General features: G+C 71.6%; 46 protein-coding genes and 6 pseudogenes (1 of these 52 cut by a window edge). 22 read left to right on the top strand and 30 right to left on the bottom strand.

The genetic code is table 11. The features are described from left to right. Window positions 1-88 precede the first annotated feature (88 nt). From uppS to ACFY9E_RS17340, 3 genes are all read right to left on the bottom strand, one after another. The gene (gene uppS / locus ACFY9E_RS17350) at window positions 89-1,885 is read right to left on the bottom strand and encodes a polyprenyl diphosphate synthase (RefSeq protein ID WP_390984428.1); all 1,797 of its coding nucleotides are present in this window, start codon (window positions 1,883-1,885) and stop codon (window positions 89-91) included. A 397-nt stretch (window positions 1,886-2,282) separates the two neighbouring features. Then, window positions 2,283-2,675 (bottom strand): DUF6114 domain-containing protein, encoded by a 393-nt coding sequence (locus tag ACFY9E_RS17345; protein ID WP_390984425.1) that lies wholly within the window; start codon window positions 2,673-2,675, stop codon window positions 2,283-2,285. Continuing rightward, window positions 2,666-3,187, bottom strand: coding sequence for a DUF6230 family protein (locus tag ACFY9E_RS17340; protein ID WP_390984422.1), 522 nt, complete (start codon window positions 3,185-3,187; stop codon window positions 2,666-2,668). Before ACFY9E_RS17340 ends, ACFY9E_RS17345 begins: the two co-directional genes overlap by 10 nt. A gap of 299 nt (window positions 3,188-3,486) precedes the next feature. On the opposite strand from ACFY9E_RS17340, the gene ACFY9E_RS17335 reads away from it, so the two are divergent. Together ACFY9E_RS17335 and ACFY9E_RS17330 are read left to right on the top strand one after the other, a co-directional pair. After that, the gene (locus tag ACFY9E_RS17335) at window positions 3,487-3,684 is read left to right on the top strand and encodes a hypothetical protein (RefSeq protein ID WP_390984420.1); all 198 of its coding nucleotides are present in this window, start codon (window positions 3,487-3,489) and stop codon (window positions 3,682-3,684) included. Beyond that, on the top strand, window positions 3,666-4,088 hold the full coding sequence (locus ACFY9E_RS17330) for a hypothetical protein (protein ID WP_390984417.1): 423 nt from the start codon (window positions 3,666-3,668) through the stop codon (window positions 4,086-4,088). The genes ACFY9E_RS17335 and ACFY9E_RS17330 overlap by 19 nt, the downstream gene beginning before the upstream one ends. An 89-nt stretch (window positions 4,089-4,177) precedes the next feature. Here ACFY9E_RS17330 and ACFY9E_RS17325 read toward each other — a convergent pair whose 3' ends face one another. The 3 genes from ACFY9E_RS17325 to ACFY9E_RS17315 are packed head-to-tail and all read right to left on the bottom strand — an operon-like array spanning window position 4,178 to window position 7,220. Further along, window positions 4,178-5,005 (bottom strand): ABC transporter permease subunit, encoded by an 828-nt coding sequence (locus ACFY9E_RS17325; protein WP_390984414.1) that lies wholly within the window; start codon window positions 5,003-5,005, stop codon window positions 4,178-4,180. A gap of 5 nt (window positions 5,006-5,010) precedes the next feature. Continuing rightward, the gene (locus ACFY9E_RS17320) at window positions 5,011-5,958 is read right to left on the bottom strand and encodes an ABC transporter permease subunit (RefSeq protein WP_390984411.1); all 948 of its coding nucleotides are present in this window, start codon (window positions 5,956-5,958) and stop codon (window positions 5,011-5,013) included. Between the two features lie 11 nt (window positions 5,959-5,969). Next, on the bottom strand, window positions 5,970-7,220 hold the full coding sequence (locus ACFY9E_RS17315; protein ID WP_390984408.1) for an extracellular solute-binding protein: 1,251 nt from the start codon (window positions 7,218-7,220) through the stop codon (window positions 5,970-5,972). Between the two features lie 317 nt (window positions 7,221-7,537). Between ACFY9E_RS17315 and ACFY9E_RS17310 the strand changes: the two are divergent. The 3 genes and pseudogenes from ACFY9E_RS17310 to ACFY9E_RS17300 all read left to right on the top strand — a co-directional run. Beyond that, window positions 7,538-7,842 (top strand): annotated as a pseudogene (locus ACFY9E_RS17310) (alpha-xylosidase); the annotation flags it as partial. A gap of 232 nt (window positions 7,843-8,074) precedes the next feature. Continuing rightward, window positions 8,075-8,533, top strand: a complete 459-nt coding sequence (locus ACFY9E_RS17305; protein WP_390984405.1) for a hypothetical protein — start codon at window positions 8,075-8,077, stop codon at window positions 8,531-8,533. Window positions 8,534-8,643: 110 nt separating this feature from the next. Continuing rightward, on the top strand, window positions 8,644-9,081 hold the full coding sequence (locus tag ACFY9E_RS17300; protein WP_390984402.1) for a hypothetical protein: 438 nt from the start codon (window positions 8,644-8,646) through the stop codon (window positions 9,079-9,081). 147 nt (window positions 9,082-9,228) lie between these two features. Here ACFY9E_RS17300 and ACFY9E_RS17295 read toward each other — a convergent pair whose 3' ends face one another. Beyond that, window positions 9,229-9,429 (bottom strand): hypothetical protein, encoded by a 201-nt coding sequence (locus ACFY9E_RS17295; protein ID WP_390984400.1) that lies wholly within the window; start codon window positions 9,427-9,429, stop codon window positions 9,229-9,231. Window positions 9,430-9,681: 252 nt separating this feature from the next. Between ACFY9E_RS17295 and ACFY9E_RS17290 the strand changes: the two genes are divergently transcribed. Next, window positions 9,682-10,623, top strand: coding sequence for a short-chain dehydrogenase/reductase (locus ACFY9E_RS17290; protein ID WP_390984397.1), 942 nt, complete (start codon window positions 9,682-9,684; stop codon window positions 10,621-10,623). A gap of 157 nt (window positions 10,624-10,780) precedes the next feature. On the opposite strand, the gene ACFY9E_RS17285 is transcribed toward ACFY9E_RS17290, so the two are convergent. The 4 genes and pseudogenes from ACFY9E_RS17285 to ACFY9E_RS17270 form a co-directional block, all read right to left on the bottom strand. Beyond that, complete coding sequence (locus ACFY9E_RS17285; RefSeq protein WP_390984394.1) at window positions 10,781-11,947, bottom strand: hypothetical protein; 1,167 nt, start codon at window positions 11,945-11,947, stop codon at window positions 10,781-10,783. A gap of 29 nt (window positions 11,948-11,976) precedes the next feature. After that, window positions 11,977-12,534 (bottom strand): annotated as a pseudogene (locus tag ACFY9E_RS17280) (CHAT domain-containing protein); the annotation flags it as partial. 990 nt (window positions 12,535-13,524) lie between these two features. Then, window positions 13,525-14,856, bottom strand: a pseudogene (locus tag ACFY9E_RS17275) (VWA domain-containing protein); the annotation flags it as partial. Between the two features lie 448 nt (window positions 14,857-15,304). After that, window positions 15,305-16,006 carry an FCD domain-containing protein gene (locus tag ACFY9E_RS17270; RefSeq protein WP_390984392.1) on the bottom strand — a complete coding sequence of 234 codons (702 nt, stop codon included), beginning with the start codon at window positions 16,004-16,006 and terminating at the stop codon, window positions 15,305-15,307. Window positions 16,007-16,230: 224 nt separating this feature from the next. Here ACFY9E_RS17270 and ACFY9E_RS17265 point away from each other — a divergent pair, with 224 nt between their 5' ends. The 5 genes from ACFY9E_RS17265 (at window position 16,231) to ACFY9E_RS17245 (ending at window position 21,364) form a co-directional block, all read left to right on the top strand. Continuing rightward, the gene (locus ACFY9E_RS17265) at window positions 16,231-17,484 is read left to right on the top strand and encodes an aminotransferase class V-fold PLP-dependent enzyme (protein ID WP_390984390.1); all 1,254 of its coding nucleotides are present in this window, start codon (window positions 16,231-16,233) and stop codon (window positions 17,482-17,484) included. Then, window positions 17,481-18,782 (top strand): extracellular solute-binding protein, encoded by a 1,302-nt coding sequence (locus ACFY9E_RS17260; protein ID WP_390984387.1) that lies wholly within the window; start codon window positions 17,481-17,483, stop codon window positions 18,780-18,782. The genes ACFY9E_RS17265 and ACFY9E_RS17260 overlap by 4 nt, the downstream gene beginning before the upstream one ends. A 2-nt stretch (window positions 18,783-18,784) precedes the next feature. After that, on the top strand, window positions 18,785-19,765 hold the full coding sequence (locus ACFY9E_RS17255; RefSeq protein WP_390984384.1) for an ABC transporter permease subunit: 981 nt from the start codon (window positions 18,785-18,787) through the stop codon (window positions 19,763-19,765). Continuing rightward, complete coding sequence (locus tag ACFY9E_RS17250) at window positions 19,762-20,598, top strand: ABC transporter permease subunit (RefSeq protein ID WP_390984381.1); 837 nt, start codon at window positions 19,762-19,764, stop codon at window positions 20,596-20,598. Before ACFY9E_RS17255 ends, ACFY9E_RS17250 begins: the two co-directional genes overlap by 4 nt. 178 nt (window positions 20,599-20,776) lie before the next feature. Next, complete coding sequence (locus ACFY9E_RS17245; protein WP_390984379.1) at window positions 20,777-21,364, top strand: hypothetical protein; 588 nt, start codon at window positions 20,777-20,779, stop codon at window positions 21,362-21,364. Between the two features lie 597 nt (window positions 21,365-21,961). Here the strand turns inward: ACFY9E_RS17245 and ACFY9E_RS17240 are convergent. Next, window positions 21,962-22,399 (bottom strand): annotated as a pseudogene (locus tag ACFY9E_RS17240) (xyloglucanase); the annotation flags it as partial. 20 nt (window positions 22,400-22,419) lie between these two features. Next, window positions 22,420-23,046, bottom strand: a complete 627-nt coding sequence (locus ACFY9E_RS17235; protein ID WP_390984377.1) for a hypothetical protein — start codon at window positions 23,044-23,046, stop codon at window positions 22,420-22,422. A gap of 321 nt (window positions 23,047-23,367) precedes the next feature. Between ACFY9E_RS17235 and ACFY9E_RS17230 the strand changes: the two genes are divergently transcribed. After that, window positions 23,368-23,541, top strand: coding sequence for a hypothetical protein (locus tag ACFY9E_RS17230; protein ID WP_390984374.1), 174 nt, complete (start codon window positions 23,368-23,370; stop codon window positions 23,539-23,541). 99 nt (window positions 23,542-23,640) lie between these two features. On the opposite strand, the gene ACFY9E_RS17225 is transcribed toward ACFY9E_RS17230, so the two are convergent. Next, entirely contained in the window at window positions 23,641-23,844 is a 204-nt protein-coding gene (locus ACFY9E_RS17225) for a cold-shock protein (RefSeq protein WP_007379522.1), read from the bottom strand. A 497-nt stretch (window positions 23,845-24,341) separates the two neighbouring features. Then, window positions 24,342-24,863: a GtrA family protein gene (locus ACFY9E_RS17220; protein ID WP_390984372.1), complete on the bottom strand. Its 522-nt coding sequence runs from the start codon at window positions 24,861-24,863 to the stop codon at window positions 24,342-24,344. 517 nt (window positions 24,864-25,380) lie between these two features. Between ACFY9E_RS17220 and ACFY9E_RS17215 the strand changes: the two genes are divergently transcribed. From ACFY9E_RS17215 to ACFY9E_RS17200, 4 genes are all read left to right on the top strand, one after another. Beyond that, window positions 25,381-25,899 carry a toxin-antitoxin system HicB family antitoxin gene (locus ACFY9E_RS17215; protein WP_390984369.1) on the top strand — a complete coding sequence of 173 codons (519 nt, stop codon included), beginning with the start codon at window positions 25,381-25,383 and terminating at the stop codon, window positions 25,897-25,899. Between the two features lie 78 nt (window positions 25,900-25,977). Next, a complete protein-coding gene (locus tag ACFY9E_RS17210; protein WP_390984366.1) occupies window positions 25,978-26,826 on the top strand; it encodes a DUF4097 family beta strand repeat-containing protein in 849 nt (282 codons plus the stop codon). Window positions 26,827-26,909: 83 nt separating this feature from the next. Further along, window positions 26,910-27,884, top strand: a complete 975-nt coding sequence (locus ACFY9E_RS17205; protein WP_390984364.1) for an ATP-binding cassette domain-containing protein — start codon at window positions 26,910-26,912, stop codon at window positions 27,882-27,884. Further along, window positions 27,881-28,699, top strand: a complete 819-nt coding sequence (locus ACFY9E_RS17200) for an ABC transporter permease (RefSeq protein WP_390984361.1) — start codon at window positions 27,881-27,883, stop codon at window positions 28,697-28,699. The genes ACFY9E_RS17205 and ACFY9E_RS17200 overlap by 4 nt, the downstream gene beginning before the upstream one ends. A gap of 392 nt (window positions 28,700-29,091) precedes the next feature. Here ACFY9E_RS17200 and ACFY9E_RS17195 read toward each other — a convergent pair. Then, a pseudogene (locus tag ACFY9E_RS17195) lies at window positions 29,092-29,847 on the bottom strand (MFS transporter); the annotation flags it as partial. Here ACFY9E_RS17195 and ACFY9E_RS17190 point away from each other — a divergent pair. Beyond that, window positions 29,834-30,346 (top strand): annotated as a pseudogene (locus ACFY9E_RS17190) (DeoR/GlpR family DNA-binding transcription regulator); the annotation flags it as partial. The pseudogenes ACFY9E_RS17195 and ACFY9E_RS17190 overlap by 14 nt on opposite strands. 82 nt (window positions 30,347-30,428) lie before the next feature. Here the strand turns inward: ACFY9E_RS17190 and ACFY9E_RS17185 are convergent. Then, a complete protein-coding gene (locus tag ACFY9E_RS17185; RefSeq protein WP_390984358.1) occupies window positions 30,429-31,079 on the bottom strand; it encodes an NAD(P)H-binding protein in 651 nt (216 codons plus the stop codon). Window positions 31,080-31,373: 294 nt separating this feature from the next. Here ACFY9E_RS17185 and ACFY9E_RS17180 point away from each other — a divergent pair, with 294 nt between their 5' ends. Further along, a complete protein-coding gene (locus ACFY9E_RS17180) occupies window positions 31,374-33,059 on the top strand; it encodes an RNase J family beta-CASP ribonuclease (RefSeq protein WP_390984356.1) in 1,686 nt (561 codons plus the stop codon). Window positions 33,060-33,116: 57 nt separating this feature from the next. Beyond that, window positions 33,117-33,845 carry a spermidine synthase gene (locus ACFY9E_RS17175; protein ID WP_390984353.1) on the top strand — a complete coding sequence of 243 codons (729 nt, stop codon included), beginning with the start codon at window positions 33,117-33,119 and terminating at the stop codon, window positions 33,843-33,845. A gap of 75 nt (window positions 33,846-33,920) precedes the next feature. On the opposite strand, the gene ACFY9E_RS17170 is transcribed toward ACFY9E_RS17175, so the two are convergent. Genes ACFY9E_RS17170 through paaA form a run of 9 tightly spaced genes read right to left on the bottom strand, consistent with a single transcriptional unit; the run spans window position 33,921 to window position 41,551 of the window. After that, the gene (locus ACFY9E_RS17170) at window positions 33,921-35,180 is read right to left on the bottom strand and encodes an aminotransferase class V-fold PLP-dependent enzyme (RefSeq protein ID WP_390984350.1); all 1,260 of its coding nucleotides are present in this window, start codon (window positions 35,178-35,180) and stop codon (window positions 33,921-33,923) included. Beyond that, window positions 35,177-36,025, bottom strand: coding sequence for an alpha/beta fold hydrolase (locus ACFY9E_RS17165; RefSeq protein WP_390984347.1), 849 nt, complete (start codon window positions 36,023-36,025; stop codon window positions 35,177-35,179). Before ACFY9E_RS17165 ends, ACFY9E_RS17170 begins: the two co-directional genes overlap by 4 nt. Further along, window positions 36,015-36,863 carry a tryptophan 2,3-dioxygenase family protein gene (locus tag ACFY9E_RS17160; protein WP_390984344.1) on the bottom strand — a complete coding sequence of 283 codons (849 nt, stop codon included), beginning with the start codon at window positions 36,861-36,863 and terminating at the stop codon, window positions 36,015-36,017. The genes ACFY9E_RS17165 and ACFY9E_RS17160 overlap by 11 nt, the downstream gene beginning before the upstream one ends. A 24-nt stretch (window positions 36,864-36,887) precedes the next feature. Beyond that, window positions 36,888-37,664, bottom strand: a complete 777-nt coding sequence (locus ACFY9E_RS17155; RefSeq protein WP_390984342.1) for an SDR family oxidoreductase — start codon at window positions 37,662-37,664, stop codon at window positions 36,888-36,890. 58 nt (window positions 37,665-37,722) lie between these two features. Further along, window positions 37,723-38,859 (bottom strand): 2Fe-2S iron-sulfur cluster-binding protein, encoded by a 1,137-nt coding sequence (locus tag ACFY9E_RS17150; protein ID WP_390984340.1) that lies wholly within the window; start codon window positions 38,857-38,859, stop codon window positions 37,723-37,725. Between the two features lie 8 nt (window positions 38,860-38,867). Next, window positions 38,868-39,383 (bottom strand): 1,2-phenylacetyl-CoA epoxidase subunit PaaD, encoded by a 516-nt coding sequence (paaD, locus tag ACFY9E_RS17145; protein ID WP_390984337.1) that lies wholly within the window; start codon window positions 39,381-39,383, stop codon window positions 38,868-38,870. Next, window positions 39,377-40,165, bottom strand: coding sequence for a 1,2-phenylacetyl-CoA epoxidase subunit PaaC (paaC, locus tag ACFY9E_RS17140; protein ID WP_390985100.1), 789 nt, complete (start codon window positions 40,163-40,165; stop codon window positions 39,377-39,379). Before paaC ends, paaD begins: the two co-directional genes overlap by 7 nt. A 10-nt stretch (window positions 40,166-40,175) precedes the next feature. After that, window positions 40,176-40,487 carry a 1,2-phenylacetyl-CoA epoxidase subunit PaaB gene (paaB, locus tag ACFY9E_RS17135; RefSeq protein WP_390984334.1) on the bottom strand — a complete coding sequence of 104 codons (312 nt, stop codon included), beginning with the start codon at window positions 40,485-40,487 and terminating at the stop codon, window positions 40,176-40,178. Next, the gene (gene paaA, locus ACFY9E_RS17130) at window positions 40,484-41,551 is read right to left on the bottom strand and encodes a 1,2-phenylacetyl-CoA epoxidase subunit PaaA (protein WP_390984332.1); all 1,068 of its coding nucleotides are present in this window, start codon (window positions 41,549-41,551) and stop codon (window positions 40,484-40,486) included. The genes paaB and paaA overlap by 4 nt, the downstream gene beginning before the upstream one ends. Window positions 41,552-41,883: 332 nt before the next feature. Here paaA and ACFY9E_RS17125 point away from each other — a divergent pair, with 332 nt between their 5' ends. The 3 genes from ACFY9E_RS17125 (at window position 41,884) to ACFY9E_RS17115 (ending at window position 44,400) form a co-directional block, all read left to right on the top strand. After that, window positions 41,884-42,132, top strand: a complete 249-nt coding sequence (locus tag ACFY9E_RS17125) for a phosphopantetheine-binding protein (protein ID WP_390984329.1) — start codon at window positions 41,884-41,886, stop codon at window positions 42,130-42,132. Then, a complete protein-coding gene (locus ACFY9E_RS17120; protein WP_390984327.1) occupies window positions 42,132-43,616 on the top strand; it encodes an AMP-binding protein in 1,485 nt (494 codons plus the stop codon). Before ACFY9E_RS17125 ends, ACFY9E_RS17120 begins: the two co-directional genes overlap by 1 nt. A 115-nt stretch (window positions 43,617-43,731) precedes the next feature. Continuing rightward, entirely contained in the window at window positions 43,732-44,400 is a 669-nt protein-coding gene (locus ACFY9E_RS17115) for an enterobactin synthetase (protein ID WP_390984324.1), read from the top strand. Between the two features lie 49 nt (window positions 44,401-44,449). Here ACFY9E_RS17115 and ACFY9E_RS17110 read toward each other — a convergent pair whose 3' ends face one another. From ACFY9E_RS17110 to ACFY9E_RS17095, 4 genes are all read right to left on the bottom strand, one after another. Then, window positions 44,450-44,647: an Rv0909 family putative TA system antitoxin gene (locus ACFY9E_RS17110; RefSeq protein WP_390984321.1), complete on the bottom strand. Its 198-nt coding sequence runs from the start codon at window positions 44,645-44,647 to the stop codon at window positions 44,450-44,452. Between the two features lie 64 nt (window positions 44,648-44,711). Beyond that, window positions 44,712-45,941, bottom strand: coding sequence for a crotonyl-CoA carboxylase/reductase (gene ccrA, locus ACFY9E_RS17105; RefSeq protein WP_390984318.1), 1,230 nt, complete (start codon window positions 45,939-45,941; stop codon window positions 44,712-44,714). A gap of 21 nt (window positions 45,942-45,962) precedes the next feature. After that, window positions 45,963-49,862 carry an alpha/beta fold hydrolase gene (locus tag ACFY9E_RS17100; RefSeq protein WP_390984315.1) on the bottom strand — a complete coding sequence of 1,300 codons (3,900 nt, stop codon included), beginning with the start codon at window positions 49,860-49,862 and terminating at the stop codon, window positions 45,963-45,965. Beyond that, window positions 49,855-56,121 carry the 3' portion of an amino acid adenylation domain-containing protein gene (locus ACFY9E_RS17095; protein WP_390984313.1) on the bottom strand. The gene runs 2,349 nt beyond the window's last position, so 6,267 of the gene's 8,616 nt are visible here — the last part of the coding sequence; its start codon lies beyond the right edge, outside the window; it ends in the stop codon at window positions 49,855-49,857. The genes ACFY9E_RS17100 and ACFY9E_RS17095 overlap by 8 nt, the downstream gene beginning before the upstream one ends.

Below are 56,121 nucleotides of genomic sequence, written 5' to 3'. Positions count from 1 at the left end.
GTGCGGCACCCTGTGCAGCCACATCGCAGGTGGCGGAGACGTGAACGGAGCCCACGGGGCCACATCGAGGAGGGCGCAGGTGTGCCGGTCACTGTGCGCTGTCCTGCGTCGTGAGTCGGTCCGGGCTTGAGGTCGGCGGGGGCGGTGCGGTGCCGTAGCGGCGCTCGCGTTGGGCGTAGTTGCTGATAGCGAACCACAGGTCGCGTCTGTCGACGTCGGGCCAGTACTTATCGGTGAAGTGGAGTTCGGCGTAGGCGGATTGCCAGAGGAGGAAGTTGGAGATGCGGTGCTCGCCGCCGGTACGCCAGATCAGGTCGACGTCGGGGGTGTCGGGAAGGAGCAGGTGACTGGCCAGGTCGTCTTCGCTCAGGCGGTCGGGGTGGAGGTCGCCGGCGGTGGCTGCTCGGGCGAGCTGAGCAGCGGCCTGGGTGAGCTCGGCGCGCCCGCCGTAGTTGAGGCAGAGGGTGACGGTGAGGCCCGTGCGGTGCCGGGTGGTCGACTCGGCTTGTAGCAGGCTGTCGACCAGTTCTTCGGGCAAGCCCTCGTTACGGCCGGCCCAGCGCAACCGGATCCCATATCTGTCGTGGGTGACGATGTCGCGCAACTGGTCGCGGACGGTTTCGAAAAGGTAGGAGATCTCCTGGCTGTCGCGTTTCCAGTTCTCGGTCGAGAACGCGTACAGGGTCAGGTAGTTCAGCCCGATCTCCGCGGCGCCGTAGATGACGTCCCGCACGGCACTGTCCGCGCCGACTCGGTGGCCTTGGTGGCGGGGCAGGTTGCGGCTGGTGGCCCAGCGGCCGTTGCCGTCCATGATGACGGCGACATGCCGGGGCATGTGGTCGGCGGGGATGGTCGGCGGGCGTGCGCCGCTGGGGTGGCCCGGTGGTGCCTGCGCTGGGAGCGGAGAGCGGGCCTGGTGGGGGACGGGGCAGACCGGGCCGCTGCGACGCGGGGGTGGGGAGAGGGGGGCCAGGCGCCAGGCGAGGGCTGCCCTGGCCCGGGCGGGTGCGAGGATCTGCCACCGCGTTTTCCGTGGGGGCAGGACGGGACGCGACAGCAGGACAGGCCCTGCCTCGTGGACCGCGTCCAGACGGGCGTGGAAGAGGCGGGTGGCGGTGCGCAGCATCTCGGCCGGGCCCGGGTGGAGCGCGCCTGTGAGGTCGAGTTGATTCAACCAGCGGTGGGCCTGTGCCGTCAGGTGGGTGACCAGTTCGCTGACGGCGGGGCTCCAGCGCCGCTCGCGCAGGTGATCGGCGGCTTGTGGGAAGAGGTCGAGGACCTCGGCGGGCAGGCTGATGTCGCCCCGTTCCAGATCCTGCGACAGGTCGGTGAGGGTGTCGGTGAGATACAGGCCGTCGAGGTAGCGCTGGTAGGTGTCCTTGCGGCGCAGCCAGATCGGCACCGGCACCCCGGCCCGGGCCAGCAAGGTCATGCTCTGCGAGGCCCAGGAGAAGTTGGAGTCCCCGACCCGGGCACTCCACTCACGCCACGTCTCCAGGCGGCGTCCGCGCGCATCTTCCTTCAACGCGGCGAAGGACAGTTGCAGCTGGGCAAAATCCAGATGCCACCTGCGCACGGTGTCGATCAGCGCGTGGCGAACGGGATCGGCGCTGTGTCCGGCCACGAGCTCCCTTTCCAGGGCGGCTGTCCACGCGTCGAGTCGTGCGGCACGGTCGGTGAGGGGGCCTTCCGCCGCGTCGGCGATGTCGTCGGCCGCGCTGAAGGCTGCCCACATCGCCCAGCAGGCCGGGCGCAGCACCGGTGGCATCAGCTGCATGATCGAGTATTCGACAGTGTCGCGTTGCCGCACCCTGGACCGGCAGTGCGTGTAGGCGATCCGCAGTGCCGGGTCGTTGATGGCGGCAAGGCTCAGGATGTCAGCCACTCAGAACGCCCCCGTTTCCCGCGACGTGTGGCGCCCAGGCGCGCTGTGTGGCGAGGGCGGCCTCTTCGAACCCACTGCGCGGGTATCGGAGACGACCACCGTGGTGCCCGGCCGGTGGCGGTGGACTCGGGGAAGCGAGCCGGACGACAAGCGTCCGGGGCGACGGTGTGCACCGGGCTGGGTGATAGGGACGACGCGGCGGTGGGAGTGCGCGTGCGCTGTTGCGGATCGGATGTGGCTGTTTGTCACGGGGTAAATGGGCAAGTTCGCTCCTTCAACCAACAATTGCCGTCGGCAAAGACGTTGAGTGGGTGGACATGCAAGGGCCCTTCTGCTTCCCGGAAGGATGCTCGGACCATGTGCGGAGGACGCCTGATACGTGTGGTCGAGGAGGAGTTCAGGCGCTGGTTTCGCCGGTGGGAGGTCTCCAGGAGAAGGCGAGGCTGCCGCCGAGAACTCCGCACGCCGTTCCGATCAGCAGGCCGCCGACATTGCAGGTCAGCAGGGCCAGGATGGACAGGCTCGTGGCAACAGGTCCGACGATGGCGTGGAGAGCGGGCAGACGTAGCAGCACCGGGCCGCAGGCCAGCAGTGGGACGCTGATCCCCAGCCCGGCCGAGCCGGCCACGCCCGCCTGCAGCAGTGCCCCCGGCGTACCGAGGAAGGGGAGCACGATCAGCCAGGCGCCGGCCGTGGAGATCAAAGCCGCGGAACCGGTGGGCCGTGTTGCGCACCAGCGGCGGGCGGCGGCCCGTCGGGACGACGGGTGGGCTGGGATCCTCAGAAGCACTCGTGGTCTCCCTGCTTCATCCGCACGCTCAGGTCATGCAGGGTGAAAGAACCGGCGGCGCCGTGCCAACCGGTGAACCTGGGGTTGACGGCCACCAGGTGCGAGACGCTGCCGGCCAGTCCACCGAGCCCGTCACGGTGCCCGCCGGCGCCACTGCCGGCTTGTGCTTCCACCTGTCTGAACTGAAGATCGCCGAAGGCCTCGCTCGCCTCGACCGACAGACCCCTGGCCTGGACGGGCCGGGAGGTACCCGCCCTTACGACGACCGTCATCTTCCCCAACGGCGTGGGCAGCAGCAGACTCACGCACAGATTCCTCAGTTCGGCCTGGCGGGCCGTCACGACCAAGACCGCGTGCCGCTGTCCCCCTGGCTCGGTGTTCACGCCCGGCATGACGGTGAAGCCGTCGCCCTCCAACCGATCACCGGACACCTTGAACGCGGACCCCGACGCAGCGACCGACGCCGCCAGCGCACCCTGTGCCACCCCCAACAACACCGCCCCCGACGCCACCACCGCAGGAACAGCCGACAACCAGAACCGGCGCCAACGCCGACCGCACCGCGGCACCGCTGACGATCCGCAAATCTCATGTATGTCATTCACGTCAACCCACAACGAACCGCGACGTGAAAGGATGCGACACAGACTCACAGGATCAGCCAAAACAGCGCGTCGCGAAGATCCTCGCACCGCCCCCAGTGGTCGGCGCACTATCGCTTTCCGCCTGATCCACCAGGGCGACACCGACCTGACCGGCCGGCCGTACCGGCGGCGGCGCGCAGCCTGAGTCACTGGTTACCGATCAGGGCATGGCCGCGCAGCTGACGCTGTGGCCGTCGATCACCGATCCAGCTGTTGCTGCGCGGCGGCTGGCGTGGACGGTGTCGGACTGGAGGGGCTTCCCAAGGTTGGGTGTTGACCGGTTGCTCACGATGCTGTGGGCCCGTAGCTATGCCGCCTTCAAAGGAAACTACGTAAGACACTCGTCATGGCTGCCGGCACGCTGATGCTCGCCGGCGGAGCGGTCACCGCCGCTCAAACCAGCGCGTTCGCCGATGACACCGACCCCGGAGACGAACTGGTGGAGGTCGGCTCCAGCGGCGTCTGCACCTACAGCAAGTGGGGCGGACGCTTCCTGTGCGGGTCGAACAAGGCCCACGGGCTTCCCAACGGCCACACCCAGGTCTTCGTCATCGGCACCAACAACGTCGCGTACACCAAGTGGAGTTCGGGCAGCGGCCTGAGCGGCTGGAAGTCGATGGGCGGCAAGTGCTACAAGGGCACCAAGTCGATGGGGGTGGAGTGGGCCAACGGCTGGAACTTCGCCGTCACCTGTATCGGAGGTGACGGCAACCGCTGGTACAACGAGCGACCACGGCCCCGCCCCCTGAGAGGGGCGGCGGGGCCGTAGACCTGGTTCAGGCCTGTGGCAGGGCAGCTCGTCCAACACAAGCCCCTCCCCCGACGCGGAAGGTCCATCTCCTGGTCGGTCGGTGGGGATCACTTGACGCTACCGCCGGTGATGCCGGCGGCGATGTACTTCTGGGCCAGGACGAGCAGGATCGCCGCCGGCACCGCGGAGAGCACGGACGCGGCCATGACCGAGCCCCAGTCGCCGACGTGCGCACCGATGTACTGGTAGATGCCCAGGGTGACCGGTTTGACGTCGTCGGTGGTGTTGAGGGTGAGCGCGAACATGAAGTCGCTCCAGGAGAACAGGAACGCGAACAGCCCCGAGGTGATCAGCGAGTTGCGGCTCATCGGCAGCACCACCGTGAGAAACGTGCGCACCGGGCCGGCGCCGTCCATCTGCGCGGCCTCGATGACCTCGCCGGGGATCGACACCATGAAGGAGCGCATCAGCACGATGGAGAACGGGATGCCGAGTGAGGCGTCCGCCAGCATCAGGCCGAAGTAGGAGTTGACCAGGCCCAGGTCGACGTACGAGTTGTACAGCGCGTTGGCGATGACGATGCCCGGCACCATCTGGGTGATCAGCGTGCCGAACACGATGGTCTTCGAGCCGCGCAGCGCGAACCGCGCCAGCCCGTACGCCGCCGGCGCCGCGATCACCAGGCAGATCACGACCGCCCCGAGCGACACCGCCAGCGAGGTCAGCAGGTTGCCGCCCTGGTCGCTGACGGCCTTGGAGAAGCCGGACAGATCGAGGCCGCCCGGCACCGGGTCGACCTCCAGCAGGCCCGACTCGGGCTGGAGCGCGGTGTTGAGCATCCAGTACAGCGGGAAGAGCATGACGCACAGGATCAGCACCCCGGCGACGGTGGAGCCCCAGCGGCGGCGTGCGGCGGTGGGCGTGTGGGAGGCCATCGACGTCACTTCCCCTCGGTGCGGTTGGCCCGCAGGTAGAACACCGCGAACACCGCGGAGATCAGGATGAGTACGTTGCCGACGACCGCGCCCGCCCCGAAGTCCAGCTGCACGAAGGAGTTCTGGAAGGTGAGCGTGCCCAGGGTCTGGGTGGCATCGGCCGGGCCGCCGTCGGTGAGGGCGAGGATCAGGTCGAGGATCTTGACCGTCGACATGAAGCCCAGCACCAGCACGACCGTGATGACCGGCTTGAGCATCGGCAGGGTGACGGAGCGGAACGTCCGCCAGGCGGAGGCGCCGTCGAGGGAGGCCGCCTCGTACAGCTCCTTGGGGATCTCCTGGAGGCCGCCGTACAGAATGACCATGTTGAACGGGATGCCGATCCAGATGTTGACCAGGACGACCGACAGCAGGGCCATCCGCGGATCGGTCAGCCAGGGCGTGTGGCCGCCGAGGCCCAGCGTCTCCAGGAACGAGTTCAGCACACCCGTGTCCTGGTCGAGGATGCGGCGCCACACGATGCCCGACACCACCATGGGTACCAGCCAGGGCAGCAGGATCAGCGACCGCAGTACCCCGTTGAGCGGGAAGCGGCGGCCGAAGAACACCGCGAGGGCCAGGCCGATGCAGAACTGGCCGAGCAGCGAGCCGGCGGTGAACACCAGTGTGTGCCACAGCGCCTTGCCGAACAGGGCGTCCTGGAGGACGTCGGCCCAGTTGTCGGTGCCGTTGAACGGCGCCTCGCCGGTGAAGAACGTCTTCGGCGTGTAGTCCTGGAAGCTCATCACGACGTTGCGGACGAGCGGGTAGCCGAAGAACAGCAGCATGAAGACGACCGCGGGGGCGACGAATCCCCACTGGGTGAGCCGGCGGCGCAGCCGGGCCGGGTCCGGCGCGGCTGCCGTCTTGGGCGCCTGGCCGGCGGCCGGGGCGGGGACGGTGGACGTGGTCATGTGCGCGTACCTCAGTTCCCGCTCGTCGCCCGCTGCTGGGCGCGCCCCAGTGCGGCCTCGCTGGACTGCCCGGTGAGGGCGGACTGGAAGGCGCTCTGCAGGGCGAGCGACGCTCCCGACCAGCCGGCGCCGAGCTTCGCGGTCCTCGACCGGGCGGCGGCCACCTGGTCGGCCAGCGCGTCCAGTTCCGGCACCCGCTCGCGCCACACGGCGGCGGCCTTGGAGTTGGCCGGCACCATCCAGCTGTTGAGCGCGTAGGTGAGCTGCTCCTTCTCACCGGCCAGACAGGCGACGATGCGGCCGGCCGTCCTCTCCCGCGTCTTCTCACCGGTGTTGGGCACCGTGAGCACGGCTCCGCCGAGCGGGCCGACCGAGTCCGCGCCCGGCTCGGGAACCGGGATCTGCGCGATGCCCCAGTGCAGCGACTTCTTGGTGTTGAGCGTCTCCACCTGCCACGGACCGTTGATCATCATCGCCGCGTTGCCGGCCATGAACTGGTCGTTGACGTCCGCCTGCGTCCAGTTGACCGTCGACTTCGACAGGGAGCCGTCCGCCAGCAGGTCCTTCCAGTAGTCCAGCGCCTCGACGACCCGCGGGCCGTCCAGCTTCGTCTCGTCGCCGCCGTTGGACCACATGAAGGGCGTGAACTGGAAGACGCCGTCCTCGGCGCCGCCCGCGCTGAGGGCGAGGCCGTAGCGCTTGCCCTGGGTGAGCTTCTCCGCCGTCCGGCGCAACTCGGCCCAGGTGGTGGGCACCCGCACGCCCGCCTGGTCGAGGAGGTCCTTGTTGTAGAAGAGCGCGAGGGTGTTCACGGACCGCGCGGCGCCGTAGTAGGTGCCCTTGTAGGAGCCGAAGTCGACGATGCCCTCGGGGATGCCGTCGGTGGTCAGCCCGAGGGACTTCAGGTCCACCAGGCCGCCGGCGTCGGCGAAGGTCGGCATCTCGGAGGCGTCGAACTGGACGATGTCCGGGAGCGACTTGGAGGACGCCATGCGCAGCGCCTTGGTCATCACCTGCGCTGCCGGGACGCTCTGCTGCTCGATGGTCACACCCAGCCGCTTCCCGCAACGCGCCATCGCCTCCGCGTCCCAGCGGTGGTACGACTCGTCGGTCGAGGAGTTCATCACGGTGTACACGTCGGCGTCGCGTTGCTGTCCGCAGCCCGTCAGGGACGCCCCGGCGACCAGGACACTGACGGCGGCGAGCGAGGTGAGGGCCCTGCGGGGCCGTCCACGACACAGGAGTTGAAGCGCTTCAACCACGTGCGACTCTTGCTGCGGCACTGCCGGCTCCTTCGCCGGTCGGTTTTGTTTGGTGGGATGACTAATACGTCACGGCCCGGCTTTCGCGCTAGCCCCCGAGCCCCCGTCTCCACTGGGCAGGATGTGATGATGCCGGCTTGAACCGTAATCAGTGCTGTTCAGGGCGGTAAAAGGCCAGCTGCAACCTCTGGGAGGCGTTGTGGTTCCGAGTACGATCAAGATACGTCCGAGACGCCGGCTCTCCCATCCGACCGCCCTCGCTCGACCCAAGGAAGATCATGAAGTTCACCGACGGCTTCTGACTCGTCCGCGAGGGTGTGCAGCTCTCCTACGCCACCAAGGTCCGTGACGTACCTGCCGAGTCGAAGCGCTTCACCCCCCATGTCTCCCTGAAGCGGGTGACTCGCAGGGGCGACACCCTCAACGCGCCGCTGCTCACCGCCGAGTGCCTATCCCCCGCCGAGGGCGTGATCGGCATCAGGGTGACCCACCACGCCGGCAAGCGGCACCCGGGCCCCCACACTTCGCCCTCACAGGCGCGGACGACGGCACCGGCGAGGTGCGTCGGGAAGACCCCGTCACGGAGCTGACCAGCGGCCCCCTCACCTCGCGCCTGGACCGACGGGCTGGGAGATCCGAGCCTGGGTGAGGTGGAGGATGAGGAACGGGTTGACCATGACCAAGCTCCCGGGCTCTGCGGCGCAACCAGGGCGGCCCGCGGTGCATCCGTACAGGCGCTGCCCTGACATGTGTCAGGAGCTCGGCGTCCGCCGCCTCGTTAGGGTCGGTCCACGACGCTTCCACAGGTCAACACCGTTGTTCAGACACGAGGGGGACCTCCCATGAGTCGCTCCATGGACCGCAGAACACTGCTGAGGTCGGCCGGATCCGCTGCGGTGGCGGGATCGCTGGGCGCGCTGGGGGTCGCGGCGCTCGGCACACCCGCGCACGCGGCAGTCGAAACGATCAACACCGACCAGGTGATGGCCACCACCAACCGCGTGACCCACGCCCCGAACCAGCGTGGAACCATCGGCATCGAGCTCCGCTCCGGCTACTACAACGGCTCCCAGTACGGCTGGGGGCGGCTCGTCGGATCCGGCTGGGACGCGCGTGGTTGGATCTGGCTGGACATCAGCCGAGACGGCGGCCGCACCTGGGACTTCGCCGACGCCACCTATCTCTCGGACGGCACCGGCTACGCGCACACCTCCGGGTGGCTCACCCGATCCGACCCGAACTACGTGTTCCGGGCCAGTTACGACAGCAACCTCCGGGCCGTCAACCCGTACGTGCGGAGCGGCGTCTGGTAACGACGGTCCGGCCGGCGGCCCGCGACACAGGCAGCCCGCCGACCGTACCGTCCGCAGCCGCGGAGCACACTCGACCGACACCTCACGCCAAACGGCAGGAGCATCTCCGGATGGATATCAAGAAGACCATGGGGACGGCCCTCGCCGCCGCGCTGATGGCGGCCGGGGCTGTGGTCACAGCCTCGCCGGCGCACGCGGCCGCAGGCTGCTCGGGGGCGGGCCCGAGGGTCACCGACTACGCCGGGACCACGTGGAACACGACCTACTGCTACAACTACCAAAGCGGCGACATCGCCCGCGGCAGCAACAGTTCGTACTTGAAGACGGGTTACCTCTACGCGGGCACCAACTGGTTCGCCTGTCAGAAGCGGATTCCGGACTGGGAGAACCCTGCAGTCGGAAACGCCCGCAACAACTGGTGGCTGTGGACCCAGGGCGACGAAGCCGTGCACTACGGCGGTTGGGGCTGGTTCCCCGCCACCAAGGTCTCGGGAGGAAACAACTACGAGCCGGTTCCCGGGCTTCCTCTCTGCCCCGCTCAAGGCTGAACGCGCCGCAGCCGGTGCCCCGACGAGGCCTGTGTTCGAGTTGTTCGCGGCACTGGCTGCCGTGCTCGCCCTAGCGCCGTTCGCCGACGCCGGGCAGACCGAGTTCTCGCCGGCGCGGCCACTCCCCCGGCCGGTCCAGGCGGGCTCTCAGCGACCGAGGGCCGCGACGTCGTCGGCGTACGACGGGAACTCCGTCCGGGCAGCAGCGGTGATCTCGCGCGCCGTCCGGCGCGGGGTGCTCGCGTGCCGCTCGGCCGGCGAGACGAGAGCCACGTCCGACGGCCGGACGCAGCGCCGTACACCGGCTGCCAGGGCGGTGCGGAACCGGCTCTGGGAAGCCTGGCCCATGGAAGATGGTCGCTTTGCGTGCCGCGGTCGCGTTCATCGCGACCTCTTCGTGTGCTCGCCGGCTCACCCTGCCGGTGGCATACGGAGCGACGCAGGAGAGGTGCCGGACGGGGGGCGTGTGGCGGCTGCCCCGCGACGGCCGGCGCAGGCGCCGAATGGGCTAAACATCTCGAACGCATCTGTTCGGCTGGGTATGACGGAAAGGGGTTGGAGGGAGCCGCCCAGACGGCGCGGCGACGGAAGCGAGGACGTATGAGGGAGATTCCCGGGTCAGGGCGGCCCCGAGGGGCGGCCGGCTCGCCGCTGGCAGGGCGGGTCGCGGTCGTGACCGGCGCCGCCCGCGGTGTGGGCGCGGCCCTCGCGCGGCGTCTGTCGGACGCCGGGATGATGGTGGCACTGATAGGACGTGAAGAGGCCACCCTCCGCAAGGCAGCCGACTCCCTGCCCGGCAGGAGCCTCTGTGTCGAGACCGACGTCACCGACCGGGACGCACTCGCTCGGGCCGCCCACGAGATCAGCGAGACGCTGGGGCAGGCCAGCGTCGTCGTCGCCAACGCCGGGATCGCCACCGGCGGGCCCTTCGTCCACACACCGGCCGACCTGTGGCAGCGGGTCATCGACGTCAATCTCACCGGGTCCGCCAACACCGCCCGCGCCTTCCTGCCCCACCTCACGCACACCCGCGGCTACTTCCTCCAGATCGCCTCCACCGCCGCCTTCGGCTCGTCCCCGCTGATGAGTGCCTACTGCGCCTCCAAAGCCGGGGTGGAGTCGTTCGCCCTGGCGCTGCGCGGCGAGGTGGAACCGGACGGGGTGGGCGTCGGCATCGCCTACCTGCACTGGACCGGCACCGACATGATCACCGGCATCGACGACCACCCCGTCCTGCAGGCCCTGCGCCGCAACCAGCCACGCTTCGCACGCAAGGTGCACAGCACCGCCGAGGTCTCCGCATGGCTGACCTCCGGCATCACACGCCGTGCCCGCCATATCTACGCACCCCCCTGGCTGCGCTGGTGCCAGCCGCTGCGGCCCGCCTTCCCCGCCCTCGTCTCCCGCCTCGCCCGCCAGGAGCTGCGCCGGCATCCCCCGAGCGGGCTCACGGTGAAAACCGGGGTACTGGGTGCGGGCGGCCAAGCCGACCTCGACGCCCACCTGGCAGCCACGCACCCCACCCCGCCCGAGCGCCCCTGACCGGCCGGGACACCCTCACGTGTCGACTCTGCCTCTCCGCCTCGCCGTCGATGGGCCGTGGGCACCATCCATTCCGGCACGGGGGCGAGCTGCAAGCCAAGGGTGAACTGCCAGTTGCAGGTCCGGGCCGATGCGAATGCCTGGTCATCGGGGACAGTCACGATGTCTGCGGCTGCATCACGTCGCTGATCGCGGCGGCGAGTTCCGGCAGGTTCCAGTACACGGAATGTGTCCACAGCCCCGCGCTGGCGGTATGAGGCAGCGGCAGGTCGACCGGGGGTGTGCCGTCGGCGAGGCGAAAGACCCGGGCAGCGGCGAAGGCGAGTACGTCCAAGGGCTGCCACAGGTTGGTCCAGCGGGCCAGGGAGTCCGGCAGGACGACCGGGGCCTGGCCGGTGTGGGGCGAGAGTCGGCCTCCGCGCGGGTCACAGAGGTGGAAGTACGCGGGCTGGGATCCGAAGGTGAGCAGCGCCGAAGTCCACAGCGGTTCCTGTGCCGTGGCCATGTCGACGGCGATCACCCCGCCGAGACTGTGCGCGACCAGCCGTACGGGTCGGTCCGGACGGCGCCCCAGTTCGGGGTCGACGGCGGCGATCTGTTCCCGCACCCGGGCGTGGATCTGCTCGCGATGGCGTTGATAGACGAGGACGTCACCGAGGAACCTGGTCGCGCCCGGGCCGAGGTGATGGCGCAGGCTGTGGTTCATCCTGCCGGCGACGGCCCGCATCGCCGCACCCGCGACGCGGTCCAGGTCCGCGAGCCGACGCCTGATCAGGGGCCGCAGAGGGCCGCGGGCGGGCGCCGGGCCGCGCAGCCCGGCCCATGACGCGTCCGGCTCGTCGGTGTCGGTGACCGCACGGGCGATGGCCTTTCCCGTCTCGTGGAGGAGGGACGGGTCATCGGACCGTGAGAGCCACTGGGTGGCCGGCCATTCCTCCGTGAGCGTCGCGAGCACTTCCTCCGCGTCCGGAGTGTCGCGGCCGTCACGCAGTCCGCTGTCCCGCGACGCGTCCAAGTGGTGGTGGACCGCGTCGCACACGGGTTCCGGCAAGCGCCCCGGGGGGAACTGTGCGGCTCCGGTGCTGTCGAGCAGGGCCGCCAGCAGTGCCTCGGACGGTGGGGCATCGGTCTCGGGTGTGTCCCGCAGTCCGGCGGGGCGGGGCGGAAGCGCCAGGTCGACGAAACGGTCGTCCGCACCGAGGTCCCCCCAGTAGACCGGTACCAGGGTGGTCCCCGCTGCGGCCTGCAGCGCCGCGACAGTGGCGGTGAATGCGTGCGGGTCTCGGTTGCCGACGCCGTGAATGACGAAGACCGGCTCGTCCATGCCTCTCCTGTCCGGGTGTGTCCTTGGTGTCATCGGTGGCTGGGGGTGGCGGCGCGGGCCGCGGGACTGCCGTACACGGCGTACGCCAGCCAGGTGGGGTCACCGCCGTGGTCGCGGATCGCCCGTCGTGCGTTCAGGGACGCCTGCCCCAGGCTCTGGCCCCCGGCGACCAGGTGCTCGTAGAAGGTTTCGGCGAAGAGCAGCGCGGAGTCGGACCGTACGGGCCACAGTGTGCCGATGAACGCCCCTGCGCCGGCCTGGAGGAACTGCGGCGCCCAGCCCAGGCTGGTGGAGAACCAGTCGATCTGTCCGGCGCTGCGGCAGGCGTTGAAGAAGACCAGCGGATGGGTGGTGCGCAGGGCTCCGGAGTGGGTGGCGTAGGCGAGGTCGATGGGGTCGAAGGGGCCATCCGCCATCGTCACGTGGGAACCGGCGCTCGTGAAGGAGTTGTGGCAGGCGAAGTGCAGCAGGCCGTGGAGTCCTGCTTCGATGAGGTCGCTCACGGCGGCGCGGTGGGTCAGAGTCCCGCCGTCGGTCACGGAGTCGCCCAGTCTGGCCCGGAGCGCGACCACTTCACGCTCGGCTTCGGGAGGCGAGCCCGGCGGCACCACGAACGCGGCGGAGGACAGGGACAGTTCGCGCACCCGGTCCTGCCCGAAAACCCGGCGGACCACCGGGAGCCACTCGGCGAGGAAACCGTCGCCCTCCCGTCGGCCGTCGAGGGGGTACAGCAGCTCCCAGGGAACGACGTCGTGCTCGCCGAGCACGGTCAAGGCGGTGACATGCCCGACCACCTCCCAGAACTGCTCGCGCACGGCGTCCGGCACGGCCGTCGCCCACAACTGCACCCCGAGATTGATCAGCCGGCGTCGGGCCCTGCCCTGATCTCCGTCTCCCGCCTGCCCGGCCGCGGCCGCGGTACGCCGCAGTTCGTCGTAGATCCGTTCCCGCGCACCATGGGAGTCGCCTGCCAGAAGGCGGAAGGACTCGGGGGCGTAGGTGGTTTCGCTGAGGAGCTGAAAGCTGTAGGCCCCGTCCGCGCCCTTGAGGACCTGAAGGGTCACCTCTCCCGGATCGAACGCGAGCGAGGTGAGGGGTGCCGTGCGCGGGAGACCGTCCCGCGCCGGGGTGTCCGGCTGCACGGAGATCTGCGCGCGCAGTTCACCGAGGAAGGAGCCTTTGTGGAAGGCCCGCACGGTGACGGTGTGCAGTCCCGGTGTCATGGTGCGCAGGCCGAACTGAAGCCAGTGCGAGTCCTGGCCTGGGGGAACGGTCAGCACTTGCTGCAGATCCCCCAGGGCCAGCAGACCGGGAGCGTGCACGGTGATGAGGAGCCGCGCACCCGCCGCCGGAATGGGAAAGCCGCCCAGTGCCACGCCGGGGCCACCGGTTGCCCTGGTGACCCGCACGTGCAGGGGCACCTCGCGCCCGGGAGACGCCTGCTCGACCAACTCCGCTTCCAGGAAGCGCGGTTCGCCGCCGTGCCCGGCAACGCCGGCGCCCTGCGCCCCGGGCCGGCCGTGATGGCCCGCGCCGAGCTTCGGCGGGGCGGCGATGTCGCCCAGCGCACCGGGGGGCCGAACCGCGCGGACCCTCGTGGTCGACCGGGTCTCCAGAGTCATCTCGTCGGCGTCCGTGACCTCCGTCTTCAGCCGGACGGTGCCTGTCGCGGCATCGACCACGTCCACGACTTCGGCCAGCAGTCGCGCCATGTCCTCGTTGCCCAGCGTGCCGGCGAGCTGCACCGCGCGGCCCAGTTCGGCCCTGGCGCCGTCGTCGTCACCGGCCCTGCGGGCGTCGAGGCCCTGCTGGATGGCCGATGCCAGTTCCTCTTGTCCCGTGTAATAGGCGACTTGCGGGTTGATCGAGGTGACGGCCTCGGTGTCGTCGGTCCACACCGCGCGGATCAGCCCGTGGGCCGTGGCGTCCGCGCTGCCGTCGCTTCTGCGGATGATCAGCGAGACACGGGCTGCCAGCATCTCCTGGCCGATGTCCGCTGCGGGGACACGGACGCGGACGTGGTAGTCGCGGGATTCATCACCCCAGGAGCCCGTGGGATAGTCAGCGGCGCGCGGGCCCACCTCGGTACGCCGGTCGGTCAGTTCGACGACGGTGGGTGCGACCTGTCTGACGAACACGGCCTCCGTGCCGACGGGCGTCCACAGGCGCAGGGCCACCTCACCGACCTTCTTGCCCATCGCCTTCGCCATCGACTGTGTGAAGTCGTCCACCAGGCCGGCCGGATCGGCCACGATGTCGGCGCTGCCCAGCAGCGCCGAGGCGATGCCCGTGATCTCCTTCACCGCCCGGTCCGTACCCACCCCGCGCACATCGCAGGTGAACCGGCCGGAGCAGGCATCCAGCACGGCCCGCAGTTCCTCGGGCGACTCGTACTCGTTGCGTCCGTCCGTGAGCAGGATCCCGTGCCGGATCTCCACGTCGGCGGAGTGCAGGAGCCGGTCGGCGAGCCGCAGCCACGTGCTGATCGCGGTGCCGCCGCCCGCGGTGAGCGTGCGCAGGGCGCGCTTGGCCTCTTCCCGGGTGCGGGCGTCGGCGACCGCGAGGGTGCCACCACCGGGATATACCTCTTCGGCCCGGTGGGTACCGGCCACGACGGCGAAGTGCACGCCGTCGCGCACCGTGTCGATCGCGGCGGCCGTCGCCGCCTCGACAGCGTGCATCTTGGCAGGCGGAAAGGCCATCGACCCGGAACAGTCGACCATGATCGCCACCGCCACGCCCTGGGCGGACGCCGTCCGGTTCGGGTGCGGTCCGGTGAGGCGGCCGGCGGCACCGGTCGCCGTGACCGTGACGATCGCGTCGACCTCCCGGCCGCCCTCCGGCAGGTGCTCGTTCTGAGAGACGTCGACGACGAACCGCGGTGCGGCGGGTCTCAGGAAGCCGGCCACGGGGCCCGCTTTCCCTCGCACATCCGGCGTCGACCGGGTGCCGTCACCTCGCCGGTGGTCATCGCGTCTCCCCATCCCGTCAACGGCCGTACCCGAGGCCCTGGCCGAGGCAACGGGCAGTGGCCTTTGGGCTCTTCAGGTCCCTGGACGATACTGCCCCCGTGGGCCGGGGCGAGCGGAACCCCCCAAGAGGGCTCTGTGCGGGAGGCGTTGGGCGGTGGCAAGCCGCGAAAGGCTGAAGGCCGGGAAGCGGTGACCAGGTGTCGCCTCGCCGAGCGCGTGGAGCACCCGCCAGCCGGTGCTCCACGGGTCCTTCGAGGGCGAGGACGCCATCGTCGCGGCCGTCGCCCGGGGAGCCTTCACCGAAGTCGCCGAGTTGCTCGGCGACGCACGCACAGCCACGAGGAGGGCGAGCCGGCAAGCGGCGCGTCCGCCTGCCGCATGATGCTCAGTCCGCGCCGCCGGTCTCCTCGACCGGCGGCATGAACGCCCGCAGCCACCGCTCCGTCTGGGCGACGTGCGCCTGCGCCGCGCCGGCCGCCGCGACCGGGTCGTGGTCGGCGATGGCGGCGGCCAGGATGCGGTGGTCGTCGTCGCTCTTCCTGCGCAGTTCGGGACCTTCGGGCAGGGTGAAGACCTGGTACTTGCGGGAGCGGGCACGGAAGACCGCCAGGAGGGTGGCCAGGGTCGGGTTGCCGCCCACGCGGGCGATCTCCGCGTGGAAGCGGTGGTCCAGTTCCGACGCCTCGGTGGGGTCGCTCGTGGCCTCCATGTCCTCGATGAGGGAGAAGAGCGTGTCCACCGTCTCCGGGGTGCAGCGGGCCGCCGCCTGGGCGGCGACGTGCGCCTCGAGGACGCGCCGGATCTCGTAGACCTCCAGCAGGCCCGACAACGGGAGGAGTTCGAGGGTCAGGGAGAGGCTGCCGATCACGTCCTGGGGTCTCAGCTGCGAGACGTACGTGCCCGAGCCGTGCCTCGGCTCGATGACGCCCAGGGCGGCGAGCATCCGTACCGCCTCGCGCAGCGACCCCCGCGAGACACCCAGTTCCTCGCAGAGATCCCCCTCGGGCGGGATGCGGTCGCCCGGGCCGAGGCGTCCCGTCCCGATCATGTGCCGCAGGCCGTGGAAGGCCTTCTCGACTGCGGACATCCGTCCCCTTCTTCCTTGCCTGACAAGCCGCGATCAGGCCGCGTCCCTCGGAGCACTGTAGCGAGGCCCAGCGAGCCATCAGATGCGTCGGGGACACTTCCCAGGAAAGTCATCTGATGACTTTCACTGTACGACCCTTGTTTCCGCCCGAGAAGCTGGGCAGGATGCCGAGTCATCAGATGTGTCCGGCGGAGTCAGACCCTCCGCAGGACCACCCTGCCCACATGTGGAGTCCTGTGAGCGAGATCGAGGTGACCACCGCACCGCGCCCCCTGCTGCTGGCGGACGGCAGGACCGCCGACCGGGCCTGGTCGCTGGACCCTGTCCTCAAACACCTGAACCACGGCTCCTTCGGGGCCGTTCCCCTGGTGGCCCAGGAGCGGCAGGAACTGCTGCGCGCGGAGATGGAACGCTCCCCCGTGGTGTGGTTCCCGGCGCTGCCCCAGCGCCTCGCCGCCACTCGGGTCGAGCTCGCCGACTTCCTGCGGGCCGAAGCCGGCGATCTCGCCCTCGTGCCGAACGCCAGCGCCGGCGCCAGTGTCGTCTACGCCGCCCTCACCCTCCGTCCGGGTGGGGAGATCCTCGTCACCGACCACGGCTACGGGGCCGTGACGATGGGTGCCGAGCGGTTGGCCCGCCGCTGGGGTGGGCGGGTCCGTACCGCCCGGGTGCCGCTGGACGCGGACGAGGACCAGGCGTACGAGGCGGTCACCACCGAGCTCGGCGACACCACCGAACTCGTCGTCGTCGACCAGATCACCTCGGCGACCGCACGCCGGCTGCCGGTGGAACGCATCGGGGCGGAGGCCCGCCGGCGCGGCATCCCCGTCCTCGTCGACGGCGCACACGCGCCCGGCCTGCTCGAAGCGCCCCTCGCCGGAGCCACGTACGACTTCTGGACCGGCAACCTGCACAAGTGGGGATGCGCCCCGCGCGGCACAGCGGCGTTGATCGCCCGTGGCCCGCTGCGCGAGCACCTCTACCCCCTGATCGACTCCTGGGCCGCGGCCGATCCCTTCCCCGACCGCTTCGACCAGCAGGGCACCGTCGACGCCACCGCTCAGCTGGCCGCGCCGACGTCCCTCGCCTTCGTCGAGCGCACCTGGGGCTGGACGGCCGCCCGCCGCTACATGGACGACCTGGCCGCCTACGGCGCCCGTGTCATCGGCACCGCGCTCGCCGAAGCGACCGGCGTGAACCCCTCGGTCGACGTCGGTATGCCCGTGCCCGGCATGCGCCTGGTGCGCCTGCCGGACGGTCTCGCCGCCGACCGGATCGAGGCCGACGCCCTGCGTGACCGGGCGGCCCGGGAACTGGGCGTGGAGGCGGCCTTCACCAGCTTCGACGGCATCGGCTACATGCGCTTGTCCGCCCACGTCTACAACATCGCCGCCGACTACGAGTACTTCGCCGAGGACTGCGTCCCGGTCCTCAGCACGTGGGCACGAGAGAACTCAGGAAAGAGGTCAGCACAATGAGAAGAAGGACGGCAGTTCTCGCGCTCGGCACCGCCGCCGCGACCCTCCTCACCGGCTGTTCCACCATGAGCCCCGAGGCGAGCGGAACGGTCACCCTCGACATGGTCGAGAGCCTGACGAACCCGACCCGTACCGCCCTGCTCAAGGACCTCATAGCCGACTTCGAGCAGCAGAACCCGAAGATCAAGGTCAACCTGGTCTCCCCGCCCACCGAGCAGGCCGACCAGAAGCTCCAGCAGATGCTCCAGTCCGGCAGCGGGGTGGACGTCCTGGAGGTCCGGGACATCACCGTCGGCCCCTGGTCGAACAACGGCTGGCTGTACGACATGAAGAAGGACCTGGACGGCTGGAAGGGCTGGCAGGCCATGACGGAGAACGCCGTCAACGCCTCGAAGGACGCCGAGGGCCGCACGTACTTCGTCCCGTACGGCTTCTACGGCCTGAGCCTCTTCTACCGCACCGACCTGATCGAGAAGGCAGGCTTCGACAAGCCGCCGGCCACCTGGCAGGAACTGCTGGAGCAGGCGTCCGCCATCCACGACCCGGCCCAACGCCGTTTCGGCTACGCCTTCCGCGGCGGTGCCAACTCCAACAGCAACGCCACCGCCGCCATCGAGGCCTACCTCGCCGACCAGGTCGACCCGGCCAACGGCTTCAAGCTGAAGAACGGCCGTACGATTTTCTCCGCTCCCGAGGCCGAGGACGCGATCGAGACCTACCTCAAGCTCTTCAGGCAGGCATCCCCGAAGTCCTCCGTCTCCTGGGGCTACCCGGAGATGGTCGAGGCCTTCTCCAACGGCTCCACGGCGTTCCTGCTCCAGGATCCCGAAGTGATCGCCACGGTCTCGGAGTCGAAGTCGATCTCCAAGGACCAGTGGGCCACCGCCCCGCTGGTGGCCGGCCCCGAGGGCAAGACCGTGCAGCCGCTGGCCACCGCCGGCTGGGGCGTCGCCAAGGGCAGCGGCCACAAGGCCGAGGCCGTGAAACTGGTCGAGTTCCTGTCCCAGGGCGAGGCGTCGACTTCATTCACCAAGAAGAACAGCCTGGTGCCCATCCTCAAGTCCGCGATCAGCGACCCCTTCTACAAGACGGGCCCCTGGTCGAGCTACGTCACCATGACCGAGCAGCCGGACAAGTACCTGGTCGTCACCCAGCCGCGCGGCGTCAGCTGGTGGGCCGAGTGGCAGCAGAAGGCGGACACCGACGTGCAGAAGCTGATCCTCGGCAAGACGACGCCGAAGAAGCTGCTCGCGGGCTGGGACGCGTACTGGACCGAGAAGTGGCGGCAGGAGCAGTAGGCATGTCCGTCACCTCCACAAGGACGTCGAAGACGCCGTCGGGCGCGGGGGCGGCCTCCGGCGGGAGCGGCCTGCCCCGCGGAGGCAGGCGCAAGCGCGAGTTCACCACCCGGCGCGGTCTCAGCATCGCCGCTTTCATGGCGCCTGCCGCGGTCTTCGTGGCGATCTTCACCTACTACCCCGTGATCGCGGGCGGCCAGATGGCCTTCCGCAACTGGAAGTTGACCGACCTGACGGACACCTCGTGGGTCGGGCTGAAGAACTTCCGCGACGTCTTCGCCGACCCCGCCTGGGGGACCGTACTGAGCAACACCGCCCTGTGGGTGGTCGGCTCGATCGTCCCGCAGCTGGTGATCGGCTTCGCGCTCGCGCTCTGGCTGCGCCGGCGCTTCCGCCTCCGCGGCCTGTACCAGGCACTGATCTTCTTCCCCTGGGCCATCTCCGGGTTCCTCATCGGCATCCTCTTCCGCTGGCTGTTCAACAGCGAGTTCGGTGTAGTGAACGACCTGCTGCAGAAAGCCGGTCTGATCGACGAGCCGATCGCCTGGCTTGCGGATCCGGAGACGGCGATGGTGGCCGTGCTCATCGCCAACATCTGGTACGGCGTCACTTTCTTCACCATCATGATCCTGGCCGCACTCCAGTCGATCCCCGACGAGCTCTACGAAGCGGCGGCGCTGGACGGCGCGGGCAGGACCCGCACCCTCTTCCAGATCACCATCCCGTACATCCGCACCACGCTGGCCCTGACCGTGCTGCTCCGCGTGATCTGGATCTTCAACTTCCCCGACCTGATCTTCGGCATGACCGGCGGCGGGCCGAACAACGAGACGCACATCGTGACCACCTGGATGATCAAGATCACTCAGCAGGGCGACTACGGCAGGGCCTCGGCGCTCGGCCTTCTCGTGGTGGCCGCGCTGCTGGTGTTCGCGGTGTTCTTCCTCATGGCCACGCGTGAGAAGAAAGGGGTGAGGTCGTGACCGGCAAGGGGTCCGCGGCCGGCCGGGCCGTCAAGTTCACCTTCCTCGGAGGGTGGCTGCTCTTCACCGTCTTCCCGCTCTACTGGATCGCCGTCACCTCTCTGAAGGCACCCGGCGACATCTTCCACTTCCCCATCGCCTACTGGCCCGAGCGCTTCTCCCTGGAGAACTACCGCGGCCTGTTCGGCACCGCCGACTTCGGCACCTACCTCACCAACAGCCTCATCGTCTCGACCGTGGCCGGCGTGACGGCCACGGCGATCTCGATGCTCTCGGCGTACGTACTGGCCCGCTTCGAGTTCCGCACCAAGTCCGCGCTGCTGATGGCCGCGCTGGTCACCCAGATGATCCCGTCGTTCATCGCGCTCGGACCGCTCTACCTGCTCATGACCGACCTGAAGCTGGTCGACAACCGCCTCGGCCTGATCCTCGTCTACATCGCGGTGTGCATCCCCTTCTGCACGGTGATGCTCCGCGGCTTCTTCGAGAACATCCCGGACGCGCTGGAGGAGGCCGCCATGATCGACGGTCTGTCGCGCTTCGCGGCGCTGTTCCGGGTCCTGTTGCCGGTGATGCGTCCAGGCATCATCGCCGCGTTCATCTTCAACTTCGTCAACTGCTGGAACGAGCTGTTCCTGTCGGTGACCCTCATGAACAGCGACAGCAACAAGACCGTTCCCACTGCCCTGAACGGCTTCATCTCCAGCTTCAACATCGACTGGGGCTCGATGTCCGCGGCGGCCGTGCTGACGATCGTGCCCACGATGCTCTTGTTCGCCTTCGCCAGCCGTCACATCGTCCAAGGGCTCACGTCGGGGTCGGTGAAGGGCTGAGAGAGAAGCGGGCCGTGGCGGCGCACGCCGCCTCTGACGCCCAGCGGCGCGCAACTGGTGACGTCACCACGCCTGTGGACCGAAGTGAGGTGTGTCGACGGAGGTTTCGGTGACGCTACCTCCCCCGGCGGTGAAGGGCGCCTACGGTGAGCTGCGGGGCGGCGGCTAATGTGCGGGCATGGCCAACACGGGGAAACGACGGGTCTTGTACCGGCAGAGCAGCGGATTCTGGCGGATGACGGCGAAGTGGGTTGTGGTCTTCGGAGCCCTGTACCTGCTGGACGGCGGGCTGCTCCGGTCGTGGGGTGACGCTCTGGTTTGGCCGATGATCGGGATCCTGCTGTGGGTGCCGTTCGGGATCGGTCTCGTCTGGTACCCGAAGAAGGACCAGCGCGTCGAGCTGACGACGCGTGAACTGCAGGTGCGGCGCAATCGGTTGCCGATGGAGAAGGTGAACCTGCTGCACGTGGCGCGGCTGTGGCTGGAGGGGCGGTCCACCGCGGACGACCAGCCGGTGCTCGAATGGACACGCTCCGACCGGGTGGTGTGGGTGCCGCTGCGGGACGGCCGAGCGTTCGGCGTGGAGTTCCGCGACCCGGCCGCATTCGCCAAGATTTTCGGCGACTTCGCGGTCGCGGCGTGCGGCGGTCCCGACATCGTCCGCGTGAGGGCCGCAGCGGAGACCTACCCGGATCCGCTCCCGATGCGGCCCCGCCCCGCCGACGACGCAGGCTCCCGCGTGGACCTCCTGGACATCTTCGACTGACAGCCGGAAAGGCCGGCAACGCGCAGCGGCTCTGCTGATGGAGCAGCACAGCCAGAGGACCCTCAGCAGCAGCCGGCTCGGCGAGTGGGGGCCGCCAAGCTCCCGCACCAGTACGGCCGGTTCCGGCCGTCCCAGCGGATCGGCCACCTTCAGGACCTGCAGCGCGAGCCACCCTTCACTCGATGCCTGAAGTCCGCTGGCGGCGACCTGCGCCGAGGCCGTGACGCGACGCAGGAAGCCGGCGAAGTCGGGCCGCGTGGGCGCGAGCGCCGGGGCGCGCGACTCGACGGCCCAGGCACGGCCGGTGTGGTCGATCAGGGTGGCCTTCGCTCCCGCTGGTATGGCGCATCCGGTGTCTGCCGTCCAGACACGTTGCACATCTGGGCCAGCGCGGGTGCCAGGGCCTCGAGGAGTTCGGCCGCTTCATCGCGGAACGCGCGCCAAGAACACCAGCGACACGATGAAGCCCACGAGGCCGCCCATCGCCGCCACAGTCGTGATCATGCTTCTCCCCCCTCACAGGGCTGGAGCACTCCCACGCTGTCGCCGAGTGGCACCGGAGGGCCGCTGGACGCCGGTCAGCGCCAGGCGGCCAGCTCATTGGGTGAGGCCGTCGCGCCCGCGGCCCCGCTCGGGCGTGGGGTCAGGACGGGCGCCGTACTGCAGGCCGCGTCCGTTGGTGCCGACGTAGACGCGGCCGTAGGTGTCGGGGTCGCCGGTGATGACGCCGACGCCGCCGATGGCGCCCCATTGGTGGGCGTTGTCGTTGACGCGGAGCCAGGTGGCGCCCTTGTCGGTGGAGCGGAAGACGCCGGTGACGTCGTTGACGGTGCCGATCAGGTACAGGGCCTGGTAGTTGGTGCCCGGCTTGGCCTTGCCGAAGCCGAGGGCGGAGGCGGACCGCACCGTTTTGAGCGTGGTGAAGGTGCGGCCGCCGTCGGTGGAGTGCAGCAGTCCCTTGGTGCTGCCGGAGATCCACAGGTCTCCGGTGATGCCGGGGACGGCCGTGAGCCGGCCGGCGGGCAGGACAGCGGCAAGGCGCTCGACGTCGACGGCTACAAGTCGGGCCGTGCGTGATGGCCCCGGGCCCAGCCGAACAGCGGGTCGAGTGGGTCGCCGTCGTAACCGACGACGAGGCATGCCGCCGCCACCGGCCCCCGGGAAAGCGCCCCGAGTCGAGACAGGACCGCGGTCGGGGAGGGCAGTCCCGCCGGGTCGAGACCAAGAGCCCGGGCCGCGCGGTCGCGTCGCCTGTCGAACTCGCGCACGTCCTGCCGGTACTCGTCGGCGAGTGCCCGGAGTTCAGCGTCCGTGCGACCGGGTGCGTCCCGCCACCACGGCACTACGAGACACAGCCGCACCAACTCAGGCAGCCCGCTGGCGATCGGGCCGGCCTCGCCGTCGAGGCTCACGTACACCACCGGGCGTTCCTCTCCGCCGTCGCCGACGAAGCAGTACGCATCCCCCGAACCCGCCCGCGCGAACTGCTCCAGTCGCGCCCCGGAAGCGAGCCGGACGCCGTCCTCCAGCGCATGGGACTCCGGATCCGTCGCGTCGAGGTCCGCGACTCCGGCGAAAAAGGAGACGGCTGCCTCGTCGGTTCCCAGCAGGCGCAGCAACGCACTCTGTGTGTCCGGGTGGGCGGGTGCGCCGGGTCCGGTCGGGGCGTTCGATCCGTTCACGCGGCCACCGTATCGGGGCCCGACAGGGCTTCGAACCCCCTCTGGTCTGGTCGGCCGACCACGACCGTGCGCACCGGGACTGCTCCGTGCCGTCCGCCGGCGGGTGCTCCGGCAGCCAGAGCTCAGGGAACTGGCCGCTGCGCAACTCGACGATCTCGGTGATCGCCGCGCAGGTTCCTCCAGAAGGACCCGGTTCAGCTGGTGCTCGGTGCTCCCGCCCGACCGAGAAAACCGGGCGGTGCCATCACGCGGTCCCGTCCGGAAGTGCTTGCATTGAATACGAGACACAGCCAGAGTCGGGAGGGGGGACGGGAGGCAACTGTGACCGTCCTTGCGATCTTTCTTCTCGTCATCGGAACAATGTTGATCCTGCTGGGGACGATGCTGATCGTGATCGGGGCAGCCTTGATCCTCATGGGGATGATCCTGGTCGCCATCGCGATCTTCTTGCTGATCCGGAGAGCGTTGAAGCGCCGAGAGCAGGAAGAAGATTGATCAGGGTCGGGCGTCTGAGCGCCACGACCCTGATCCGAGCTGGTGATCATCTGGCAGGTGTCCCAGCGGGGGCCTCCTGGGGCCCCGCTGGGCCCCGTGTCACGCCGGTCGGATGTTCTCCGCCTGCGGCCCCTTCTGGCCCTGCGTGACGTCGAACTCGACTTTCTGCCCCTCCTGCAGCTCGCGGAAGCCCTGAGCGGCGATGTTGGAGTAGTGGGCGAAGACGTCAGGTCCGCCGCCCTCCTGCTCGATGAAGCCGAATCCCTTTTCGCTGTTGAACCACTTGACGGTGCCCTTGGCCATGGCCTGCTCCTTCGAGGAAGACCGGGCACGCACCCTGCGGGCCCGGGAGGTGATCGCCTTGGTCCGGAGCGGCGCTGAACAGCAAGAACGCCCATGATCGTGATCACGGGCGCACGGGACTTCGGAACCACGACTGCTGGATATCGACGCTACACCGCGCGGTCGGAAACTGCTGGCGACACGGCCGTCGATCGCGGGAGCCGACCATGATTCACCCGGACGTCAGCTGCCGGTTCGCAGGGCTGCTCCCTCAGCCCGGGCGCCGGGAGGCCACGAAACAGTCCCCGACGTGCCGCGTGACGTAGGTGCGGGTGATGCTGTACCGGATCCGTGCAAGACCTCACGGCGCCTCCCGTTCTCCCCTGCTCCCGGGGCGGCCCGCACCGGCGTGGGGTGGAGTCGTCGCCCGGAGACTCGAGGAACGCAGAACCGGTCACGTAGTGCCGTCAGTTCAGCTACGGGGTCCTGGCGAAGATGACCGAGCCTGTCCGGCGGGGTCAGGCGGCGCAGCCGAGCACAGGAGGGCTCGCCGGGTCCGGGGCGCGGGTCACCGTCGCGTGCAGGGGACGGGAGGCGCGAGTAGTGGGCGTGGTCTGTGCACGGTTCCGTGCGAAGACGACGAGGCGCAGGACCGCGAACCGGGCGACACCGGCGAGCGCGGAGGCGGACAGGTAGACGACCTGCTCGAGCAGCGCACCGGGCGCCGCCACCAGCTGATGCAGGATGAGCATCGCCACACAGGTCACGGCGTACGCGGCGGCTGCGGACCCGGCCGAGTGCGCATGCTGGCGCCAGGTCGCGTGCCCGCCCGCACCGAAGGTGAAGCGGGCGTGCAGCTCGGTGGCGAGGAGCGTGGAGACCACCGTGATCAGGGCATTGGCCAGCACCCAGGGAATCCGAGAGGCTAGGGCCGTCACCGCGAAGCTGGAGGCGACCCCCACCCCACCGCCCAAGAGCACGAAGCGGGCGAAGGCCATGAAGGCGGGGGGTGCCTGCTCTTGGCTGTGCGCTGCCTCCATGATCCGACCTCTCTCTCCAGCCCACTCCGCAGCCCACTCCGCCGACGCGGACTCATCGGTCGGGAAACCAACGACGCCGCCAGTGGTGCCACTATGGCACATCATGGCGCCATCGTGGGTGGCATTTAGTGTCGTTGCGCCACCCCTCTCACAAGTGGGCAGGTCAGGGGCATCGACGCGACTATGTTCGCGCCGCGAGGGCGGCACCAGCCTTGGCCGCGCCCGGCCGCATCCGCCGGGCCCAGACCTGGGGCACCACCCCCCATGGCCGACCAGGAGACGATGCGGGCCGGCTTCCCGCGACGCTCCATGGGGCCCCATGGATCACGATGGCACCGGATGGCATGGCGGGGCGTCACACCACTCCCCCAAGCACGCGTGAGCACGCATGGCACCGCGACGACTCCGGGCACGCCTTGCCGCATCCCTGCAGCTCACGACGATTTCTCGGTCGACTTGCCGCCGGATGACGTCACTCGTCTTGCACATGACGCCACGATGGTGCCATCATGGCGTCATGGACCTCACCCCGTATGTCGACGCCCTCCGCCGCGAACTGGCGGTGGCCGCCGAGGCCGGCGGCGACGAAGCCCGCGAGCTGGCTGAGCGACTCACCGCTCCGCTGGAGTCGGCGGCCCGCCTGACCATGCTGAGCGTGCTCTCCGCCGCCATGGACGAGATCACCCGCGAACTCGCCCCCGGTTCGGTCGACGTACGACTGCGCGGTATCGACCCCGACTTCGTGGTGACACCGCCGCCCGCGGACGACATCGCCTCCATGGAACCGGCCGTGCCCGCCGAACCGTTCACGGCGCAGGCGCCCGCCGACGGTGAGGAGGGCGGTACGGCCCGTGTCAACCTGCGCCTGCCCTCCCACCTCAAGGCTCGCGCCGAGGAGGCCGCGAGCCGCGAGGGCCTGTCGGTCAACGCGTGGCTGGTGCGCGCCGTGTCGGCCGCGGTCGACGGCGGCACCAGGCCCCGTACGCCGGAGAAGGCCCAGACCGTCGGGCAGAGCTTCACGGGCTGGGTGCGCTGACCGCGCCTTCGCCAGCACCACCTCACCCTCGCGTCCCACCAGTGGGGACGTCTCCAGACTCAAGAGGACGGGACAGCCATGCCTTCTTTCGACACTCCTGAAGCGATCTCGGTCACGGCTCGCGTGGAAGCCGGTTCCCTTCAGTTCACCGCGAGCGACCGCTTTGACACGGTCGTCGATGTGCGCCCCCGCGACCCGAAGAAGGACCTGGACGTACGAGCGGCCGAGCAGACCGAAGTGGCCTTCTCAGGCGGCGTGCTGACCGTGAGGACCCCCAAGGGCAATCTGCTCGGGCTCGGCCGCACCGGCACCGTCGACGTGACGGTCGAACTGCCCGCGGACTCGCGCATCGACATGACAGGCGCCTGGGCCCAGGTGCTCGGCGAGGGCCGGCTCGGCGAGGTCAGCGTGAAGACCTCGTCCGGCGACGTCCGCCTCGACACGACGGGCCCGCTCCGGCTGACCGCGTCCCATGGCTCCATCACCGTGGGCCGGGTCGAGGGCAGGGCCGAGATCACCACCAGTTCCGGCAGCCTGCGCGTCGGCCTCATCGACGGCCCCGCCGTCCTGAAGAACTCCCATGGCACCACGACCGTCGACGCCGCCATCGGCGAGTTGCGGGTGAGCGGCGCCAACGGTGACATCGAGATCCGGCGCGCCGAGGACTCCGTCACCGCCACCACTGCCCACGGCACCCTGCTCGTGGGCGAAGTGGTCCGTGGCACCGTCCAGTTGGAGACCAATCACGGCTCCATCGACATCGCCGTCCGCGAGGGTACGGCCACCTGGCTCGACGTCAGCGCGGGCTCCGGCCAGGTGCGCAACACGCTCACCGCGTCCGAGACCCCGGAAAAGGGCGAGGACACCGTCAAGGTCCGCGCCCGCACCAAGTACGGCAACATCGACATCCGCCGCGCCAAGGTCTGACCTCGGAACCACCCCGGCCTCAACTCGCCCACCCCTGCCACTTCACGCCTTCGGAACGGGAGGACCCCGTGTCTTCTTCTGTCATGCCCACATCACAACAGGCCGATCACGCGTCACCGGCCGCCGTCTCCACCGTCGGCCTGCGCAAGTCCTACGGCGACAAGCTCGTGCTCGACGGCATCGATCTGCACATCCCCGCCGGGTCCGTGTTCGCACTGCTCGGGCCGAACGGCGCCGGCAAGACCACCGCCGTGAAGATCCTCTCCACGCTCATCACCGCCGACGGCGGCCAGGCGCGGGTCGCCGGTCACGACGTCGCCACGTCACCGGACGGGGTACGCGCCGCGATCGGTGTCACCGGGCAGTTCTCCGCCGTGGACGGTCTGATCACCGGCGAGGAGAACATGCTGCTGATGGCGGACCTGCACCACCTCCCCAAGCGGGAGGGCCGTCAGGTCGCCGCCGAGCTGCTGGAGCGGTTCGACCTGGTCGAGGCGGCGAGGAAGCCGGCCTCCACCTACTCCGGCGGGATGAAGCGCCGCCTGGACATCGCCATGACCCTGGTCGGCGGCCCGCGGATCATCTTCCTCGACGAGCCCACCACCGGTCTCGACCCGCGCTCCCGCCACAACATGTGGCAGATCATCCGCGGGCTGGTCGCCGACGGAGTGACCGTCTTCCTCACCACCCAGTACCTGGAGGAGGCCGACGAACTCGCCGACAGGATCGCGGTGCTCGACGACGGGAAGATCGCCGCCGAGGGCAGCGCCGAAGAACTCAAGCGGCTGATCCCCGGCGGGCACGTCCGGCTCCGCTTCACCGACCCGGCCGCCTACCGGAGCGCGGCCTCCGCGCTGCGTGAGGTGACCCGGGACGACGAGGCGCTGACGCTGCAGATCCCCAGCGACGGGAGCCAGCGCGCACTGCGGGCCCTCCTCGACCGGCTCGACACCGCCGGCATCGAGGCCGACGAACTGACCGTGCACACCCCCGACCTCGACGACGTGTTCTTCGCCCTCACCGGCGGCACCGACCAGCCCAAGGAGGCTGTGCGATGAACTCCCCCCTGGCCCCCGTCCGCCCGACCGGGATCTCCCTCGCCGTACGCGACTCGTCCACGATGCTGCGCCGCAACCTGCTGCACGCCCGGCGCTACCCGTCGCTCACCCTGAACCTGCTGCTCACGCCGATCGTCCTGCTACTGCTGTTCGTCTACGTCTTCGGCGACGTGATGAGCGCGGGCATCGGGGGTGGCGGCGCCGACCGCTCGGAATACATCGCCTATCTCGTCCCCGGCATCCTGCTGATGACCATCGGCGGCACCCTGGTCGGCACCGCGGTGTCCGTTTCCATGGACATGAGCGAGGGCATCATCGCCCGCTTCCGCACCATGGCGATCCACCGCGGCTCGGTGCTCATCGGGCACGTCATCGGCAGCGTGCTGCAATCGGTCATCAGCGTGGTTCTCGTCGGGGCCGTCGGAGTGGCCATCGGCTTCCGCTCCACCGACGCCACAGCCCTGGAGTGGCTCGCCGCGTTCGGTCTCCTCACGCTGTTCGCCCTTGCCTTCACCTGGATCGCGGTCGGGATGGGCATGGTCAGCCCCAGCGCGGAGGCAGCCAGCAACAACGCGCTGCCGCTTGTCTTCCTGCCACTCATCTCCAGTGCCTTCGTCCCGGTCGACGCCATGCCGGGCTGGTTCCAGCCCATCGCCGCGTACCAGCCCTTCACCCCGGCCATCGAGACCCTGCGCGGGCTGCTGCTCGGGACCGAGATCGGCGACAACGGGTGGATCACCATCGCCTGGTGCCTCGGACTGGCGGCGCTCGGCTACCGGTGGTCGAAGGCGGTGTTCAACCGCGACACGAAGTGACCACACCAGTGGTGGTCGAGGCCGCCGGTTGGGTCTCTGGGCGTGGTTCCGGACGCGGTGCGGCGTCCGGCTGGCCGGCCGGGCGATCCGAAGCGGATCGTGCACCGCTGCGCCGTGCCCGCCTCACCGAGTTGTACGCGGTGGGGCGCCGGCCGTCCCCTGGCCGTCACGTCGGCCCGACGCCAGGGGAGAACTCTGCGCCCGTGTGACCGGGGTGGTCACGGCCGTCATGCCGTGTGCCGGCGCACACGGGCGGTTTCCCTTCTGACCCAACATGAGCGTGATGCATGGCCGCCGTGATGGAGTCCGCCTGAACCGGCGGGCTCGGCGCTGCCGGTGCATGTGAGGCAGGAAGCCGCGCAAGGCGCGGTCAGGCCGCGCCGCGCAGGCGCTCAGGAGCTCAGCTCGACCGTGGGCGACCGGTCCGGTGAGGAACGCAGGACGCCGGCCGCGACGGCGGCGGTCGCGCAGAACAGGGTGAGCAGCAGAAACGTGTGGTTGAGGGCCATGACGTGGGTCATCCAGCCGATGACGGCGGGGCCTGCCAGCATGCCGATGTAACCCAGTCCGGCCACCCGGGAGACGTTGGTGCCCGCGGCGGCGGGATCGGCGTGTCCGGCGGCGCTGAACAGTTGCGGGATGCAGCCGGACAGACCCAGGCCGAACAGCGCCCAGCCGGTCAGCGCCGCCCAGACCCAGGGCGAGAGGGCCACCGTCGTGATGCCGACGGCGGCCAGAGCCGCGCCGTACCGCAGGACGGCGACCGGCCCGAACCGGGCGGATATCCGGTCCGCCATGAGCCTGCCGGCGGTCATGGTGGCCGCGTAGGTGCCGTAGGCGAAGGCGGCGGTGCTCTCCGGCGCGTCCAGGACATCTCTCAGGTGCAGGACGCTCCAGTCGTTGGCGGCTCCCTCGCAGAGCATGACCAGCAGAGCCAGGACGGCCAGGAGCCAGATCCGGGCGGGAACGGCACGCTTCTTCACCTCGGGCTCGCCCGTCGCGTCGTCCACTGGGGCGATCGACGGGGCGGGCAGAAGACCACGAGCCGACACCAGGGCGACGATCGCGCCGGCGCCGGCAGCGGTGCCCAGTGTCGTGGCCGGTTCCCAGCCGATGTCGAGGGCCGCGGCACCGGCGAGCGCGGCCAGGCTGATCACCGACGGCGAGACCGTCCTGCTCGACAGCGGCACGACCTGTCTGGAAGTCGCACGCCTGCTGCACGGTCGCCAGGTGACCGTCATGCCCCTGTCGCTGCAGGCGATCCACTCCCTCAGCGACGCCCCCGAGCCGACCTCGCTCCTGGTCCCCGGAGGCCGGCCCCGCGCCGGCGAAGGAGCCCTCATCGGGCCCCTCACCCTCGCCTCCCTGTCGGCGCTGCGTTTCGACACCGCCGTCCTGGGCTGCTGCGGCTTGACCGCCGACGACGGCATGACCGCCTACGACCTCGACGAAGCAGCGGTGAAGAAGGCTGTCATCACCTCGGCGCGCCGCGTCATCGCCGCCGCCGACGGCAGCAAGCTGGGCCGCACCGCTCAGGCGTACGTCGGCCCCTCCGCCCTGGTGCACATCCTCGTCACCGACACCACCGCACCCGACGACGAAACCACCGCACTCGAGAACAACGGCACCACTGTCGAGATCGTCTGAGCCCGGCTGCCGCTGCCTCGCAGAACGGCATGCCAGGGACCGGGTCAGACGAGGGTGACCTGTGCCAGGACAGCCGGCCAGGTCAGCGGACGTTCGCTCGGACCGCCTCCTGAACGGGCGTCGACCCCTCGTTGAGTTCGAGGATCTGCCGGCCGATCCGGGGCTCGTGGAGCAGTTCCGCGAGGGTGGCGGCCACATCGTCGCGAGTGATCTCACCGTGGAGCTCTGCCGGGCCGAGGGACACGGTGCCGGTTCCCGGACCGTCGAGAAGGAGTGACGGACGCAGGATCAGCCAATTCAGATCGCTGCGGCTGACCGCGACGTCTGCGCCCTTCTTCACGGCGAAGTAGTACTCGACCTCCTCGCCCAGGTCGCGTTCCCGCCAGGATTCCGGAAGCACCGACACCAGCACGAAGCGCTCCACACCGGCGACGCGGGCAGCTTTGATCGCTTTGACGACCCCATCGCCGTCGATCGCCGTCGTGACTTCCCTGCTGCCGCCGTTCGATCCGGCACTGAACACGATCACGTCGACGTCACCGAAGGCCGCCGCGAGTTGGTCCACGGTCATGCGGGAAAGATCGCCGACTCGTGCGTTCACACCTCGCGTTGCGAGTTCGGCCTGCTGGTCCTCCCGCCGGACCAGCCCGTGGACGGCGTCTCCCCGAGAGCGCAGTCTCTGCGCCAGCAGACCACCGATACCGCCGGTGATGCCGATGATGAAGACGTCCACGCCGGATGCTCCCTTCTCTCGATGCAGTTCTTCGGCTCCGGCGTCGGACCGGCGCCTCGATGATCAACGAGCCGTGTCCGCGCGGCTATTCCAGGCATGCGGAGGCCGCGGTCCCGGCCCTTCACCCGAGGCGGAGGCATGGGCCGCACGACGATCACGGCCACCACCGAGCAGGCCACCAGGCCGGCACGACACCTCTGCGGGACGGGAGCGAGAGCCATGAGGTTCGCCGGGAAGCCGTGTCACGGGGCAGGCAGTGGATCATTCCAGCGGGCCCTCCGGTAGCGTCGGGGTATGAGTCATCCGCACCCCAATTTGAAGGCCGCCCCTCCCCTGCCGGCCGGAGGCCTGCGCGTCGTCGCCCTCGGCGGCCTCGGCGAGATCGGTCGCAACATGACCGTATTCGAGCACGAAGGCAAACTGCTGATCGTGGACTGCGGAGTGCTGTTCCCGGAGGAGAACCAGCCCGGCGTGGACGTGATCCTGCCGGACTTCACCTCTATCAGGGACCGCCTCGACGACATCGTGGCCATCGTGCTCACCCACGGCCACGAAGACCACATCGGCGGCGTGCCCTATCTGCTGCGGGAACGGTCGGACATTCCCGTCGTCGGCTCCAAGCTCACCCTGGCCTTCCTGGAGGCCAAGCTCAAGGAGCACGGGATCAGGCCCCGCTCGGTGCGTGTACGCGAGGGCGACCGGCGTGGTTTTGGTCCCTTCGACTGCGAGTTCGTGGCCGTCAACCACTCCATCCCGGACAGCCTCGCGGTGGCCCTGCGCACCGCGGCCGGGCTGGTGCTGCACACCGGTGACTTCAAGATGGACCAGTTCCCGCTGGACGACCGGATCACCGACCTGCGTGCCTTCGCCCGGCTCGGCGAGGAGGGGGTGGACCTGTTCCTCACCGACTCCACCAACGCCGAGGTCCCCGGCTTCACCACCTCCGAACGTGAGCTGAACCCCGCGATCGAGCAGGTGATGCGCACGGCCCCGCGGCGGGTGATCGTCTCCAGCTTCGCCAGCCACGTACACCGCATCCAGCAGGTCCTGGACGCCGCCCACGCGCACGGCCGCAAGGTGGCCTTCGTGGGCCGCTCGATGGTCCGCAACATGGGCATCGCCCGCGACCTGGGCTATCTCAAGGTTCCGTCCGGCCTGGTCGTGAACGCCAAGGAGCTGGAGAAGCTGCCGGACCACCGGATCACCCTCGTGTGCACGGGCTCCCAGGGCGAACCCATGGCGGCACTGTCGCGGATGGCCAACCGCGACCACTCGATCCGCATCGGCAAGGGCGACACCGTCCTGCTCGCCAGTTCCCTCATCCCCGGCAACGAGAACGCCATCTACCGGGTGATCAACGGCCTGACCCGGTGGGGCGCCAACGTCGTCCACAAGGGCAACGCCAAGGTGCACGTCTCCGGCCACGCCAGCGCCGGGGAGCTTGTCTACTGCTACAACATCGTCCGCCCCCGCAACGTCATGCCCGTCCACGGCGAATTCCGTCACCTGCGGGCCAACGCCGACCTCGCCATCCGGACCGGTGTGGATCCCGAGCGGGTCGTCGTCGCCGAGGACGGTGTCGTCGTCGACCTCGTCGACGGCCGCGCCGCCATCACCGGCAAGGTGCCCGCGGGCAATGTCTATGTGGACGGGATGGAGGTCGGGGGCGCGACGGAGGCCTCGCTCAAGGACCGTCTCACCCTGGCCGAGGAAGGCGTCGTCACCGTCGTGGCCATCGTCGACGCCGACACCGGCGCCTTGGCCGAGGCTCCCGACTTCCTGGCCCGCGGCTTCGTCCACGACGAGACCACCTTCGAGCCGGTCATCCCCGTCATCGAGAAGACGTTGGCCAACGCCGCCCAGGAGGGCGTCGGCGACGCTCACCAGCTCGAACAGCTCATCGCCCGGGCCGTGGCCAACTGGGCGTTCCGCACCCACCGCCGCAGGCCGCTGGTCATCCCGGTCATCATCGACGCCTGAGCCGGAACGCCATCACGAGAGTCGCCGACCCCGACCGGGCGCGGAGGAGGAGCACGAATGAGCGCGCGCTTCGAGGAGATCGACTGGCAACCGACACCGATCGGTGAGATCAGTCTGCGCCGGCGCCGCGACCCGGTGTCGGGCGACGACGTGTACGAGGTGAAGCTCGGCGACGAGTTCCTGATGTCCAGCCTCTTCACCACCGGTGAGACCGCCCTGGCGGAACTGGCACTGGCCGAGCTGCCGGACACCGAACTGGATGTCGCCGTCGGCGGCCTGGGGCTCGGCTACACCGCCCAGGCCGCACTGGAGGACCGCCGGGTGCGTTCGCTGACCGTGATCGACGCGCTCGCCGAAGTCATCGACTGGCACCGGCGGCACCTGGTGCCCCTGGCGGCCCGGCTGACGTCGGACGCCCGCTGCCGCCTGGTGCACGGTGACTTCTTCGCGCTGGCCGCCGACCCCGGCGGTCTGGACCCGGAGCAGCCGGGCCGCCGCTTCCACGTCATCCTGCTCGACGTCGACCACTCACCGCGCCATGTGCTCCACCCTCGGCACGCGGCGCTCTACCGGCCCGCCGGGCTCCGCGCCCTCGCCGGCCACCTCCGTCCCGGCGGGGTCTTCGCCCTGTGGTCGAACGACCCGCCCGACGAAGAGTTCACCACCGCGCTCACGGAGGTCTTCGCACACGCGGCGGCCCATGTCGTCGACTTCGACAATCCCCTGCGCGCAGGCACCTCGGCCAACACCGTCTACCTGGCCGGCAAGGCACCGGACACTCCGTAGGACGACGGCTCGCCCGGGTCCGCCGATGCCCGCTCGTCGTGTCCCTTGCCCCGGGCGCGCAGCCGGTTGCCGGCCTCAGGTCACCGGCCCCGCGGCCGGCGGCGTGGGGTCGTAGGCGGCGGACCGGGTGAGGTCCCGCAGGTGGAGCGCGGCGGTGAGCAGGTCCCGGTGGCTGGTGTAGAGGGCGTTGACGCCGAAGCGCAGCAGGTCGGGCGCGCGCATGTCGGCGATGACGCCTCGCTCCGCGAGAGCGGCGACCAGTCCGCGGGCATGCGGGTGGCGGAGGGTGACCTGGCTGCCGCGGCGGCCGGGATCGGCCGGGGTGACGGCAGCGAAGCCCAGAGGGGACAGGAGTTCGTCCGCGCAGCGCAGGAAGAAGCCCGTCAGGGACAGGCTCTTGGCACGGACCTGGGTCAGGTCGACGCCGTCGAAGGCGGTGAGGGCCGCTTCGAGGGCGAGCAGGGACAGGATCGGTGGGGTGCCGATGCGGGCGCGGGCGATGCCGGGGGCGGGCGTGTACTCCCGGGCCAGGGCGAACGGATCGGCGTGGCCGGTCCAGCCCGGCAACGGCGTCTCCAGCGCGGCGTGGTGGCGGTGCGCCACGTAGAGGAAGGCCGGGGCGCCGGGGCCGCCGGAGAGGAACTTGTAGCCGCAGCCGACCGCCAGGTCCACGCCGAGGGCGTCGACGTCGAGGGGCAGGGCGCCGGCCGCGTGGCACAGGTCCCACAGCGCGAGGGCCCCGGCGTCGTGGACGGCCCGGGTCAGCGCCCCCATGTCGTACAGCTCTCCGGTGCGGAAGTCGACGGGCGCGTAGCTGACGACGGCGACCCGGTGGCCCTCGGCGGTGAGGAAGCGAGGGAGGTCCGCCGGTGGCACCCGCCGTACCTCCAGATCGCGGCGGCGGGCGACCGCGTCGGCCAGGTAGCGGTCGGTGGGGAAGTGTCCGGGGTCGGTGACCAGCAGCGGGCGGTCCGGGCGGAGCGCGGCTGCGGCGTCGAGCGCGGTGAAGAGCTGCACGCTGGTGGAGTCGCCCGCGACCGTCTGCCCGGGCGCGGCCCCGAGGAGCGCGCCGATGGCGTCCCCCACCCGCAGCGGCGCCTCCCACCAGCCGGACGCGTTCCAGGAGCCGATGAGTCCGGTGGCCCACTGGCGCCGCACGACGTCGTCGATGGCCGCCGGTACGGCTGCGGGCAGCGGGCCCAGGGAGTTGCCGTCGAGGTGGACGACGTCCGGCGGGAGCAGGAAGCGTGCGCGGAGGGGGGCCAGGGGATCGTCGGTGTCGAGTCGCGCGGCCCGCTCGCGCAGGGCGGCCGGGGCGGAGAGTGCGGTGGTCATCGGTGTGCGGCCTCCTCGCGCGCGCGGCCGGGGTCGCCGGGCGGGAAGGCGGCCGCCATGTCCCTCAGGGTGTCGGCGACCGCGCGGGCGCCGGGTGCTCCCGGTTCGATGAGGGTGTAGTGGCCGGTGCCGGGCAGGACGACCGTCCTGAGGTCCCGGTGCACGGCCGCGTAGTCGCTGAACTGGGTGAGCGGGACCTCCTCGTCGGCGGCGCCGTGCAGCAGCACCGTGGGAACGCCGGTGGTGCCGGCGTCGCGCAGCAGGGTGAGGGGGTCGACCTCGGGCAGCCGCTCGGTGAAGTGCTGTTCACCGCCGAGGAGTTGCAGCGCGGCGCCGTTGCTGAGGTCGTCGCGGCGGGTGGCGGTGAGGTCGGTGATCGGGGCGAGGGCCAGCACGCTCGTCGGCAGGGTGCGGGTGTGCCAGCGCGAGCCGGGCGGCAGCAGCCCCCGGGCGGCGCACCACAGGGCCAGGTGGCCGCCGGAGCAGTGGCCCGCGAGGACGTACGGGCGTCCCTCCGGCAGGGTGTCCACGATGCGGGCGACATCGTCGAAGGTCTCGGGGTGGCCGCCCGCGCCGCCGGACCGCCGGAAGCCGGGGAGCAGAACGCTGAACCCCTGCTCGGAGAGGTAGGCCGCGAACGGGGTCAGGTGCATCCGGTCGTAGCGCCAGTAGCCGCCGTGCAGCAGGATCACCAGCGGGGCGTCGGGGTCGTCGGACGGCCAGGCGTCGTAGGACTGGTGGGGGTGGTCGCCGTAGCGGCCGTGCACCGGTGCCAGCACCGGCTTCAGGCTCAGGACCCGCTGCTCCTCCTCGGCCGCGAAGGCGGAGATGACCCTAGAGGTCACCGCGCACCTCCCACAGTTCGGGGAAGACCGGCCGGGCCGCCCGCTGCTCCAGCCAGGCGAGTCCGGCGGATCCGGCGCTGCCCGGTTTGGCGCCCATGGCGCGGCGGACCACCAGGACGTGGTCGAACCGCCAGCGGGTGACGAGTTCGGCGATGTCGGTGAGCAGTTCGCCCAGCGCCAGGTGGGGGTGGTGCTGCGGTCCGGCGTAGACGTGACGCCAGGCCTCGGCGACCCCGGGGTCGCCGGTGTAGGCGCTGGTCACGTCCCGCTCGCGGACGTGGTCCGGGACGGGTAGGCCCTGGCGGTGGAGGTAGGCCAGCACCTCGTCGTACAGGGACGGTTCGCGGTAGGTCTCGGCGAGCGCCTCGTGGACGGCCGGGTCCCCGCGGTGGGCGCGCAGCAGTCCGGCGGACTTGTCACCGAGGAGGAACTCGATGTGCCGGTACATCGCCGACTGGAAGCCCGACGCCTTGCCGAACGCGGCCCGGAAACCGTTGAACTGGGCGGGGGTCAGCGCGGCGATGGGCGCCCAGGCCCCATTGAGGGCGGTCAGCGCGCGGCGGCTGCGCGTCAGCGCGTCCATGGCCGCGGGCAGGTCGTCCTTGGCGAACGCCACCCGGGCCGTGCGCCATTCGTACACGATCAGGGTGAACCACAGCTCCATCACCTGGGTGGTGACGAGGAACCCCATCTCGTCCGGGGCTTCGGTGAGCGGGTGCTGCAGCGAGTTGAGGACGAAGGCGTGCACGTAGGTGTCGTAGGGGCTGGCGCCCGCGAAGGGCCGGGTCAGGGCGTCGTCCGTCACCGGCTCGTCGAGGGTGGTCGTACGGTCGTTCATCGCATCTCCTTGGGGTGCGTGCGGTCACACACCGAGGTGGGCGCCGCCGGAGGCATCGATCCACTGGCCGGTCACCCAGCGGGCGTCGTCGCTCGCGACGAAGGAGACGACGTCGGCGATGTCCACCGGGTCGCCGAGCCGGCCGAACGTGGAGGCCTCCGAGTAGCGGCGGCGGATCTCCGGGACGGCGAGGGTGGGGTTGATCTCCGTCTCGGTGTAGCCGGGTGCGACGGCGTTGACGGTGATGCCGCGGGGGCCGAGTTCCTGGGCGAGGGAGAGAGTGAGGTAGTCGAGGGCGGCTTTGGTCATGGTGTAGGAGACGATCGCCGGGAAGGCGACGCGGGTCGCGACGGAGGAGATGTTGACGATCCTGCCGCCGTCCCGCAGGCGGTCCAGGCCGCGCTGGATGATGAAGAACGGCGCCTTGGTGTTGATGGCGAAGACGCGGTCGTAGTCGGCCTCGGTCACCTGGGTGATCGGGCGGGGGACGGTGATGCCCGCGTTGTTGACGAGGATGTCCAGGCCCGCCGGAGCGTCCTGCTCCGCCATGGCCTCGTCGAAGGCGGACCACAGGGTGTCGGCGTCGCCGGGGACGCCGAGTTCGGCGTGCACGGGGACGGCGCGTCCGCCGTCGGCCTCGATCTCCTTGACGGTCCGTTCGGCGGCCGTCAGGTCGTGGCCGTAATGGACCGCCACCAGGGCGCCCTCGCGGGCGAGACGGCGGCTGATGGCTCTGCCGATGCCCCGGCTGCCTCCGGTGACCAGGGCGGTCTTGCCCTCGTGCCGGGCGGTGACGGTCATCGTGGGTCTCCTTCGCTGAGTGGTGGCGTGGCGGTGCGGAGGTGGGGTGGTGTGGGGGTCAGGCGTCGAAGTCGAGGGTGATCTCGGGGGTGCGCGGCCGGGCCCGGCAGACGAGGGTGTAGCCGGCGTCCCGGTCCCGCTCGTCCAGGGCGTGCTGGCGGTCCGCCGTCACCTGTCCGGACAGGACCTTCGCGCGGCAACTGCCACACACGCCCTCACGGCAGGCGTACGGCACGTCGGGGTGGGAGCGCAGCAGCGCGTCGAGGAGGGCCGGGTCGTGCGGCTGGACGGTGGCGGTCCGGCGGCGCCCGTCGAGCAGGGCGGTGACCCGGGCCTCCCCCGCCTCCGGTGCCGGTCCGGTCGTCTCCGGCGGCCGGGGTGCCGTACCGGCGGCCGTGAACAGCTCCCAGCGCACGAGCGACGGATCGGCTCCCGCGTCGGCCAGGACCCGCCGTGCGGTGTCGATGAGGCCGGGCGGTCCGCACAGGGCGAACGCGGTGTCCGGACCGGGACGGGCGTCCACGGCCGCCAGCAGCCGGCGCAGCCCGGCCACGTCCAGCCGCCGCGCCGGCAGGTCTCCCCCGCTCCCCCGGTCCTCACGGGTCAGCACGTACAGGACGGTGAGACGGCCGACGAACTCGTCCTTCAGCTCGGCGAGTTCGTCGGCCAGTACGGCGTCGGCGGAGGTGCGGACCGAGTGGACGAGGCTCACGCGGCAGGCCGGGTCCCGGCGCAGCACGTGGGCGGCCATGGGGGCCAGGGGCGTGATGCCGGTGCCGCCCGCGAGGAGGACGTGGTGGGCGCCGGGCAGCTCCGGCAGGGCGAAGGTGCCGGTGGGCGGGGAGAGTGCGAGGTGGTCGCCTCGTGCGAGCCGGGTGGTGGCGTGGTCGCCGAAGCCGCCGGGACCGCCCCGTTTGATCACCAGGCGGAGCGTCTCGGGTGCGTGCGGCGGCGGGCAGATCGAGTAGGTGCGACGCAGTTCGGCGCCGGCCCGGCGGTGCCGGACGGTGACGTGCCGGCCGGGGTGGTGGGTGAAGACGTCGCGCAGTGCGGCGGGCACGTCCAGGGTGACGGCCACCGTGTCGGCGGTCAGGTGCCGGACCTCGGTGACGTCGAGCAGGTGCCAGCCGGTGCGGCGGGGCTGGGCGGCCGGCACCTCGTCGAGGGGGGCGGGGGGAACGGCGGTCGTGTTCACGGTGTGTCTCACAGTGCGGTCAGGTAGGGGAAGGGCTCGCGGCACGCCGTGCACCACAGCACCGACTGGCATCGCGAGGGCCCGAAGTCACTGTGCGGCCGGGTGGCCCGTGAGCCGCAGTGCGGGCAGGGCACCGCGCCCAGTTCGACGGTGACCGGGCTGTCCGGGGCCGGGGACACGGGCGGGGCGATGCCGTGTGCGGCGAGCGTGCGCCGTCCCTCGGGGGTGATGCGGTCCGTCGTCCAGGGTGGTGTCAGGACCTGCCGCACACGGCCGTCGGGGTGTCCGCAGGCGGCCAGGACGTCCCGTACCGCGGCGGTGATCTCGGGCAGCGCGGGGCAGCCCAGGTAGGTGGGCGTGATCTCCACCTCCAGTACGCCGTCGGCGCCCGGGGCGACGGAGCCCACCACGCCGAGATCACCCAGGCCGATCACCGGCAGTTCCGGATCCGGGAGCGCCTCCACCTGCTCGCGCACCTCCTCGGCGGAGCGGCGGGTCGTGGCCGGTGCGGGCCCGTTCACCACGTGCCCCCGGGGAACTGCCGCCGCACCGACTGCAGTTCGGCGATCAGCGGACCGAACTCCTCGGTGTGCAGGCCCGAGCGGCCGCCCTTGGCCGACCAGGTGGGCGTCGGCACGGTGAGTCCGGCCTCGGTGACGACGCCGGTGACCCGCCCGAGCCAGGCCTCACGCAGAGGTGCCGGTGAGGGCACGGTGCCGGACGCGGCCAGGCGGCGCAGCACGTCGTCCTCCTCGAAGAGTTCGCCGGTGTACGGCCACACGCGTTCCAGGGCGTGTCGCATGCGGCGGGCGCTCTCCTCGGTGCCGCGTCCCAGGGTCACCGTCCAGCGGTTCGCGTGCAGCCGGTGGAAGGCGACCTCCTTGGCGGCGCGTGCCCCGAAAGCGGCGAGATCGGTGTCGGCGCAGTGGGCGAGCGTCTCGTAGTACAGGACGGCGTAGTGGCTGTAGGCGAGCTGCCGGGCCACGGTCGTCGCGAAGTCCCCGTTGGGGAGTTCGGTCAGCAGGACGTTGGTGAACTCGCGTTCCGGGCGGGTGTAGGCGAGGTCGTCCTCGGTTCGGCCGGTCCCGTCGAGCCGTCCGGCGCGGGTGAGCAGGGCGCGGGCGTGGCCGATCAGGTCGAGGGCGATGTTGGACAGGGCCAGGTCCTCGTCGATGGTCGGCGCGCGGGTGATCCACTGGCACAGGCGCTGTCCGAGGACGAGGGCGTCGTCGCCGAGGCGCAGGAGGTGCCGGGCCAGGTCGGGGTCGGCGGACGGCGGTTCAGCCGGCAGGAGGCCCGGGCGCACCGCCGGGACATCACTCGTGGTGCTCACCTTCGGGGCCTTTCTCGGTCAGCGGCGCGTAGTGCTCGGGGTAGCGGTACGGCTTGTGGCAGGCGCCCGCGAAGTAGGGGTCGCGTTCGTCCGGGGAGGCCGTGTGCACGGCGTCGGAGCGGACCACCCACAGCGACAGCGGCTCGCCCCGGCGCGTGTACAGGTCGCGGGCGGCGGCCAGCGCCGCGTCCGGGCCGGCCGCGCGCACCGACCCCACGTGCTGGTGGGCCAGGCCCCGGCGGGCCCGCAGGAAGACCTCCCAGGACGCCGGCGCGCCCTCCCGTGTCCCGCTCATGCGTCCTCTCCTGCCGTCGCCTCCGTCCGGGCGGCATACGCGGCGGCGGCCTCCCGGACCCAGGCGCCGTCCTCGTGCGCGGCCCGGCGGTGCGCGATGCGCTGCCGCGCCCAGTGGGTGTCGTCGCCCAGGGCCTCGCGGTAGGTGTCCCAGTCGATCGGAGTGAAGTCGTAGTGGCCGCGCCCCTCGTTCCAGCGGATCGCCGGATCGGGCAGCGTCAGGCCGAGCCGTTCGGCCTGCGGGACGCACTGGTCGACGAAACGCTGACGCAGTTCGTCATTGGTGTGGCGCTTGATGCCCCAGGCCATCGCACGGCGGGAGACCGCGGCCCCCAGCGCGGCCGTCCGCGCGTCGGCGCCGCCCGCCTCGGTGTCGGGCGGCCCGAACATCAGCGCCACGGCCGGCAGCCACCAGCGGTCCACCGCGTCCTGCGCCATCTCCTTCTGCTCCGGCGTCCCCTCGCACAGGGCGCGCATCAGGTCGTAGCCCTGCCGCACGTGGAAGGCCTCCTCCTGGCAGACGCGGCGCATCGCCCGGGCGTACGGCCCGTAGGAGGTCCGGCACAGGGGTGCCTGGTTGATGACGGCGGCGCCGTCCGTCAGCCAGGCGATGGCCCCGGTGTCCGCCCAGGTCAGCGCGGGGTGATTGAAGGTGGCGGAGGCGCGCTGCCGGCCGTGGTGCAGGGCGTCAAGCAGGTCGGCGCGGTCCACGCCGAGCGTCTCGGCGGCGGAGTACAGGTACAGGCCGTGGCCGGCCTCGTCCTGGACCTTGGCGAGGAGGACCGACTTGCGGTGCAGGGACGGGGCACGGGTGAGCCAGGCGCCCTCCGGCTGCATGCCGATGATCTCGGAGTGGGCGTGCTGTGCGATCTGGCGGACCAGCATGCGGCGGTACCCGTCGGGCATCCAGTCACGCGGTTCGATCGTTCCGCCGCCCGCGATGAGCGTGTCGAAGTGGGCGAGCAGTTCGTCGTCGGCGCTGTGGGCCGCCTCGGCGCCGGCGCCGGAAGGGGCACCGGCCGCGGTGATCGGGGCGCGGGCCTCGGTGGTGGTCCGCGCGGTCACCGGGCACCGCCCGTGCGTCCGGGATCCGTCGCGGCGGTGCGGCGCTGCGGGCACCGTCCCGGGGCCCGGACCCGTACCGGCTGCCTGGGCACTCGCATCACTCCTTGGGCTCGGCCCGCCCCCGCCCGGCCGGGAGCGGGCCGGGCTGAGCGGGTGGCTTCGTTGCGGTAAGAGGCCGGGCCCGGGCCTGGCTATCCCCGCCGCGCGAGGTTCGGGCGCGTGACAAAGCTCACGGGCCGACGCGGGGAGTGGGACCGGCCGTGCCCGCCTCTTCAGGGGGTGACAGTCGTACACCGCGCGGCGGCCGGCACGCCGAGGCGAAAGGGGAAACCATGAGCACCATCAGGGAGTTGCTGGTCGAACTCACCGGCACGCCCGAGTACGCCGACGGGATCGGCGACGACGTCGACCTGGCCGCCAGCGGCATCGACTCCGGGGACCTGGTGCGCCTCGTCCTCCTGGTCGAGCAGCGGCTCGGCGTGGAGATCACGGCCGAGGACATGGAGAAGCTGCACACGATCGGCGACTACGAGCGCTTCGTGGCCGAGCACTCGGTCGCCGGCGCGAGCGGCGGTGCGTGATGTGGCTGACGCAGCTGCTGGAGCGCAACCGCCAGTGCCGGCCCGGCAGGACCGCGCTGGTGGACGAGGAACGCAGCGTCACCTGGGCCGAATTCCACGACCGCACGGTGGAACTGGCGCGCGGCCTGGCCGAGTTGGGCATCGAGCGGGGTGACCGGGTCGCCGTGCTCTCCAAGGACCGGATCGAGGTCCTGGAGAGCTACTTCGCGCTGGCCCGGCTGGGCGCGCTGTTCGTGCCGCTGAACCACAGCCTGGCCGAGCCCGAGGTCGCCGGGATCGTCGAGCGCGTCGGTGCGGTGGCCGTCCTCGGTGAGTCCGAGCTGCTGGACCGGCACACCGGGCTGCCGGCGTCGGTGCGGATCCGGCTGGCCCTGGACAAGCCCGCCTTCGCGGCGCTGGGCACCCTGGCCGCCGAGCGAGAGCTGCCGGACGTCGCCGACACCGACCCGATCGCCGTGCTGCACACCTCGGCGACCACCGGGCAGGCCAAGGGAGTCACGGTCGACAGCGCGTCGTTCCGGGCCATCGCCCTCGGCTGGCTGGTGATGGCCCGCCCCACCGACGACATCGTGATGGTCAACTGCTGCCCGCTGTACCACGGCAGCATGGTCGTGTCGCTGACCTACCTGGCGGCCGGCGCGACGGTCGTGCTGATGCCCGGTTTCACCCCGCAGCGGGCTCTGTCCGCGGTGGAGCGGCACCACGCCACGCACATGTGGCTGGTGCCGCAGATGCTGCGCTTCATGCTCCAGGCCAAGGCGTCCCACCGCGCCGACCTGTCCTGCCTGCGGGAGATCCTGTACGGCGCCGCCCCCATGCCGCTCGACGTCTACGCCGACGCGGTCGAACGGCTCGGCTGTGGCTTCCGGCAGGTGTACGGCATGACCGAGGTGGGCGGCCCGTTCGTCACGCTCGGCCCCGACGAGCACCCCGCCCCCGGGGACGTCACCGCCCGCATCCCGTGCGGGCGGGTCGTGCCGGGCATGTCCGCCCGCGCCGTGGACCCGAGCGGCCGGGAGCTGCCGCCCGGCGAGATCGGCGAGATCGTGGTGCGCGGGCCGGGCGTCATGCAGGGCTACTGGAACGACCCGGAGGCCACCCGGGAGATCTCCCTCGACGGGTGGATCAGAACGGGCGACCTCGGCTTCATGGACGACGAGGGCCGCATCAGCCTGGTGGACCGCACGAAGGACGTCATCATCCGCGCGGGCCAGAACGTGTACCCCTCGGAGATCGAGCGTGCCCTGGCGACCCACCCGGCGGTCCGGGACGCGGCGGTCGTCGGGATGCCCGACGAGGACTACGGCGAGGTGCCGCTGGCGTACGTCGCCCTGGAGCCGGGAGCGGAACCGCAGGCGTCCGCGCTGCTCGCGCATGTCGCGGGTCTGCTCGCGCCGTACAAGCGCCCGCGGCGGGTGGAGTTCATCGAGCAGGTGCCGCGCAACCCCGCCGGGAAGATCATCAAGAAGCTGCTGCGGGTGTGAACGCGTGCGGCGCACGGTGATGACCGGGCGCCCCGCGCCGACCGGGCCGGCCACGACGGAGACGTCGTGGCCGGCCCGGTCCGGTCGGGGGCCCGCGGGGGCAACGGAAGGTGACGTGTCCGCGCTGCGTCCGCTGCTGGCCGCCGCCGGGCTCGGTCTGGGCGTCGCGGCCGTCTCGGAACCGTGTCCGGAGCCGGCCGGGCCCGCCGAAGCGGCCGCCGCCGCGGCCATGCCGACGCGGCGGCGGCTGGAGTTCCTGGCGGGGCGGCGGGCCGCCCGGCGGGCCCTGCGCGCGGTGGGGCTGGAGTGCGGGGAGATCCCCAGGTCGGGACGGCTGCCGGTGTTCCCTCCGGGCCGTGCGGCGTCGATCTCGCACAGTGCCGGGATCGCCGTCGCCGTGGCGCGTGTGCCCGGCCGGGACCTGCCGCTCGGCTGCGACCTGGAGCTGCGGCCCCTCCCCCGCACCGCGAGCCGGCTGGTGCTGCGGGCGGACGAGGAGGCACTGCTCGACGACGAGGCGACACCGCTCGGTGCGGGCACGGCCTGGTCGGTGACGATGCTGTTCTCCGCGAAGGAAGCCGCGTGGAAGGCGCTCACCGCGTCGGAGGGTGAGCGCCGGGCCGGACCGGCGGGGAGTCTGCGGGACCTGCGGGCGTTCCCCTGCGGGGACGACCTGCTGGTGCGTCTGCGCACGGAGCCCGCCGACGCGGTGCGGGTGCGGGTGGTGCGCGTCGGGGCGGGAGTGTTCAGCTACGTCCTGGGCCGGGCCGGCGACCGCCTCTGAACAGGCGTTTCCCGTCCCCGGCGCGTCGGGGACGGGAAACCGTGGCGGGTCAGCGTTCCGGCGTACCGCCGCCGTCCCGGTAGGACCGCCGCACAGCGTCGCCGGCCTTGTCGGTCTTGGCGTCGTACTTGTTGCCCGTCCGCTCGTCGACCGTGCGCTCGGCGCGCGAGACGCCCTTGTCGGCCTGGTCGGGGTGACCCTTGGCCATCTGCTTGGCCTTGTTCATCATGTCGCCCAGCTTGCCCATGGATACCTCCCGGGAGTGACGTGCGTCGTTCCCCGCCGTGGGTACCCCTCAGGCCGGGCGCGAATCACCCCTGGTCCCCCACCCGTGCGGCCATGTTCCCCGCCGGGTGCTGGTTGTCGTGGATGAGCTGGTGGGCGAGGCCGATCTCGTCGAAATCGAAGGTCCGGGACAGGCACGGGTCGATGATGCCCTGGTCGATCAGCCGGGTGACCTCCCGTGCCTCACGGGCGGTGGCGACGTGGGAGCCCTGCAGGCGCTTCTGCCGCATCCACAGGAAGCGCAGGTCGACGTCGCCGTTGTAGCCGGTGGTGCCGCCGCACAGGACGACCATGCCGCCGTTGTCGCACAGGTACAGGGACGTGGGGATGGTGTCGGCGCCGGAGTGCTCCAGGACGATGCGCGGGCTGCGGCGCTCGCCGAGCACATCCCAGAAGCGTCGCCCGAAGGCGCGGGCACCCGACAGCCAGCGGCCCATCGCCGCCTCGTCGGAGGTGTCCGGCAGCCGTCCCCAGTGGTCGAACTCGCGGCGGTCGATGAAGCCCTCGGCGCCCAGCTTGAGGCAGAACTCGCCGCGTTCCTCGCTGGAGACGACCGCGACGGGGATGCCGCCGACGTGCCGGACCAGCTGGATGGCGATGCAGCCCAGGCCGCCGGCGCCGCCCCAGATCAGCACCGGGTCGCCGGGGCGGACCGTGTGCGGGGGCCAGCCGAAGAGCTGGCGGTAGGCGGTGGCGGCGGTCGCCATGTAGCAGGCGGCCTCCGCCCAGGACAGCCGGGCGGGCTTGGGGTGGCACATGTAGTCGTCGACGACCGCGAACTGGGCGAAGGAGCCGTAGTTCTCCTCGTAGCCCCAGACCCGCTGGCTGGTGGACCAGGTGGGGTCGCCGCCGAGGCGGATGTCCTCGGCCTTCTCGTCCCAGCGGTTGGCGAGGACGACGACCTCGTCACCGAGCCGCACCCCGCGCACGTCCTCGCCGACCGCCCACACGATCCCGGACAGGTCGGAGCCGCCGATGTGGAAGTCCTCGGTGGCACCGGCCTTCTGCCGGGCGGCGATCACGTCGAGCGGCGAACCCAGCGCCGCCCAGACGTTGTTGTAGTTGATGCCGGCGGCCATCACCTTCACCAGGACCTGTCCGCGGCCCACGGGCGGGACGTCGACCACCTCGGTCCGGAAGGCGTCGACGGGCTGCCCGTAGCGCTCACGGCGGATGAGCGAGGCGTACATCTTCTTCGGGGCGGCGCCGATCTCCGGCGCGTCGCCGAGTTCGTAGAGGTCCTGGGTCGCTCTCACGCTGGTCTCCTCAACGCGGGTTCAAAGGGAAGGGGATGTGGTGGCCCGGTCGCCGAGGCCGCGCAGGGCCTTGGCGACCGTCTCGCCGATGCGGGCGATCGGCTCGGGTTCGGTCATCTCGTAGTGGCCGCAGGGCACTTGGTGGTCGTGCAGCGTGCCGTCGACGTAGGGCCGCCAGCTGTCGGCCTTGCCGGGCAGCACCGCCGGATCGGCCGGGAGATCCGTGGGGCGTTCCTCGGCCGCGCTGAAGAACAGCACGTCGCCTCGGTAGACGCCGGGGGCGAACTGCGGTGCGATGCGCAGGTTGTTGCGCATGACGGCGGCGATGGCGGCGGCCTCGTCGCGGGTGACGGGGACGCCCGCCGGGTCGGCCGTGACGCGGGCGTCGATCCGCTCGAGGACGGCCTCCACAGGAGCGTCCGCGTCGACGGGCAGTCCGGCCACCCGGGACAGCAGGGCCGCCACCTGGCGTTCGGCCGCGTCGGCGTCGTGGGCGGTGCCGTGCGGCTGAGGGGCGTCGAGCATGGCGAGGAGTTCGACGCGCTCACCGTCGCGCTGGAGCGCACACGCCATGGCGTGGGCGACGAATCCGCCGTAGGACCAGCCCAGCAGCCGGTACGGCCCGTGTGGCTGCACCCGGCGCACCAGGTCCAGGTAGTGGGCGACCATGGCGGCGGCGTCCGGCGCGGGCGGCCGGGTGCCGTCGAGACCGGCCGCCTGGATGCCGTGGACGGGCTGGTCGCCGCCGAGGTGCGGCAGCAGGCCGGTGTACCGCCAGGACACGCCCGCGCCGGGGTGGACGCAGAACAGGGGTGTGGCGGTGCCCTCGGCGCGCAGCGGCAGCAGCGGGCCGAGCGCGGTGGGGGCGGTGTCCGGTGTCTTCCCGTCCTGCTCGTCGGCCGCGGCGAGGACCCCGGAGACGGTGGGCGCGGCCAGCAGGGTCGCCGCCGGGACGTCGAGGACGCCGGCCTGGCGCAGCCGGCCCGCCAGCAGCACGGCGCGCATCGAGTCGCCGCCGAGGTCGAAGAAGTTGTCGTGCAGGCCGATGCCGCCGATGCCGAGGGTCTCCTCCCACAGCCGGGTCACCGCCTGTTCGCGTGCGGTGCGCGGCGGTACGTGCTCCGTGGTCAGCCGGGGCCGCGGGGCGAGGCCGGCGTCGGGCTCCGGCGCTGCCGGGGTGTCGTCGGGGGCGGCGGGAGCGGTGCGGGTGCCAGGGGCGTCGATCCAGTGGCGTCGGCGTTCGAAGGCGTACGGGGGCAGCGGCACCCGCCGGGCCGCGCCCGGCACCGGGGGGAGGGCGCTGTCGACGCCCGCGCTCCACAGCCGCCCCAGTGCCTCCGCGAGGACGAATCCGTCGGACGCCTCGGCCTTGGCGTGCCGCATGGTGGTCACCGTCACCGGTGTCTCGTCGGCGAGCCGGCCGGTGGCGAGCTTGGTCAGGGTGTCGCCCGGCCCGATCTCCACGAGGACGGGGTGCATCCGGTCCCAGAGGGCGGTGATGCCGTCGGCGAACCGCACGGTGTCGCGGGTGTGGTCGAGCCAGTGCTGTACGGAGGTGGCCTGGGCGTCGGTCACCCAGGTGCCGGTGACGTTGGTGACGTACGGGATGCGCGGCGGGCGCAGGGTGACCCGGCCGAGGTGGGTCTCGTAGGCCGGCAGGACCGGGTCCAGGACGTGGGAGTGGGCCGCGACCGGGATGCGCAGACGGCGGAACGGCACCCCGCGGCGGGTCAGTTCGGCCTCGAAGCGGGTGACGGCGTCGAGGTGTCCGGCGACGGTGCAGGCGCCCGGGGCGTTGACGGCGGCCAGGGAGAGTTCGTCGTCGAGCAGCGGCCGGATGTCCTCGGCCGGGGCGGCGACGCCGACCGTGGCACCCCCGGCGGAGCTGATGAGCCGGATGCGTTCGGTGACCAGGGGGAGCATGTCCGCGAGGTCGATGACGCCGGCCAGGCAGGCCGCCGTGTACTCGCCGAGCGAGTGGCCGATCAGCGCGTCCGGGCGCACGCCCTGCTCGATGAGCGTGCGGGCCAGGGCGTACTCGGTGACCACGAGCCCGAGGAACGCGCAGGTGTCGTCGGGACGTTGCTCCTCGAAGAGGGCGGTGCGCAGGTCGGTGCCGAGGACGGGTCGCAGGATGCGGGCGCACTCGTCGACGGTGTCGCGGTAGACGGCTCGGTCGCGGTACAGCTCCGCGCCCATGCCGGGGTACTGGGTGCCGCCGCCCGGCAGCAGGAACGCCACCCGGACCGGCTCGTCGGCGGGCAGCGGGACGGCCGGGGCGGCGGAGCGCAGGGCGTCGAGGGCCTCCTCGCGGGAGGCCGCCGTGACGGTGAGCCGGTGGCGCAGCGCGGGCCGGTCGGTGCGCAGGGCGTGGGCCACGTCGTCCAGGCGCAGTTCGGGCCGGCGTTCGAGGTGCCGGGCGAGTGCCTCGGCCTGGCCGCCCAGCGCACCGGCGGTCCGCGCGGACAACGGCAGCACCAGGCGGTGGTCGCCCTCGGGCGGGCGGGGTGCGGCGGGGGCTGCGGGCGGGGCCTCCTCCAGGACGACGTGGGCGTTGGTGCCGCCGATGCCGAAGGCGCTGACGGCTGCGCGGCGGGGGTGGTCGCCCGCGGGCCACTCCTCCAGGGTGGTGGGCACGCGGAAGGGGCCGGCGTCGAAGTCGATGAGCGGGTTGGGTCCGTCGAAGTGCAGGCTCGGCGGGATCTGCCGGTGTTCCAGGGCCAGGATCGCCTTGATGAGTCCGGCGATGCCGGCGGCGGCTCCGAGGTGGCCGATGTTGGTCTTGACCGAGCCGAGCGCGCAGAACCCGGTCCGCTGTGTGCTGTGCCGGAACGCCTCCGTCAGGGCGGACACCTCGATCGGGTCGCCGAGCCTGGTGGCGGTGCCGTGCGCCTCGATCAGGCCGATGGTGCCGGCGTCGACCTCCGCCTGGGCTTGCGCGGCGAGGATCACCTCGGTCTGTCCGGCGGCGCTGGGCGCGCTGAAGCCGACCTTGCGGCGGCCGTCGTTGTTGACGGCGCTTCCGCGGATGACGGCGCGGATGCGGTCGCCGTCGGCGAGGGCGTCCTCCAGCCGTTTGAGCACGACGGCTCCCACCCCGTCGCCGGAGGAGGTGCCGGCGGCGTCCGCGGCGAAGGCGCGGCAGTGGCCGTCGGGCGAGAACGGCCCGTCGGGCACGTGGCGGTAGCCCAGCACGGCGGAGGGGTTGACGGAGACGGCCGCGGCGAGCGCGGTGTCGCAGCGGTGGTCCAGCAGGTCCTGGCAGGCGGTGTGCACGGCGACCAGCGCGGTGGAGCAGGCCGTCTGGAGGGACACGCTGGGGCCGGTGAGGCCGAGTTCGTAGGAGACGCGGGTGGCGAGGGTGCCGAGGGAGTTGGCGGTGGCCGCGTGGACGAGTTCCACCGAGCCGGGCTGACCGGCGAAGCGCGGGTACACGTGGGCCGGGTAGTAGCGGCTGTCGCCGGCGCCCGCGTAGACGCCGAACGCCTCGCCCGTGCGGTCGCCGCCGAGGCAGCCGGCGTCCTCCAGGGCGTGGTAGGCCGTCTCCAGCAGCAGCCGCTGCTGTGGGTCGACGACTGCGGCCTCGGCGGGGCTGTAGCCGAAGAAGCCGGAGTCGAAGCGGTCGATGCCCTCGACGACCGACGCCATCCGGATCAGCGTCGGGTCGTCCAGGTCGCGCGGGTCGCCGCCCGCGGCGAGGAACTCCTCGTCGGTGACGGGCCGTACGGCTTCCCGGCCGGCCGCGAGGTTCTCCCAGAAGGCGTCGAGGTCGTCGGCGCCGGGGAAACGGCCCGCCATGCCGATGACGGCGACGGCGGGGAGGTCCTCCGCGTCGTGGGGTGCGGTGGTGTCGTGCACGGCGTGTGCCTCGTCCTTTCCCGGATCGGTGGTGTGCGGCACGGAGTTCGCCCTGTCAGGCACGGCCGCGGTCCCTGCCCTGCCGGGCGGAGCGGCGCGCGCGGGCGGCCCGCTGCCGCTGTGCTTGTTCCTTGGCGCGGTCCAGACCGGCCGTCTGCGGCCGGGGTGACGGTTCGGCGACCGCCGTGGGGCCCGCGCCGGTGGCCGACAGGTGGCGTGCCAGGTCGCGCACGGTGGGGTGAGCGAACAGGTCGACCACCGACAGGTCGGTGCCGAAGGCGCGGTTGACGGCGGTCTGCGCGGTGACGAGCAGCAGGGAATTGCCGCCCAGGTCGAAGAAGTTGTCGTCTCGGCCCACCCGGTCCCGGCCCAGGACACCGCACCAGACCTCGGCGAGCCGGCGCTCCAGCTCGCGCAGTTCCTCGCCCGCCTCGGCACGGTCCGGGCCCGCCGCGGTGCCCGTCGAGCGGATGACCCACGCGTCGGACAGCCCGGCAGCGCGGGCGTCTTCTCCCGCCGCCCGGTACAGGGCGCCCAGGTCGGTCCCGTCCTCCAGGCCGACGCGCCCGGCCAGTCGCCGCGTCTGGCGCACGGGGGCCACGACATGGCTGCGGACCCAGGGGGCGGTGCGGTCGGCGCCGATCAGCAGGTGCGGCTCGTCCAGGGTGCGGGCCAGGTCGAACGAGCGCAGCGCGGCGGGGGTGTCGAGCAGCCGGTAGCCTCGGGCCTCGCTGAGCGCGGTGAGCCCGTAGCCGCGGCTCATGCCGCGCTCGCGCCACATGCTCCAGGCCAGGGACTGCGCGGGCAGGCCGAGGCCGCGGCGGTACAGGGCGAGGGCGTCCAGGTAGGCGTTGGCGGCGGCGTAGGCGGCGTTCATGGCCCCGCCGAAGAAGCCGTTCACCGAGGAGAAGGTGACGAAGGAGGCCACCGGATGGTCCTCGGTGAGCCGGTGCAGCGTCCACGCGCCGCGCACCTTCGCCTCCAGCGCCCGGCGCCAGGTGGCGGTGTCCAGTTCAGCCACGGGGCGTTCCACGAGCGTGCCGGCCAGGTGCAGCACCGATCCGAGGGGCACGCCCCACGCCTCGGCCGCGGCTTCCACGGCCTCGCGCAGCTGCTGTTCGTCGGTGACGTCCGCCGGGGCGTAGCGGACCTCGCCCAGCTCTTGCAGGTGTGACAGGAGGTGGCCCTCGGGTCGCGGTGTGCGGCCGACGACGAGCAGCCGGGTGCCGGGGGTGCGCAGCAGATGGGCGGCGATCTCGGCCCCGACACCGCCCAGGCCGCCGGTGAGCAGGGTGAAACCGTCGCTCGAGGGCTGTGCGGCGCGGGGCGGGGTGTCGAGCAGGGGCGCGAGACGGCGTACGTACCGCTGCCCGTCGCGGTAGGCCACGTCCGCACCGTCGGCTGCGGCCGCCGCCTCGGCGGGAAGCACGAGCAGCGGGTCCGTGCCGCTGTCCGGGGGGAGGTCGAGGTGCGTGGCGCGCAGCCGGCCGGACTCCTCGCTCAGCGACTTCAGCAGCGCACCGGTCATGGCGTGGGCGGGATCGGGGAGTTCGCCGGGGTGCACGGCCTGGGCGCCCGCCGTCACGTACACCAGGTCGACGGGGCGCGACGGTCCGGGACGTGCGGCCAGGGCCCGGGCGAGGGCGAGCAGGTCCTCCGCGCCGGTCGTGTCGTCGGGCTCCGGGCCGCCGGTGCCGCGCAGCGCGCCGAGGTGCAGCACGGCGTCGACCGGCCGCTGGTCGCGTTCCAACCGGTCCAGCAGCGCGGCGTAGTCGCTCTGCTCGCCGGGCCGGACGCGGTAGTGAGCGGCGTCGAGGCGTGCGTACGCCGTGCCCGCTGCGGCCACGGTGCACCGGCCGCCGCTCTCGCGCAGCGCGTCCGCCAGCCGCAGGATGAGAACGTCATCGTCCTGGGCTAGGACGAGGGTGTGCCGGCCGGGTGCCTCAGAGCGGGCACCGGGGCGTTCCGCCCGCTGCCACACGGGCCGCAGGAACCAGTCGGGGACGGTGGCCGCGGTGCCCAGCAGCAGTTGGGTGCGGCGGACCTCGGCGTCGAAGTCGCCGGCTTCGAATCGCTTGCGCAGTCTGGTGCGCTGGATCTTGCCGATCTCCGTCTTGGGGACGCTCTTGCGCGCGACCGGGATCAGGAAGGCCGGGCTGATGCCGATCTCCCGGGTGACCTTGCCGGCGATCTCGCGCAGGGCCCCGGCGGTGACCTCGGGCCCGAGGTGGAAGAACAGGGCCAGTTCGTCGGTGGGCGACGCCGGGTCGGAGCGCACCGCGACCGCCGCGGTGAAACTGCGCTCCACACAGGGCAGTTCCTCGACGCAGGCCTCTATCTCGTGGCTGTAGTGGTTGACGCCGTTGACGATGATGACGTCCTTGGCGCGCCCGGTGATGTACAGCTCTCCGGCCCGCAGGTACGCCAGGTCACCCGTGTCGAACCAGCCGTCGTCGGTGAACGCCTCCGCGTTGGCCGCCGGGTTGTCGTGGTAGCCGCCGGTGACGGAGGTGCCTCGGACCTGGAACCTGCCCGCCTCGCCCTCGTTGAGGACCGTGCCCTGCTCGTCGACGACCCGCATGGCGAATCCGGGGTAGGGCCGGCCGCAGCTGACGAACATCCCCTCGTCCGCGCCGGGTTCGGCGGGCAGGACGGCGTCGGTGACCACGGAACAGGTCTCGGACATGCCCCACCCGGGGTGCATCACGTCCTGCGGCAGGCCGAACGGCTTCAGCGTGTGCAGGAACCGGCGGGCGGCCGAGGCCACGACGACCTCGCCGGCGTTCATCACCAGCCGCATCGGTGACAGGTCCCAGGCGCGGTCGGTGAAGCGGTGGGACTGCTCGGCGAGGAGCCCGAAGGCGAAGTTGGGCGCCCAGGTGACGGTGACCCGGTGCCGGTCGGCGAGGTCCATCCAGCGCAGCGGGTCCTGCAGGATCCAGGTGGTGGGGGCGTGGATCTGGCGGCAGCCGAGGTACACGTCGCGCAGGTGGAACATCACCACGCCGGTGACGTGGTCGAGCGGGATCCAGTTCAGGGACACGTCGTCGGCGCCGAGCCCGTTCATCTGCTCGGTGGCCGCGGAGCGGGTCAGCACGTTGCGGTGGGTCAGGCGTACCGCCTTGGGCAGGCCGGTGCTGCCGGACGTCATGAGCATCAGCATGAGGTCGTCCGGCCCTGCGGGGTGCCAGGCGTGGTCCTCGGGCGCTTCGCGCAGGGCGTCGGCCGTGGTGAGCCGCAGGCCGGGCCAGTCCTGCCGGGCGGCGACATCGCGCAGCCCGGCCTCGCGGGCGGCGGAGCACACGACCCAGGGCCGGCCGAGCATCCGCCAGATGCCCTCCAGTTTCGTCAGTGCCGCGGAGGGGGTGTCGTAGGAGGTGGGGACGGTGAGCGGGACGGCGACGAAGCCGCCGAGGACGCAGCCCCACAGCACGGCGAGGAAGTCCTCGGTGGCATCGCACTGGAGGATGACCTGGTCGCCGGGGCGCAGGCCCGCCCGGCGCAGTCCGGCGAGCACGCGGGAAGCCTCCGGGATCAGGGAGGCGTAGCTGCGCCGGTGTTCGGTGCCGTCGGAGTGGACGTGGACGATGTCACCCCGGTCCTGTTCGGCGGCACGGCGCAGGGCCTGGGCCCAGCTCGGCACCGAGGGTTCGGTCAGTGCGGGGCCCTCGCTGACGGCCGGGACGGTGGAGCCGGGTGCTGTGCGGGCTGCGGCGGGGGTGGACTGTGTGGTGCGGTCGGGCAGGCCGGCGTGGCGGCGGCCGAGTTCCTCGGGGGTGTTCTCCGGCGAGACCTCGGCGGCCGTGACGCCCGGAATCCGCGCCAGCCGTTCGCGCCAGTCGCCGGCGGCGGTGCGGTCGACGGCGGGCAGGGCGCGCAGGACGGCGGTGTCGACGGTGCCGTCCTGCGCGCGGGGCAGCACGTTCACCGCCGTGACGCGGACGGTGCCGTGACCCGCACGGTCCAGGGCGGTTTCGAGGCGTTCGGCGGCGTCCGCCCGTCCGGGCACCACGTACAGGTGCGGTGGGACGCCGTCGGCACCGGGCAGGCCGTGGGCCTCGCGGATGCCGGGCACCACGAGGGCGGCCTGCTCCAGTTCCGAGAGGTCGGGCGCGGCCTCGGCGGGGGTGCGCTCGGGGAGCGCGGGCAGTTCCCCGACACGGACCTCGGGATGGGCGCTCACCGCGCGCAGGGTGTCGTGCAGGGCGTGGGCGAACGCCTCGGCGGTGCCCGCGTCGTAGAGGCCGGTGGCGTACTCGACGTGCAGGGTCAGGCCGTCGGGGGCGCCCTCTGGGGTGTGGCGTTCCAGGACGTCCACGAAGAGGTCGAACTTGGCGGTGCCGGTGGCGGTGGGCCGCAACTCGGCTCGGGTGCTTCCCAGTTCGAGGACGGCGGGTGCGTTGTTCTGCAGGGCCAGCATCACCTGGAACAGCGGGTGCCTGCCGGGTGTGCGGGGCGGGTTGAGGTCGTCCACCAGCCGGTCGAAGGGCAGGTCCTGATGGTCCAGGGCGGCCAGGTCGGTGGTGCGCAGCCGGGCGAGGAGGTCCCGGAAGGCGGGGTCGCCGGAGGTGTCGGCGCGCAGCACCAGGGTGTTGGTGATCAGGCCGATCAGCGGGTCCAGCGCGGGTTCCGTGCGGCCCGCGACGGGGGTGCCGAGGACGATGTCCTCGCCGGCGCCGCAGCGGGTGAGCAGGGCGCTGACGGCGGCGTGCACCACCATGAACAGGCTGGCGCCCTCGCGGTCGGCGAGGCGCAGCAGGGCGCGGTGCAGGGCGGCGTCGACGACTGTCTCGACGTGCGCGCCGCCGCCGCGTGGTGCGGTGGGACGCGGCCGGTCGCCGGGCAGGGTGCACTCCTCGGGCAGGCCGTCCAGCGCGCCGCGCCAGTGGGCGGTGAGCCGCTCCAGCCGGCCCGGGCCGTCCGGTCCGGGGGCCAGCAGGGCACGCTGCCACAGCGCGTAGTCGGCGTACTGCGCCGGCAGCGGGGTCCAGACGGGCGCCCGGCCGGTCCGGCGGGCCGCGTAAGCGGTGCTCAGGTCGGCGGCGAAGGGGCCGAGCGACCAGCCGTCGGCCGCGCTGTGGTGCAGCACGAACAGGAGCACCCGCTCGGTGCCGGTGCCCAGCAGCCAGGCGGAGAGGGGGCTTTCGGCGGTGAGGTCGAAGCGGTGCCGCAGCGCGGCGGTGACGTGGGCGGCGGTCTCCGCGGCGGGGCAGTCGACGCGCCGCAGCACCGGGCGCAGCTCTCCCGGCGGCAGGATGCGCTGGTAGGGGGCTCCGTCGTGCTCGGCGATCACCGTCCGCAGGCTCTCGTGGCGGTCGGCCAGGTCACCGAGGGCCGCCTGGAGCGCCTCGGTGTCGACGTCGGCGTCGAGCGGGACGAGGAGCGGGATGTTGTAGGTGGCCGCTCCGTCGTCGAGCCGGTTCAGGAACCACATGCGTTCCTGCGCGAAGGACAGCGGCACCCGCTGCGGGCGCGCGACGGCGCCGAGGGCCGGCCGGGGCAGGGCGCCGCCCGTGTGTTCGGTGAGGCGCTGGGCGAGGGCGGCCGGGGTCGGCGTCTCGAACAGGGCGGTGATGGGGATCTCGGCGCCGCTCTCGTGCCGCAACCGGGCCAGCAGACGGGTGGCGAGCAGGGAGTCACCGCCCAGGTCGAAGAAGTTGACGTCGGTACCCACCGTGTCCCGCGGCAGCTTCAGCACATCCTCGAACAGGGCGCACACCAGGGCCTGTTGCGGTGTCGCGGCGCGGGTGCCGGACGCGGCGGCGGTGAAGTCGGGGGCGGGCAGGGCCTGGACGTCGAGCTTGCCGTTCGCGGTCAGCGGCAGCGTGTCCACCGGGACGCAGACAGCCGGGACCATGTGTTCGGGCAGGTGTGCGGCTGCGTGGGCGCGCAGTTCCGCGGGGCGCACGGTCGTGTCGCCCGTGGGGACGGTGTAGGCGACCAGGTGCAGGGCGCCGTTGCCGGCGCGGTGGGGTACGACGGCGGCACGGGCGACGTCCGGGTGGGCGGCGAGGACGGTCTCGATCTCGCCGGGTTCGACGCGGAAACCGCGCAGCTGTATCTGGGCGTCGGCGCGGCCGAGGTAGTCGAGCGTGCCGTCGGGGCGGCGCCGGGCCAGGTCGCCCGAGCGGTACATACGGGTGCCGGGCGGGCCGTAGGGGTCGTCGAGGAAGCGTTCGGCGGTCAGGTCGGGCCGGTTCAGGTATCCGGCGGCGACACCGGCGCCGGAGACGTACATCTCGCCGGTCGCGCCGGGCGGCACCGGGCGTCCCCCGGCGTCCAGCAGGTGGACGCGGAGGTCGGCGAGCGGGGTGCCGATGAT

The sequence above is a fragment of the Streptomyces sp. NPDC012466 genome, from assembly GCF_042955215.1.
GTDB lineage: Bacteria > Actinomycetota > Actinomycetes > Streptomycetales > Streptomycetaceae > Streptomyces.
Note: the sequence above shows the minus strand (reverse complement) of the source record. Positions and strands in the feature narration are given on the sequence as shown.

What these genes read in the sequence shown, in the direction of transcription:
- ACFY9E_RS17335 (WP_390984420.1), top strand. Translation starts at nt 3,487, where the DNA reads ATGGCCGCGCAGCTGACGCTGTGGCCGTCGATCACCGATCCAGCTGTT.
- ACFY9E_RS17330 (WP_390984417.1), top strand. Translation starts at nt 3,666, where the DNA reads ATGGCTGCCGGCACGCTGATGCTCGCCGGCGGAGCGGTCACCGCCGCT.
- ACFY9E_RS17200 (WP_390984361.1), top strand. Translation starts at nt 27,881, where the DNA reads ATGAACTCCCCCCTGGCCCCCGTCCGCCCGACCGGGATCTCCCTCGCC.
- ACFY9E_RS17220 (WP_390984372.1), bottom strand. Translation starts at nt 24,863, where the DNA reads ATGGAGGCAGCGCACAGCCAAGAGCAGGCACCCCCCGCCTTCATGGCC.
- paaB (WP_390984334.1), bottom strand. Translation starts at nt 40,487, where the DNA reads ATGAGCGGGACACGGGAGGGCGCGCCGGCGTCCTGGGAGGTCTTCCTG.
- ACFY9E_RS17215 (WP_390984369.1), top strand. Translation starts at nt 25,381, where the DNA reads ATGGACCTCACCCCGTATGTCGACGCCCTCCGCCGCGAACTGGCGGTG.
- ACFY9E_RS17320 (WP_390984411.1), bottom strand. Translation starts at nt 5,958, where the DNA reads ATGACCACGTCCACCGTCCCCGCCCCGGCCGCCGGCCAGGCGCCCAAG.
- ACFY9E_RS17255 (WP_390984384.1), top strand. Translation starts at nt 18,785, where the DNA reads ATGTCCGTCACCTCCACAAGGACGTCGAAGACGCCGTCGGGCGCGGGG.
- ACFY9E_RS17305 (WP_390984405.1), top strand. Translation starts at nt 8,075, where the DNA reads ATGGACCGCAGAACACTGCTGAGGTCGGCCGGATCCGCTGCGGTGGCG.
- ACFY9E_RS17180 (WP_390984356.1), top strand. Translation starts at nt 31,374, where the DNA reads ATGAGTCATCCGCACCCCAATTTGAAGGCCGCCCCTCCCCTGCCGGCC.
- ACFY9E_RS17110 (WP_390984321.1), bottom strand. Translation starts at nt 44,647, where the DNA reads ATGGGCAAGCTGGGCGACATGATGAACAAGGCCAAGCAGATGGCCAAG.
- ACFY9E_RS17285 (WP_390984394.1), bottom strand. Translation starts at nt 11,947, where the DNA reads ATGGACGAGCCGGTCTTCGTCATTCACGGCGTCGGCAACCGAGACCCG.
- ACFY9E_RS17125 (WP_390984329.1), top strand. Translation starts at nt 41,884, where the DNA reads ATGAGCACCATCAGGGAGTTGCTGGTCGAACTCACCGGCACGCCCGAG.
- ACFY9E_RS17155 (WP_390984342.1), bottom strand. Translation starts at nt 37,664, where the DNA reads ATGACCGTCACCGCCCGGCACGAGGGCAAGACCGCCCTGGTCACCGGA.
- ACFY9E_RS17270 (WP_390984392.1), bottom strand. Translation starts at nt 16,006, where the DNA reads ATGTCCGCAGTCGAGAAGGCCTTCCACGGCCTGCGGCACATGATCGGG.
- ACFY9E_RS17325 (WP_390984414.1), bottom strand. Translation starts at nt 5,005, where the DNA reads ATGGCCTCCCACACGCCCACCGCCGCACGCCGCCGCTGGGGCTCCACC.
- ACFY9E_RS17260 (WP_390984387.1), top strand. Translation starts at nt 17,481, where the DNA reads ATGAGAAGAAGGACGGCAGTTCTCGCGCTCGGCACCGCCGCCGCGACC.
- ACFY9E_RS17160 (WP_390984344.1), bottom strand. Translation starts at nt 36,863, where the DNA reads ATGAACGACCGTACGACCACCCTCGACGAGCCGGTGACGGACGACGCC.
- ACFY9E_RS17170 (WP_390984350.1), bottom strand. Translation starts at nt 35,180, where the DNA reads ATGACCACCGCACTCTCCGCCCCGGCCGCCCTGCGCGAGCGGGCCGCG.
- ACFY9E_RS17295 (WP_390984400.1), bottom strand. Translation starts at nt 9,429, where the DNA reads ATGGGCCAGGCTTCCCAGAGCCGGTTCCGCACCGCCCTGGCAGCCGGT.
- ACFY9E_RS17290 (WP_390984397.1), top strand. Translation starts at nt 9,682, where the DNA reads ATGAGGGAGATTCCCGGGTCAGGGCGGCCCCGAGGGGCGGCCGGCTCG.
- ACFY9E_RS17265 (WP_390984390.1), top strand. Translation starts at nt 16,231, where the DNA reads ATGTGGAGTCCTGTGAGCGAGATCGAGGTGACCACCGCACCGCGCCCC.
- ACFY9E_RS17225 (WP_007379522.1), bottom strand. Translation starts at nt 23,844, where the DNA reads ATGGCCAAGGGCACCGTCAAGTGGTTCAACAGCGAAAAGGGATTCGGC.
- ACFY9E_RS17245 (WP_390984379.1), top strand. Translation starts at nt 20,777, where the DNA reads ATGGCCAACACGGGGAAACGACGGGTCTTGTACCGGCAGAGCAGCGGA.
- ACFY9E_RS17205 (WP_390984364.1), top strand. Translation starts at nt 26,910, where the DNA reads ATGCCCACATCACAACAGGCCGATCACGCGTCACCGGCCGCCGTCTCC.
- ACFY9E_RS17300 (WP_390984402.1), top strand. Translation starts at nt 8,644, where the DNA reads ATGGATATCAAGAAGACCATGGGGACGGCCCTCGCCGCCGCGCTGATG.
- ACFY9E_RS17175 (WP_390984353.1), top strand. Translation starts at nt 33,117, where the DNA reads ATGAGCGCGCGCTTCGAGGAGATCGACTGGCAACCGACACCGATCGGT.
- ACFY9E_RS17120 (WP_390984327.1), top strand. Translation starts at nt 42,132, where the DNA reads ATGTGGCTGACGCAGCTGCTGGAGCGCAACCGCCAGTGCCGGCCCGGC.
- ACFY9E_RS17210 (WP_390984366.1), top strand. Translation starts at nt 25,978, where the DNA reads ATGCCTTCTTTCGACACTCCTGAAGCGATCTCGGTCACGGCTCGCGTG.